Annotated in this window: 49 protein-coding genes (2 of these 49 cut by a window edge); 10 read left to right on the top strand and 39 right to left on the bottom strand. The window is 67.9% G+C overall.

Annotated elements, in window-relative coordinates; all coding sequences use genetic code 11:
- The 3 genes from FFS52_RS03980 to FFS52_RS03990 all read left to right on the top strand — a co-directional run.
- On the top strand, positions 1 to 238 hold the 3' end of the coding sequence (locus FFS52_RS03980; RefSeq protein WP_137808906.1) for an ABC transporter ATP-binding protein. The gene continues 1526 nt to the left of window position 1, outside the view; only the last 238 of its 1764 coding nucleotides appear in the window; the start codon falls outside the window, past its left edge; its stop codon occupies positions 236 to 238.
- Positions 231 to 2132 carry an ABC transporter ATP-binding protein gene (locus FFS52_RS03985; protein ID WP_137808907.1) on the top strand — a complete coding sequence of 634 codons (1902 nt, stop codon included), beginning with the start codon at positions 231 to 233 and terminating at the stop codon, positions 2130 to 2132. The genes FFS52_RS03980 and FFS52_RS03985 overlap by 8 nt, the downstream gene beginning before the upstream one ends.
- A gap of 62 nt (positions 2133 to 2194) precedes the next feature.
- Positions 2195 to 3175: an alpha/beta hydrolase family protein gene (locus FFS52_RS03990; protein ID WP_078112184.1), complete on the top strand. Its 981-nt coding sequence runs from the start codon at positions 2195 to 2197 to the stop codon at positions 3173 to 3175.
- Here the strand turns inward: FFS52_RS03990 and FFS52_RS03995 are convergent.
- The 7 genes from FFS52_RS03995 to FFS52_RS04025 all read right to left on the bottom strand — a co-directional run bounded on the left by FFS52_RS03995 (position 3110) and on the right by FFS52_RS04025 (position 11981).
- Positions 3110 to 4996: an ABC transporter ATP-binding protein gene (locus tag FFS52_RS03995; protein WP_137808908.1), complete on the bottom strand. Its 1887-nt coding sequence runs from the start codon at positions 4994 to 4996 to the stop codon at positions 3110 to 3112. The genes FFS52_RS03990 and FFS52_RS03995 overlap by 66 nt on opposite strands.
- 184 nt (positions 4997 to 5180) lie before the next feature.
- Positions 5181 to 5867 carry an MspA family porin gene (locus FFS52_RS04000; RefSeq protein WP_065630211.1) on the bottom strand — a complete coding sequence of 229 codons (687 nt, stop codon included), beginning with the start codon at positions 5865 to 5867 and terminating at the stop codon, positions 5181 to 5183.
- A gap of 71 nt (positions 5868 to 5938) precedes the next feature.
- A complete protein-coding gene (locus FFS52_RS04005) occupies positions 5939 to 6580 on the bottom strand; it encodes an MspA family porin (RefSeq protein WP_065630212.1) in 642 nt (213 codons plus the stop codon).
- 704 nt (positions 6581 to 7284) lie between these two features.
- Positions 7285 to 7953 (bottom strand): molybdenum cofactor synthesis domain-containing protein, encoded by a 669-nt coding sequence (locus FFS52_RS04010; protein WP_137808909.1) that lies wholly within the window; start codon positions 7951 to 7953, stop codon positions 7285 to 7287.
- A 112-nt stretch (positions 7954 to 8065) separates the two neighbouring features.
- Positions 8066 to 9550, bottom strand: coding sequence for a trypsin-like peptidase domain-containing protein (locus FFS52_RS04015; protein WP_137808910.1), 1485 nt, complete (start codon positions 9548 to 9550; stop codon positions 8066 to 8068).
- A 206-nt stretch (positions 9551 to 9756) separates the two neighbouring features.
- The gene (locus FFS52_RS04020) at positions 9757 to 11295 is read right to left on the bottom strand and encodes a HAMP domain-containing sensor histidine kinase (RefSeq protein ID WP_137808911.1); all 1539 of its coding nucleotides are present in this window, start codon (positions 11293 to 11295) and stop codon (positions 9757 to 9759) included.
- Positions 11295 to 11981, bottom strand: coding sequence for a response regulator transcription factor (locus FFS52_RS04025; RefSeq protein WP_058251501.1), 687 nt, complete (start codon positions 11979 to 11981; stop codon positions 11295 to 11297). The genes FFS52_RS04020 and FFS52_RS04025 overlap by 1 nt, the downstream gene beginning before the upstream one ends.
- 240 nt (positions 11982 to 12221) lie before the next feature.
- Between FFS52_RS04025 and FFS52_RS04030 the strand changes: the two genes are divergently transcribed.
- Positions 12222 to 16337: a bifunctional nitrate reductase/sulfite reductase flavoprotein subunit alpha gene (locus FFS52_RS04030; protein ID WP_137808972.1), complete on the top strand. Its 4116-nt coding sequence runs from the start codon at positions 12222 to 12224 to the stop codon at positions 16335 to 16337.
- Between the two features lie 222 nt (positions 16338 to 16559).
- Entirely contained in the window at positions 16560 to 16844 is a 285-nt protein-coding gene (locus tag FFS52_RS04035) for a GIY-YIG nuclease family protein (RefSeq protein WP_065630217.1), read from the top strand.
- Between the two features lie 243 nt (positions 16845 to 17087).
- Here the strand turns inward: FFS52_RS04035 and FFS52_RS04040 are convergent, their stop codons facing one another.
- The 6 genes from FFS52_RS04040 to FFS52_RS04065 all read right to left on the bottom strand — a co-directional run bounded on the left by FFS52_RS04040 (position 17088) and on the right by FFS52_RS04065 (position 23397).
- Positions 17088 to 17456, bottom strand: coding sequence for a Rieske (2Fe-2S) protein (locus FFS52_RS04040; protein WP_137808912.1), 369 nt, complete (start codon positions 17454 to 17456; stop codon positions 17088 to 17090).
- Positions 17453 to 19960: a nitrite reductase large subunit NirB gene (nirB, locus tag FFS52_RS04045; RefSeq protein WP_137808913.1), complete on the bottom strand. Its 2508-nt coding sequence runs from the start codon at positions 19958 to 19960 to the stop codon at positions 17453 to 17455. The genes FFS52_RS04040 and nirB overlap by 4 nt, the downstream gene beginning before the upstream one ends.
- On the bottom strand, positions 19960 to 20307 hold the full coding sequence (locus tag FFS52_RS04050) for a molybdopterin oxidoreductase (RefSeq protein ID WP_137808914.1): 348 nt from the start codon (positions 20305 to 20307) through the stop codon (positions 19960 to 19962). The genes nirB and FFS52_RS04050 overlap by 1 nt, the downstream gene beginning before the upstream one ends.
- A gap of 117 nt (positions 20308 to 20424) precedes the next feature.
- The gene (locus FFS52_RS04055; protein WP_137808915.1) at positions 20425 to 20775 is read right to left on the bottom strand and encodes a DUF2834 domain-containing protein; all 351 of its coding nucleotides are present in this window, start codon (positions 20773 to 20775) and stop codon (positions 20425 to 20427) included.
- A 79-nt stretch (positions 20776 to 20854) separates the two neighbouring features.
- The gene (locus tag FFS52_RS04060; protein WP_137808916.1) at positions 20855 to 22474 is read right to left on the bottom strand and encodes an FAD-dependent oxidoreductase; all 1620 of its coding nucleotides are present in this window, start codon (positions 22472 to 22474) and stop codon (positions 20855 to 20857) included.
- A complete protein-coding gene (locus FFS52_RS04065; protein ID WP_137808917.1) occupies positions 22474 to 23397 on the bottom strand; it encodes a diiron oxygenase in 924 nt (307 codons plus the stop codon). The genes FFS52_RS04060 and FFS52_RS04065 overlap by 1 nt, the downstream gene beginning before the upstream one ends.
- A 190-nt stretch (positions 23398 to 23587) precedes the next feature.
- Here FFS52_RS04065 and FFS52_RS04070 point away from each other — a divergent pair, with 190 nt between their 5' ends.
- Positions 23588 to 24358, top strand: a complete 771-nt coding sequence (locus tag FFS52_RS04070) for an SDR family oxidoreductase (RefSeq protein ID WP_137808918.1) — start codon at positions 23588 to 23590, stop codon at positions 24356 to 24358.
- A 127-nt stretch (positions 24359 to 24485) separates the two neighbouring features.
- Entirely contained in the window at positions 24486 to 25409 is a 924-nt protein-coding gene (locus tag FFS52_RS04075; RefSeq protein WP_137808973.1) for a hypothetical protein, read from the top strand.
- An 82-nt stretch (positions 25410 to 25491) separates the two neighbouring features.
- Here FFS52_RS04075 and FFS52_RS04080 read toward each other — a convergent pair whose 3' ends face one another.
- The 4 genes from FFS52_RS04080 to FFS52_RS04095 form a co-directional block, all read right to left on the bottom strand.
- A complete protein-coding gene (locus tag FFS52_RS04080; RefSeq protein WP_137808919.1) occupies positions 25492 to 26100 on the bottom strand; it encodes a TRIC cation channel family protein in 609 nt (202 codons plus the stop codon).
- A gap of 118 nt (positions 26101 to 26218) precedes the next feature.
- Complete coding sequence (rpmF, locus tag FFS52_RS04085) at positions 26219 to 26392, bottom strand: 50S ribosomal protein L32 (protein WP_004020060.1); 174 nt, start codon at positions 26390 to 26392, stop codon at positions 26219 to 26221.
- Positions 26393 to 26572: 180 nt separating this feature from the next.
- The gene (locus FFS52_RS23615; RefSeq protein WP_171011544.1) at positions 26573 to 27523 is read right to left on the bottom strand and encodes a DUF4190 domain-containing protein; all 951 of its coding nucleotides are present in this window, start codon (positions 27521 to 27523) and stop codon (positions 26573 to 26575) included.
- Positions 27524 to 27674: 151 nt separating this feature from the next.
- The gene (locus tag FFS52_RS04095) at positions 27675 to 28409 is read right to left on the bottom strand and encodes a DUF4190 domain-containing protein (protein WP_137808920.1); all 735 of its coding nucleotides are present in this window, start codon (positions 28407 to 28409) and stop codon (positions 27675 to 27677) included.
- A 61-nt stretch (positions 28410 to 28470) separates the two neighbouring features.
- On the opposite strand from FFS52_RS04095, the gene FFS52_RS04100 reads away from it, so the two are divergent.
- Positions 28471 to 29406: an AEC family transporter gene (locus FFS52_RS04100; RefSeq protein ID WP_137808921.1), complete on the top strand. Its 936-nt coding sequence runs from the start codon at positions 28471 to 28473 to the stop codon at positions 29404 to 29406.
- Between the two features lie 6 nt (positions 29407 to 29412).
- Here the strand turns inward: FFS52_RS04100 and FFS52_RS04105 are convergent, their stop codons facing one another.
- Positions 29413 to 30051, bottom strand: coding sequence for a DUF1707 domain-containing protein (locus FFS52_RS04105; RefSeq protein WP_171011545.1), 639 nt, complete (start codon positions 30049 to 30051; stop codon positions 29413 to 29415).
- Positions 30052 to 30244: 193 nt separating this feature from the next.
- Here FFS52_RS04105 and FFS52_RS04110 point away from each other — a divergent pair, with 193 nt between their 5' ends.
- Entirely contained in the window at positions 30245 to 30940 is a 696-nt protein-coding gene (locus tag FFS52_RS04110) for a hypothetical protein (protein ID WP_171011546.1), read from the top strand.
- Between the two features lie 60 nt (positions 30941 to 31000).
- Here the strand turns inward: FFS52_RS04110 and FFS52_RS04115 are convergent, their stop codons facing one another.
- The 21 genes from FFS52_RS04115 to FFS52_RS04220 all read right to left on the bottom strand — a co-directional run bounded on the left by FFS52_RS04115 (position 31001) and on the right by FFS52_RS04220 (position 56751).
- Positions 31001 to 33004, bottom strand: a complete 2004-nt coding sequence (locus FFS52_RS04115) for a VWA domain-containing protein (protein WP_137808922.1) — start codon at positions 33002 to 33004, stop codon at positions 31001 to 31003.
- A 143-nt stretch (positions 33005 to 33147) separates the two neighbouring features.
- Positions 33148 to 34626 (bottom strand): sigma 54-interacting transcriptional regulator, encoded by a 1479-nt coding sequence (locus FFS52_RS04120; protein WP_058251515.1) that lies wholly within the window; start codon positions 34624 to 34626, stop codon positions 33148 to 33150.
- The gene (locus FFS52_RS04125; protein ID WP_068970438.1) at positions 34595 to 35203 is read right to left on the bottom strand and encodes a maleylpyruvate isomerase N-terminal domain-containing protein; all 609 of its coding nucleotides are present in this window, start codon (positions 35201 to 35203) and stop codon (positions 34595 to 34597) included. The genes FFS52_RS04120 and FFS52_RS04125 overlap by 32 nt, the downstream gene beginning before the upstream one ends.
- An 11-nt stretch (positions 35204 to 35214) precedes the next feature.
- On the bottom strand, positions 35215 to 35709 hold the full coding sequence (locus FFS52_RS04130; RefSeq protein WP_137808923.1) for an SRPBCC domain-containing protein: 495 nt from the start codon (positions 35707 to 35709) through the stop codon (positions 35215 to 35217).
- Positions 35706 to 36101 (bottom strand): metalloregulator ArsR/SmtB family transcription factor, encoded by a 396-nt coding sequence (locus FFS52_RS04135; RefSeq protein WP_065630232.1) that lies wholly within the window; start codon positions 36099 to 36101, stop codon positions 35706 to 35708. The genes FFS52_RS04130 and FFS52_RS04135 overlap by 4 nt, the downstream gene beginning before the upstream one ends.
- A gap of 177 nt (positions 36102 to 36278) precedes the next feature.
- On the bottom strand, positions 36279 to 37184 hold the full coding sequence (locus FFS52_RS04140; RefSeq protein ID WP_137808924.1) for a TauD/TfdA family dioxygenase: 906 nt from the start codon (positions 37182 to 37184) through the stop codon (positions 36279 to 36281).
- Positions 37185 to 37518: 334 nt separating this feature from the next.
- Entirely contained in the window at positions 37519 to 38361 is an 843-nt protein-coding gene (locus FFS52_RS04145) for an ABC transporter ATP-binding protein (protein WP_137808925.1), read from the bottom strand.
- A complete protein-coding gene (locus FFS52_RS04150; protein ID WP_137808926.1) occupies positions 38342 to 39409 on the bottom strand; it encodes an ABC transporter substrate-binding protein in 1068 nt (355 codons plus the stop codon). Before FFS52_RS04150 ends, FFS52_RS04145 begins: the two co-directional genes overlap by 20 nt.
- A 5-nt stretch (positions 39410 to 39414) precedes the next feature.
- Positions 39415 to 40281, bottom strand: coding sequence for an ABC transporter permease (locus FFS52_RS04155; protein ID WP_137808927.1), 867 nt, complete (start codon positions 40279 to 40281; stop codon positions 39415 to 39417).
- A 236-nt stretch (positions 40282 to 40517) separates the two neighbouring features.
- A complete protein-coding gene (locus FFS52_RS04160) occupies positions 40518 to 41261 on the bottom strand; it encodes a sulfite exporter TauE/SafE family protein (RefSeq protein ID WP_137808928.1) in 744 nt (247 codons plus the stop codon).
- Positions 41248 to 42822 (bottom strand): bifunctional phosphoribosylaminoimidazolecarboxamide formyltransferase/IMP cyclohydrolase, encoded by a 1575-nt coding sequence (gene purH / locus FFS52_RS04165; protein WP_137808929.1) that lies wholly within the window; start codon positions 42820 to 42822, stop codon positions 41248 to 41250. The genes FFS52_RS04160 and purH overlap by 14 nt, the downstream gene beginning before the upstream one ends.
- On the bottom strand, positions 42819 to 43442 hold the full coding sequence (gene purN / locus FFS52_RS04170) for a phosphoribosylglycinamide formyltransferase (protein WP_137808930.1): 624 nt from the start codon (positions 43440 to 43442) through the stop codon (positions 42819 to 42821). Before purN ends, purH begins: the two co-directional genes overlap by 4 nt.
- A gap of 77 nt (positions 43443 to 43519) precedes the next feature.
- Positions 43520 to 45136 carry a DUF6350 family protein gene (locus FFS52_RS04175; RefSeq protein ID WP_171011547.1) on the bottom strand — a complete coding sequence of 539 codons (1617 nt, stop codon included), beginning with the start codon at positions 45134 to 45136 and terminating at the stop codon, positions 43520 to 43522.
- A 200-nt stretch (positions 45137 to 45336) separates the two neighbouring features.
- On the bottom strand, positions 45337 to 46521 hold the full coding sequence (locus tag FFS52_RS04180) for a DUF5336 domain-containing protein (RefSeq protein ID WP_068972642.1): 1185 nt from the start codon (positions 46519 to 46521) through the stop codon (positions 45337 to 45339).
- A gap of 170 nt (positions 46522 to 46691) precedes the next feature.
- Positions 46692 to 48686, bottom strand: coding sequence for an acetoacetate--CoA ligase (locus FFS52_RS04185; RefSeq protein ID WP_137808932.1), 1995 nt, complete (start codon positions 48684 to 48686; stop codon positions 46692 to 46694).
- The gene (locus FFS52_RS04190; protein WP_137808933.1) at positions 48683 to 50326 is read right to left on the bottom strand and encodes an AMP-binding protein; all 1644 of its coding nucleotides are present in this window, start codon (positions 50324 to 50326) and stop codon (positions 48683 to 48685) included. The genes FFS52_RS04185 and FFS52_RS04190 overlap by 4 nt, the downstream gene beginning before the upstream one ends.
- A 55-nt stretch (positions 50327 to 50381) precedes the next feature.
- Positions 50382 to 51296, bottom strand: a complete 915-nt coding sequence (locus tag FFS52_RS04195; protein ID WP_058251675.1) for a CoA ester lyase — start codon at positions 51294 to 51296, stop codon at positions 50382 to 50384.
- Positions 51297 to 51301: 5 nt separating this feature from the next.
- Positions 51302 to 51796, bottom strand: coding sequence for a MaoC family dehydratase (locus tag FFS52_RS04200; RefSeq protein WP_058251530.1), 495 nt, complete (start codon positions 51794 to 51796; stop codon positions 51302 to 51304).
- Entirely contained in the window at positions 51793 to 52938 is a 1146-nt protein-coding gene (locus FFS52_RS04205) for an acyl-CoA dehydrogenase family protein (RefSeq protein ID WP_065631770.1), read from the bottom strand. Before FFS52_RS04205 ends, FFS52_RS04200 begins: the two co-directional genes overlap by 4 nt.
- Positions 52939 to 52948: 10 nt before the next feature.
- Positions 52949 to 55012, bottom strand: coding sequence for a biotin carboxylase N-terminal domain-containing protein (locus tag FFS52_RS04210; protein ID WP_137808977.1), 2064 nt, complete (start codon positions 55010 to 55012; stop codon positions 52949 to 52951).
- A 161-nt stretch (positions 55013 to 55173) separates the two neighbouring features.
- A complete protein-coding gene (locus tag FFS52_RS04220; RefSeq protein WP_137808934.1) occupies positions 55174 to 56751 on the bottom strand; it encodes a carboxyl transferase domain-containing protein in 1578 nt (525 codons plus the stop codon).
- Between the two features lie 224 nt (positions 56752 to 56975).
- Here FFS52_RS04220 and FFS52_RS04225 point away from each other — a divergent pair, with 224 nt between their 5' ends.
- Positions 56976 to 57671 carry the beginning of an indolepyruvate ferredoxin oxidoreductase family protein gene (locus tag FFS52_RS04225; protein WP_137808935.1) on the top strand. The gene runs 2877 nt beyond the window's last position, so the window shows 696 of its 3573 coding nt (coding positions 1–696); it begins with the start codon at positions 56976 to 56978; its stop codon lies off the right edge, out of view.

The following is a 57671-nucleotide window of genomic DNA, read 5'->3' on the forward strand; positions in this document are numbered from 1 at the left end:
CCCGTTCAGCGCTCTCGACGTCGACACCGAGGCCCAGATCATCGGACGGTTGCGCCGGACCGATCCGGATGCGACGGTCCTGATCGCCGCGCAGCGTGTGTCGTCGGTCCAGCACGCGGACGTCATCGCGGTGCTCGACGCGGGACGGATCGTCGGCCTCGGAACAGATTCGGAGTTGCGGTCACGCAGCGACATCTATCGGGAGATCGCCTACGCGCAGGCGGTGACCAATGCTTGACCAGAGATCGCAGGCGCCGGCGGTCGGGCCGAGGGGGAAGCAGGCGTCGGCAGACCGACCGACGGCTCGACGGCGCGATGGATCGCTGCGCTGGATCGTCCGGCAACTCGACCTGAGCAGAGGACGTGGGGCGGCCATCTCCCTCTTCGCGATCCTCGCCGCGGTCGGCGGCGTCGTAGCGCCGATCCTGTTCGGTGCGGTCACCAACGTGATCGTCGACGGCGCGGACGGCGACGCGACGATGAACTGGGGACTGCTCTGGACGCTGCTGGCGATCCAGGTCGGGGTGTTCGTGGCGGCCGCGGTCTGCAGCCTCGCGCAGGGCCGGTTGCTGACCGTCGCCGTGCAGCGGTCGGTGGCCGGGTTGCGCGCACGCATCGAGGACAAGATCCACCGTCTTCCGTTGCGCTACTTCGAGAACACCACACGCGGTGTGTTGGTGAGCAAGCTGACAGCCCACACCGACAACGCCGCGACGGTGATCGCACCGGTGCTGGTGACCGTTCCGACGAATGCCTTGACGCTTGTCGTCGTCACCGCCGTGCTGTTCGTCATCTCCCCGGTGCTGGCTTGTGTCGCCTTGGTCGCAGCACCCGTGTCGGCGCTGGCCGCGGTCCTGCTCGCCCGGCGGGCACGACCGCACCTGGAGTCCCGCTGGACGACCACGGCCGCCCTCACGGGGCACATCGAAGAGGAACTCAGCGCGCGCCGGATGTTGCAGGCGTACAACGCCGAGCCGACCGCCGCGCGCCGCTTCGACGACCTCAACGACAAACTCTTCTCGTCGGTCCGCTCTGCCCAGTGGATCGGCGGTTCCCTGCCCTCGGTCCTCACCGCGGTCAACGCCCTGGTGTTCCTGATCCTGGCGGTCCTCGGCGGGATCATGGTGGTCGACGGGCACCTCAGTCTCGGGGCGGCTCAGGTTGTGGTGGTGTTCGCACAGCAGCTGACGAGCGCGGTTCGCGAACTCGCCGGGTTCGTCACCAAGGTGCAGTCCGGCACCGTGTCGGCGAGCAAGGTCCGCGAGGTGCTCGAAGCTCCCGAGGACGCCGGCGCCGACACCGACCGACCGGTGCCGGTCTCGTCCGGCCGGCACCAGCTCCCGCCCGAGATCGTCTTCGACGACGTGGGCTTCGCCTACGAGGAGGACAACCCCGTTCTCGACTCGGTGAGCTTCCGGATGGCGCCCGGCACGACCACCGCCGTGGTGGGGACCACCGGGTCGGGCAAGACCACGCTGACCAATCTCCTGCAGGCGTTCTACGCACCCAGTCGGGGCTCGATCACCATCGACGGCGTCGATCTCGTCGAACTCGGACCGCACCGGGTACGGGCGAACATGGCCGTCGTCACCCAGGAACCGTGGCTGTTCACCGGGACAGTCCGCGAGAACATCGCCTTCGGCATCGAGGACGGCCATGCGGTCGATGCGGCTCTCACGGACAGCCACGTCGCGCAGATCGTCGCCGCACTACCCGAAGGCATCGACACCGTGATCGGCCAGGAATCCGAGAATCTCAGCGCCGGCGAGAAACAGCTGGTCACCGTCGCGCGCGCGATTGCCGCGTCGCCCAAGATCCTCATTCTCGACGAGGCGACCAGCGCCGCCGACCCCCGCACCGAGTTGCTCGTGCAACGTGCCCTGCACCGTCTGCGTGCGGGGACCACCACCCTGCTCATCACCCACCGCATGGCGACCGCGGCGTTGGCCGACGAGATCGTCGTCCTCGACGATAGGGTGATTGCCGAGGCAGGGACCCACCAGGAGTTGCTCGCCGCGGGCGGGACCTACGCCCGACGGTGCGGACTGCCGCCAGCGGACGCCACGGCCGGCGACGACGAGAGTGTGAGCGGCAGCAGTCCCAGCGGTCCGGACGCGAGGTCGGACCCGTGACAGAAGGCAGGAGCCAGCGCGAGTCGGACCACCGGCCCGTCGTCTCCCGATCAGGAGGAAACGTGTACAGAGGTTTGCGCAAACTCGGGATGGCAGCGGCGGTCGCCCTCAGTGTCTCCCTCGTCGCTCCGATGACCGGCGGGGCGAGCGCCGCACCACGACTCGTCGACGCCGGATCGCCCGGGCGCGTGACCGACATCGTCGTGCATTCCGACGCCATGAACCGTGATGTACCGCTGACCGTGATCAAGCCGGCCGACGAGTCCAAGCCGCGCGGGGTGCTCTACCTCCTCAACGGTGCCGGCGGCGGCGAGGATCGCGCCAACTGGCTGGAGAAGACCGACATCGTCGAGTTCACGCGCAACAAGAACCTGTACGTGGTCATCCCGAATGCCGGCCAGTACAGCTACTACACCGACTGGCAGAAGCCCGATCCGGTTCTCGGCGTGCACAAGTGGTCGACTTTCCTGGGCAAGGAACTCCCCGCGGTCGTCGATGCCACCTACAACACCTCAGGGCGCAACGCCATCGGCGGGATCTCCTCGTCGGCGACGTCGGTGCTGAATCTCGCCATCGAGCATCCCGATCTCTACCAGGCCGTCGGCTCCTACAGCGGATGTCCGACGACGTCCGACCCGTTCGGTCAGGAGTACATCCGACTCGTCGTGGAGATCCGCGGGGACGGCGACGCCACCAACATGTGGGGTCCGTACGGCGGCTCCGGCTGGCGCGCCCACGATCCCGTGGTCAACGCCGCCAAGCTGCGTGGCCAGAAGCTCTACATCTCGAACGCCGGCGGTCTGCCCGGGCAGTACGACAATCCTCGCTACGTGAAGGACCTGGACACCCTGGCCGACCAGATCGTCGTGGGCGGAGTCATCGAGGGCGCCACCCTGGGCTGCACCGTCCAGCTTCTGAATCGTCTCGGGCAGTTGAACATCCCGGCGACGGTGGACCTCCCGCCGGCGGGAACCCATTCATGGCTGTACTGGCAGGACCAGCTGCACCGTTCGTGGTCGTTCTACGAGCGCGCCCTCGCCTGACCGCGGCGCCACCGGAACCGCCTCGGCGAACCGTCCGTCGCGCAACTCGACTGTCCGGTCGGCGAGGTCGAGCACACGCGGATCATGGGTGACGAGGATCGTGGTCCGAAGTGACGCGACCCCGGCGAGTGGTTCGAGGATCCCGCTGACGGTCTCGTCGTCGAGACCTGTGGTCGGTTCGTCGAGGACGAGTACCGGGCGGTTTCGAAGGATCGTGCGCGCCAGCGCAATTCGCTGCTGCTGACCACCGGACAGGTTCTCCCCACGTTCGACGACCTCGGCGTCGAGGCCGCCGTTCAACCGCGAGATGAATTCGGCGGCCCCTGCGGCCCGCGCGGCAGCTGCGATGTCCGCTCTGGTCGCCGTGGTGCAGCCGAAACGGATGTTGTCCGCGATCGTGCCGCGCATCAACGCCGGCCGCTGATGCAGCACCGACAGATGCTCTCTCAGATCGCTCACGTCGAGATGGCGAATGTCGGTGCCGCTTAGCCGGATCGACCCCGCGTCAGGGTCGTACAGACGCAGCAGCAGACGGGTCAGGGTGCTCTTGCCGGCACCACTCGGACCCGTGACCGCCACTGTCTCACCCGCACGGATCTCCAGGTGGGCATCTTCGAGGACTCGGGACCCGTTGTCCGGGTATGCGAAGGACACCCCGGTCAACGACAGACTCACCGAGGCGGGCACGACCGAACGACGCCCGGGAATCGGGTCGATGACCGCTGGTTCGGGCGCAATCGATTCGGGCGCAATCGGTTCGGCGACGCCCGCCGGCGCGTCGAGGACCTCGGCCACCCGTTCAGCGCTCGCGGTCGCGGACGTGACCTCGACGAGCAGACCGCCGAGTGTCTGGATCTGCGGATAGAGGTACCCGAGATATCCGGTCAGGGCGATGAGCGTGCCCAGTTGCGCATCACCGCCGGCGATGAGCCACGCCCCGAACGCGATGACGACGATCATGCAGAGCACTTCGACGACGGTGACCGCCTCGGCGAACGCCGCCCCGGCGCGGGACTCCGACATCCGGGCCTCCCGCCATCGGCGGTTCTGCTCCAGGACCCGGGCTCGGTGGTGCGAGGTCTGGTTGTCGGCCTGCAACGCCACCATGTTGCCGATCCCCTCGGCGACCAGTGAACTGATCCGGCCGGCAGCCTGCCGCTCGCGACGCGACGCACGTTTGACCACGGCGCCGAATCGGCGGGCCGTCACCCAGAGCAGCGGCGCGAGAACGGCGGCGATGAGGGCCAGCTGCCAGTTGGTCGCGAAGGCGGCGGCACCGTAGACGAGGAGGCTCACGGTGGCGACGACGCCGGAGACCACACCCGACGACACGAGACTGTCGACCGCCTCGACGTCGGCGGTGGTGCGCGACAACAGGTCTCCGTCACCGAACCGGTCCCGCGTGTGCGGCGCGAGTCGCTGGATGTGCGCGTACAGCTGACCCCGGAGACGCAGCAGTACCGTCTCGGTCACGCCTGCGGTCAGGATCCCGCCCGCATACGACGACACGGCGCCGAGAAGGGAGACACCCACCCAGATCATCATCGGGGTGGACAGCGCGCTCAGATCGCCGGTCACCAGCACGTCGTCGACGATGTGCGCGAACAGCGCGACGGTGACCACCGTGGTGCCGACCTGCACGAGATGGCAGATGACGGCGAGCGCGAGACGCCACCTCAGACCGGCGACCAAGGGCGCGAAACGGCGGATGGTCATCGACACGGTGAGAGTCGCCGGACGGGACTCCGGCGTCGGGACGCGTGGCCCCACGTCGCCAGCGCTCGGATCGTCAACCGGTCGCAGTTCGGTGGCGGTGGACATGTCGATGGCTCCTCACCGGCGGGACGAGATCCGCCGGCACCGAGACTACGACCGAGAACTGATGAGTTTCACTGTCAGGCAGCCGAATACAGCAGACTCACAGCGACACCGAACCGACCCGACACCAACGACCGCGGGGCGGGAATCCGTTCGGATTCCCGCCCCGCGGCGTGATGGAAGTCGATCAGCCGAGGCTGAAGTGCTTTCCGTTGAGCACCACGACACCCTTGACGGCGTCGGTGCTGACCGTCACCTGGACGAAGGCGCGAGCAGCGGCGTAACCGGCGCAGCTCTCGACCTTGAACTGCTGCTGGCTGTAGGCCACGCCACCCTTCTGTCCCTTGAAGGAGTAGGCGTTCAGCTCGTAGTCCTTGTAGGAGGTGTCCGAGCCGGAGGTCTCGTTGATGAGCCACACACGGTTGACCTCGCCCGGGCCGAGGGAGACACCGGCGCCGACCGAGTCGCCATCGAGGCCACCGCCGGCGGTGATGTTCGACGGATCGCTGTAGTCGACACCACCGGTGACACCGGGAACGCTGACGTCGGGACCGCCGAAGTTGACCTGGCAGCCGACGTCGTAACCGACCTTGATCGAGCCACCCTCGGCCTTGCCGCCGACGGTCACGCGGACCTTGCCCGACATCCACACCTCACGGGTGGTGGGCACGTTGCTGATCGGACGCTGCACGTTGACGTACTCGTCGAACAGCTGGACGGTGACGGGGGTGCCGTCGACCAGGGTCTTGGTGATGGTGCCACCCGGCAGCGGGCCGGCGGTGGCGCCACCGGCACCGAGGCTGGTGAGGCCCATCGCGACGGCACCGGCGAGACCGGCCGCCGCAACCACGCGACGCGTGATGTTCTTCTTCATGATTCCCCTTCGTGGAATATCGATCTGCTCAGGGCAGATAAGTCAGGTAGAGCTTGTTATCTGCGCCCGGATCAACCGATGGTGAAGGGCTTGCCGTACAGGGTGGACTGGATCAGAGTGCCCTCGCCGCTCAGCGAACCGTCGTCGGTGCTGTAGCCCTTGGCGCCGATGGTCTTCACAGCCGAGCGGGCCGAGGCGTAGCCACCGCACTTGTTGAGGTTGAACGACAGCTGCGACAGCTGGATGGCGGCGACACCCGAGTCGGAGAAGTCCTTGTCGGTGATGTCGACGACGGCAACCTGACCCGGCGCGAGCGGCAGGCCGAGCTCACCCGACAGCGTCGTCGCGGAGAGGCTGATGGCTCCGCTCAGGTCCAGCGTGATGCCGCTGACGTCGACCTGGCAGCCGACGATGTACTTCACGGCAAGATTGCCGCCGACGCCGGCGGATGCCTTGGCGGTGTAGGTACCCGAGATCACGAAGCCACGCGACGCGGGGTTGTTCGCCACGGTCGGGATCGGGTACGAGTTCTCACCGGTCCGCCACGTCTGGATGGACTCGCCGTCGATGCCGGTGGCGTTCTTGTAACCGTTCGGCAGCGGCGCACCTGCCGCTTCGCCGACGCCCATGCCGGCCAGGCCCACGACCGCGGCCGAGGCGATCGCGGCCGCGCCCGCGGCGCGGCGCAGCCCAAGCTTGCTGAACTTGCTCATTCGTTCCCTCTCACAGGATTCGGCTGTTACCCCGCGGAATGCACTCACACCCGCAAGTCATGACCCTCGACGTTCGATGGCTTCCACACAGTTACCACTAAGCCCGCTCTTACGCATGTCTTAGCCGTCGTTAAGAATCCATCGAATTCCTGGTCACTGCTGCGTCGTCACTCGCGACAGATCGCAGGACTCCCCCCGGTCCCCGACTCTGGGGACCGGCGTGTCGTCGAGCCGAACGTTATCGGAGCGGTCTCAAGTCGGGCAACAGGAGGACTCGAGCGTGTCACGAAGAGGCCACGCACCAGCGTGAATCTCGGATTCGCCAACGATAGAACGGCGAAAGTTAACGACAGGAAAACACGCTGATGTGACTACGTGCGTAAAGAGCGAAATCACTCGTGATGCGGCGGCCGCTGCGCCTCGTACCAATCCTTAGAGCGCCCTGTGTGATGTTCGTCACTCTCGTCTGAAGTCAGTTCAGGAAGGGTGTTTCCGAACACCGCATCGAGACGACGACGCCGCGCAGCTCGGTGCTGCGCGGCGTCATCATTGCTGCTCATCGGCAATTTCCGGGGTTCTGAAGACTCTGTTCCCACCGGTCGGATATCCCATCGAAAGTGGCCCGTCACCCTGTTAACCAGGAGTTTTCTTTGTATTGCTGAACAGATTTCGGGGTCGCTCGGAGGTCTCGCGGAGCGACCGGCTCAGAACTCGCTGATCGACTCGATCACGTATTTGGCGAGGGGTGCGGCGGTCGCCATGCCGTCGCGCACCGCAGCCCGCGAGTTGGCCAGGTTCACCACGAGTGTCTGTCCGGAGATTCCAGCCAGCCCGCGCGAAAGTCCGCCGTCGGTGGCTCCCGCCGCCAGACCGGAGCTGCGGACGGCCTCTTCTATACCCCGCAGACGCCGATCCAGAAGGGGTTCGGTGGCCTCGGGCGTCACATCCCGGGCGCCGACGCCGACGCCGCCCACCGAGACCACGAGGTCCACTCCGCCGATCACCGCGGTGTTGAGCGCATTGCGGATTTCCACCTCGTCCCCGGAGACGACCACGGCGGCGTCGACGTGGAACCCAGCCTCGGCCAGCAGTTCGCTCACGAGCGGCCCGAGCAGGCGCTGGTCCTCACCGTGGGCCGCCTCGTCGTCGACGACGACGACCAGCGCACGGCCGATCTCTTCGCCCTGGGGGCGGTGAGCGGCCTGTTCGTGGCGCGCGACGAATTCCCGTGCCGCGGCGTCGGCCGCGACCACGTCGGCGGGGTCGACCGGACCCGGCCCGCCCGCGAGGCGGACGTCCAATGAGTTCTCGTCGATATCGGTCTCGGCGGAGACGGAGGTGGTACCCGGGTTGCGCGGAGCAGCGTCGGACATGACAGGCCCTTTCTTGATGGGTGGGACCGTCGAAACGGTCGTTCGTGCTGCGCTGAGCCGGCGCCCGCGGTGGGCGCCGGAACAGCCTCCTCGATGCAGTTGTGGTGGTCGGTCAGCCGGCCGCGAGCGTGCCGAGCTTCACCTGGGCGGTCTTGGTGGCACCGTTGTCCACGTAGGTCACGGTGACCGTGTCGCCCGGTGCGTGCGATCGGACCGCGGCGACGAGGGCGTCCCCGGAGGAGATGACGCGGTCGTCGACCTTCGTGATGACCGCGTCCTCGGGGATGCCCGCATTCGCAGCCGGACCGCCGGGCGTCACCGCGGTGACGACGGCCCCGGGTGCGTCGGACGCGCCGCTCGGCCGTACCGACACACCGATGTTGGCGTGGCTGGCCTTGCCGGTGGCCTCGAGTTCCCTGGCCACCCGGATGGCCTGGTCGATCGGGATCGCGAACCCGAGTCCGATGCTGCCACCGGCCTGTTGTTCACCCCCACCAAGGGTGGCGATCGCGGTGTTGATCCCGATCAGCGCGCCCCGGGCGTTCACCAGGGCACCGCCGGAGTTGCCCGGGTTGATCGCCGCGTCCGTCTGGATGGCGTCGATGACCGAGGTGGTGTTGGTCCCGGGGTCACGCGAGGTCAGCACGGGACGATTGAGCGCGCTGATGATGCCGGTGGTGACGGTACCCGCCAGTCCCAGGGGCGAACCGATCGCGATCACGTCCTGCCCCACGGCGAGGTTGTTCGAGTTGCCGACGGTGATTGGTGTGACGTCGTCGCGGTCGACCTTGATGACCGCGATGTCGGAGATCGGGTCAGCGCCCAGGACACGGGCCTCGGCCCGCGAACCGTCGGCGAAGTTGACCGCGACCCTCGACGCCGGGCCGTCGCCGCCGGCGCTGACGACGTGGTTGTTCGTCATGATGACGCCGTCCTCGCTGAGGACGACGCCCGAGCCGGAACCCATGGCCCCGCCGGACGCGACCTCGATGGAGACCACCGACGGGGTCACCCGTGCCGCGACCTCCTGCACGGAACCGGCCGGCGCGGCGACCGGCGTCGTGTTGTCGTTGCCGGGATCGCCGCCCAGCGGACCGTTGCTGGAACTGGAACTACCGTCGGACTCGGCGAGGTTGTATCCGGCCACGCCACCCACACCGCCCGCGACCAACGCCAGGACGAGTCCGGCCACCCCCAGCGCCACGAGGCGTCCGCCACTCTTCTTCTTGGCGGGTGCGGCCGAGGGGCCGTCCGGGCCCTGGTTCCCGAAGCCGGGTTGGGAGCCGAACGGCGGCTGGCCCGACTGTCCGTACGCGGGACCCGGACCGTAGTTGCCCTGGGGCGGGAACGGACTCGTCCCGGGCCTGCCATACGACGATGTCGGCGCGTTGGTACCCGGGTAGCCCTGGCCGCCCGGTGCGGGGAAGGAGCCCGACGGCGGACCGAACGGCCCGCCCTGTCCCGACGCCTCGTTGCCGGACGCCGCGCGGTGGCCCCCGCCCGGCTGGCCCCCACCGTGTTGACCACCACCGTGTTGACCACCGCCGTGCTGACCGCCCCCGTAGGAGCTGTCACCGTGCGAACCGCCAGTCGTCATCTTCGTCTCTTCCTCGTCGGCCCGGCCATGCGCCGGTGCTTGTTGTCAGTGGCCGGGCCGGGACCGCAACACCTCGGCATCGTCGTACCCGAACTGCGCCTTCGGTCAACCCTAGGTGATCCGAGACCAGGTCACACCGGGCGAGTTCAAGGCTGTTCGCAGTCTCCGACAGCTGAGTCGCCGGCCCGGCGCCACCCGCTTCTCCTCTACTGACGAATCACCTGCGGGGATGGTTCCGCCGCAGTTGCCCGGCCCGGCAGGGTCATCCGGATCAGTGCTCCCCCGAGCGGCGAGGTGTCGGCGACCACGGTGCCGCCATGTCGTTCGACCACCTGACGCACGATCGCCAGTCCCAGGCCCGATCCCGGCATCGACCGCGACTGGGTCGACCGATAGAACCGCTCGAAGACGAGACCGCGGTCCTCCTCGGGGATTCCGGGACCGGCGTCGGCCACGGTGAGCTCCGCGCTCGACATCCCGACCTGGGTCAGGCCGACGCGCACCGTACGGCCCGGGGGACTCCATTTGGCCGCGTTGTCGAGCACGTTCAGCACCGCCCGCGACAGCCCGTGCGCCTCGCCGAACACGAACCACGGCGCGAGGTCCACCTCGAACTCGACGTCGTTGCGGCGGCGTCGAACTCGTTCGAGGGCCTGCTCCACCACCTCGGCGAGATCGACCTCCTCGTAGACCACCTCGGGCGCGTCCTCGCGGGCGAGATCGACGAGATCGCCCACGAGCGTGGACAATTCCTCGATCTGCGCCATCACATCCGCACGGAGGTCGACCATGTCCTCCTCCGGCACCGCCCGTGCGCCGGGACGGCTCGCGGCGATCAGCAGTTCCAGATTGGTCCGCAACGAGGTCAACGGCGTCCGCAGTTCGTGCCCGGCGTCGGCGACGAGACGTGCCTGCCGATCCCGGGACTCGTCGAGGGCGCGCAGCATCGCGTTGAAACTGACGGTGAGCTTGGCGAGTTCGTCGTTGCCGGTCACCGGGATGGGCGTCAGGTCGTTCGTCCGCGCGACCCGCTCCACCGCGCGGTTGAGCCGCGAGACCGGCCGCAAGCCGGCGCGCGCCACCGTCGTGCCGGCCAGGGCGGCCAGCGCGACCCCGCCGCAGCCGACCACGAAGAGCACCCAGGCCAGGCGTTTGAGCACCCGGTCGGTCTGGATGAGGCTCTGTGCGAGCACGAGGGTGTTGCCGTCGTCGAGTTTGCGTGTCAGGACACGCTGATTGCGCGTGGTGCGCAGGCTCTGCTGCGTGGAACCAGGGACGGACGGGGACCGGACGATGCCGCGTTCGACATCGTCGAACGGCACCTGACCGATGAGATACGTCTCGCCGCTGGGGGTCACCAGCGCGATGGAGATGTTGGTGGAGAACACCGTTCCGGCCACCAGCTGCTCGGGCTGCGTACGCAGGACCCCCGCGCGAGCGAGCGCGGCCATCCCGTCGGCGCGACTCTCGAGCTGCTGGTCGACATCGTTGTACATCGCGCGATACACGACGAAATACGCGGCCGCGGCCATCAGACTCACCGAGACCAGCACGACGGTCGCCGACAGGATCGTCACGCGGGTGCGCAGCGACACCGCGCGCATCAGCGGCATCGGCGCCCGCATCTCCTTCTCGTCCGACCCGTCACCGCTGGTGTGCCCCGTGATCGCCCGCGTGAGGCGGTCGCGGAGGAGATCCCGGGTCTTCGGGTGCCTCGACGACGAGTTCGACGACTTGCCGATCACTAGGGCGGCGTCTCCCGCAGGACGTACCCGACCCCGCGCACGGTGTGGATGAGTCGCGGCTCGCCATCGGCCTCGGTCTTGCGCCGGAGATAGCCGACGTACACCTCGAGCGCGTTACCCGACGTCGGGAAGTCGTAGCCCCAGACCTCTTCGAGGATGCGGCTGCGCGACAACACCCGGCGCGGATTGGCCATGAGCATCTCGAGCAGGGCGAACTCGGTGCGCGTCAGACTGATCGAGCGCTCGCCGCGGGTGACGTCGCGGGTGACGGGATCGAGCGACAGATCCGCGAACGTGAGGGTCTCCGAATCCGCGTCCTCGTCCGGCGAGGCACGGCGCAACAGCGCCCGCAACCGGGCGAGGAGTTCCTCGAGGGCGAACGGCTTGGGCAGGTAGTCGTCGGCTCCGGCGTCGAGGCCCGACACCCGCTCGGACACCGAGTCGCGTGCGGTCAGCACCAGGATGGGGAGGTCGTCACCGGCGGAGCGGAGTCGGCGGCACACCTCGAGCCCGTCGAGCCTGGGCATCATGACGTCCAGGATCGCCACGTCGGGCCGGTCGGCCAGGATCTTCTCGAGTGCCTCGATGCCGTCGCCCGCGGTCTCGACGCTGTAGCCGTTGAAGGTGAGCGACCGTCGCAACGACTCCCGGACGGCCCGATCGTCATCGACCACGAGGATGCGCATGGCTACAGTCTTATCCACCCCGGCTGAGATCCGGCTGAGCAACGCCGAAACCCACCCGTTCAAGTGACGGAGTCGGCGTTCACCTGCGGTTCCGGCGGCCTTTCACATCGGGGACCGAGTTCTGTGAGGTCAAGTTGATGGATGCGTAACGCCGGGCTTCGGGTCGCGAAACATCGACCTCCGACGCTGGAACCCGTGACCCTGTCTGCCCCGACTCGATCTGTCGTGTCCCGATCGGTGATGTCGCTGTGCGCCTATTGCGGTGTCGGTTGCGGCATGGAGATGAAGCTCGACGACGATTCCGACCGCGTCACCAAGACGATCGGCCGGCCCGATCATCCGACGAACTTCGGGCGACTGTGCACCAAGGGGTCCACCACCGCGGACATGCTCGCCGCCGGCGGGCGCCTGTCGACCGCGCTGGTCCGAGACGATCGGGGCGGCCAGCTCCGGCCCGCCGAACTCGACGCCGTCGTCACCGACACCGCGCGACGCCTGCGCGACATCGTCGACGAGCACGGGCCCGACGCGGTGGCCCTGTATGTGTCGGGCCAGATGTCTCTGGAGGCGCAGTACCTGGCGAACAAGCTGGCCAAGGGATTCCTGCGCACCAACCAGATCGAGTCGAACTCGCGACTGTGCATGGCGAGCGCCGGGACCGGATACAAACTGTCGCTCGGCTCCGACGGGCCGCCCGGGTCGTATCAGGACTTCGACCACGCCGACGTCTTCCTGGTCATCGGCGCCAACATGGCCGACTGTCACCCGATCCTGTTCCTGCGCATGATGGACCGGGTCAAGGCCGGGGCGAAGCTGATCGTCGTCGATCCTCGACGCACGGCGACGGCCGACAAGGCGGACCTGTTCCTGCAGATCCGATCCGGGACCGACCTCGCCTTCCTCAACGGCCTGCTGCACCTGCTCATCGAGAACGGCCACACCGACACCGAGTTCATCGAGTCGTTCACCGACGGCTTCGACCAGATCCCCGACTTCGCCGCCCAGTACCCGCCGGATGTCGTCGAATCGATCACCGGGATCGCGGCGTCGGACCTGCGGGCCGCGGCCGAGCTCATCGGCAACGCAGCCAACTGGATGAGTTGCTGGACGATGGGCCTCAACCAGTCCACCCACGGGACCTGGAACACCAACGCGCTCGTCAACCTCCACCTCGCCACCGGCGCGATCTGCCGGCTCGGCAGCGGACCGTTCTCACTGACCGGACAGCCGAACGCCATGGGCGGACGCGAGATGGGTTACATGGGCCCGGGACTGCCCGGCCAGCGCGCTGTCGTGTCCGCGGCGGACCGTGAGTTCGTGGAGGGTGTCTGGGGTGTTCCGGCCGGGACCCTGCGCACCGACGTGGGCGGCGGCACCATCGACATGTTCCGTCGGATGGCCGACGGCGAGATCAAGGCATGCTGGATCATCTGCACCAATCCCGTTGCCTCGGTGGCGAATCGCAAGACCGTCATCGAGGGACTCGAACGCGCCGAGCTCGTGATCACCCAGGACACCTTCGTCGACACCGAGACCAACCAGTACGCCGACGTGGTGCTGCCCGCGACGCTGTGGTCGGAGTCGACCGGTGTGATGGTCAACTCCGAACGCAACCTCACCCTGTTCGAACCCGCGCTCGACGCCCCCGGACAGGCGATCCCGGACTGGCAGCTCATCGCGCGCATCGCCGCCGAGATGGGGTACGCCAACGCCTTCGACTATGCGAGCGCCGAGGAGGTGTTCGAGGAGATCAAACGGTTCGCGAACCCGAACACCGGCTACGACTTGCGCGGGGTGACCTACGACCGGCTCCGCCGCACGCCGATGCAATGGCCGTGCCCGCCGGCCGAAGAGGGCGAGCCCGATCCGGCGGACACCGGTGCCCGCAACCCGATCCGGTATCTCAACGACGGTCGCAGTCAGACGCTCCACCGCCTTGACGACGGGTCAACGCCGCGCCTCGCGTTCGCCACCCCCAGCCGCCGCGCCCAGTTCTTCGCCCGTCCCCACCTCGACCCGGCCGAGATGCCCGACGACGACTACCCCTTCCTGCTGAACACGGGCCGGTTGCCCCACCAGTGGCACACCATGACCAAGACCGGCCGGGTGGCCAAGCTCAACAAACTCAACCCGGAGCCCTTCGTCGAGATACACCCCGACGATGCCGACCGGTTGGGCATCACCGCGGCGGACAAGGTCGAGGTGGCCTCCCGTCGCGGCCGGGCGGTGTTGCCCGCGCGGATCTCCGACCGCGTGCGACCCGGCAACTGCTTCGTACCGTTCCACTGGAACGACGTCTTCGGCGAACACCTGGCGATCAATGCCGTCACCTCTGACGCGGTGGATCCGTTGTCGCAGCAACCGGAGCTGAAAGTGTGTGCGGTGACCCTGATCCGGGTGCCCGGCTCGCGCGGTGACGTCGACGATGCGCCGGTCGTCGCCGCGGGTTCGACGAAACTCGGTGTCGCATTAGGGGTCTCCGGTGTCGAGGCACCCGCGATGACCCCTGCCGAGCGCCTCTACCTGGCCGGCCTCGTGGCCGGCGTGGGCGATTCGCCCGTGGGCAGTCCGGTGCTCCCGGCCGATGCGCCGCTGGGTGCCGAGCTCCGCAACTGGGTGTCGGGTGTTCTCGCCGGCATGTACTCCCGCGCGGCCGCCGCACCCGATCCCGCTGTCCCCCAGTCGAACTCAACGTCGTCGGAACCAGACACCGACACGGTGACGGTGCTCTGGGCCTCGCAGATGGGCAACGCCGAGGAGCTCGCCGCAGAAGCAGCCGAGCGCGTCAAGGCCAGCGGCCTCCGGGTCGACGCGCGGTCGATGGACGATGTCGAGGTCGGCGAACTGAAGGGCACGGCCCTGTTCGTCACCTCGACCACCGGGGACGGCGATCCGCCGGACAACGGCACGTCGTTCTGGGACGCGCTGAACTCCGAGGACGCACCCGACCTGTCCGGTGTCGACTACGCGGTGCTGGCGCTCGGCGACTCCAACTACGACGACTTCTGCGGCCACGGACGCAAACTCGACACCCGCATCGGTGAACTGGGTGGCCGTCGCCTGCTCGAGCGCGTCGACTGCGAACCCGACTTCGAGGAGACGGCGGGCGGCTGGCTGACCGAGGTCATCCGGGCGATCAGCATGTCGAACCGGGCACCCACCTCGGGGGTGACCGGCGACCGGGTGACCGTGGTCAGTGAACCGGCCGACTCCGCGGCGGCACCCTCGGTACGTTCCGCGCCGGCCTATTCGCGGAAGAAGCCGCTGCTCACCTCGCTCGTGCGGAACGTCAAGCTCAACTCCGAGGGGTCCGGTAAGGACGTGCGCAACTTCGGGTTCCACCTGCCCGCCGGCACGATGTCGTACCAGGCCGGGGACGCGCTGGGGGTCTGGCCGCGCAACGACCCGACGCTCGTCGAGGAGTTCCTCGACCGCACCGGCCTCGACGCCGACGCGTCGGTGACCGTGGGCGGCGATGAGGTCGCGTTGCACATCGCCCTGCGCGACCGCATCGAATTCGCTCGTGTGACATCGGATCTCATTCGTTTCGTCGCCGACCGTACCGGTTCCGCCGATCTCAGGACGCTCATCGCACCGGGGAACAAACAGCAGTTCAACGACTGGGCATGGGGGCGACAGTCGGTCGACGTGCTGGCCGATCATCCCGTCACCGCCGACGCCTCGGAGTGGATGCAGGTCCTCAAACCGATGGTCCCCCGGTCGTATTCGATCTCATCGAGTCCCCTGGAGAGTCCTGACGAGATCCAACTGACGGTGTCGGCCGTGCGCTACAACCTGTTCGGCACGCCGCGCGGTGGTGTCTGCTCGACCTTCCTGGCCGACCGCGCCGACGACGAGATCGGCGTGTTCGTCACCTCCACGAGCCACTTCCGGCCGCCGGCCGATCCCGACACCCCGATGATCATGATCGGCCCCGGCACCGGCATCGCCCCGTTCCGCGGTTTCCTTCGCGAACGCGAGGCCCTGGGGCACACCGGGAAGAACTGGCTGTTCTTCGGCGAGCAGTACTCGGCGACCGATTTCTACTATCGCGACGAGTTGACGACCATGCTCGGCGACGGACTGCTCACCCGCCTCGACGTCGCGTTCTCGCGCGATCAGGATCACAAGATCTACGTCCAGGACCGGATGCGCGAACACGGTGAAGAGCTCTACCAGTGGCTGCACGACGGCGCTCACGTCTACGTCTGCGGCGACGCGACGCGGATGGCCAAGGACGTCGACGCGACACTGAAAGGCATTGTCGCGCAGTACGGCCGCCGCTCCCCCGCGAGCGCGGAGTCCTACGTCAAGGCACTCGCAGCCGACAAACGCTATGTGCGGGACGTGTACTGAGCGCGGGTACGTGAACCAACACCCGCCCCGCTCCTTGAGGAGCCCCTTATGCTCCCTGAGGTGCGACGCTTCCCTATGCTCCCTGAGGTGCGAGGAGCGCAAGCGACGAGCCACGAAGGGCACCGCAAGTCGGAGTAAACAGGCGACGCGAGCTGCCGCGAACTCTCCACAGGCAAGGGTACATACGTTCTACGGGCTGGCAGAATCCTCGACGATACTGCGATGGCATGGGTATACATCCTCGAGTGCGCGGACGGGAAGTACTACGTCGGAAGCACGCGCGACCTCGACAATCGGTTACGCCAACACAGCTCGGCGCAGGTTGGTTTCACTGCTCACCGCCAGCCGGTGAGGCTGGCGTGGTCGGTTGAACTGTCACTGGACGACGCCTACGCGATCGAGCGACGAATTCACGGCTGGTCTCGTGCGAAGAAGAAGGCACTGATCGACGGCGATATCGATCTACTTCGCGCCCGGGCAGGGCGCAGGGGCGGTCGCCCACGCTGACATTGACACGAGGCTTTGTGAACAGTTGTGCAGGAGAGAGCTCCCCGTGCCGTCACCAGCCCTTCGAGGCTCGTCGCTGTCGCTCCTCACACCTCCGGGTCTCCGGGCTGACGGACGTCGTGGGCCACGAAAGACCACTCCTGGGCGACCGAACTCATGCTCCCTGAGGTGCGAGCGAAGCGAGCCACGAAGGGCTCCGCAACGCCTCTCACCAGGCCCTTCGTGGCTCGTCGCTATCGCTCCTCACACCTCAGGGAGCATTGGTTTGTCACTAACGCCCGCAGGAGCACCCAACCAGACGACGATGTCCCCGTCCCGGTCCTCGACGCGGTAGACGCCGATGGAGTCGATACCGTCCGAGGTGCATCGGCCATCGGCCAGTTCGAAGGCGTACTGGTGCAACGGACAGACGACCTTGCCCAGATCGAACTGACCGTCGGCGAGCGGTCCCCCGCGATGCGGGCAGACGGCGTCGGTGGCGCGCAGGGTCCCGTCGGTCAGGCGGAATACCGCGATCTGCCTGTCTTGCATCGCATATGCTCGACTCTCGCCGACCTGCAGGTCGTCCAGTTGCCCCACGACGACGCCGGCGTCCGCCGACACACTGGTCATCGGACCGGCACCCGGGGCAGCGGCAGCAGCGGAAGCGCCGAGGTGAACTGCGCGGGCGATTTGGGTTCGGCGCGGTCCAGCCAGGGATCGACGTAGGCCTCGACCGCGGCGTCGATCCCCTCCTGCAACCCGGCGACCAGTCCGTCGCGGTCGTCGACGATGATCGCGCGGAGTTCCTCGATGCCGATGCGCGGTACGAACGCGTACGTCCGCTCCAGCCACTTGCCCTGCTCGCGGTAGTACTGAATGAAAATGCCGCACAACCGGATCACCTCGTCGGCCGAATCCACGGTGGCCAGCAGGTCGCCCTTGCGGATGTGCGCGCCGGCGGCGCCACCGACGTAGATCTCCCACTTGCCGTCACCGATCGCGACCACGCCGAAGTCCTTGCACAGCGCCTCCGCGCAGTTGCGCGGACACCCGGTCACCGCGAGCTTGAGCTTCGCCGGCGACTCCAGACCCTGGTAGCGCGTCTCGATGTCGATGCCGAGCTGCGTCGAGTCGCCGAGACCGAATCGGCAATAGTCGGTGCCGACACAGGTTTTGACCGTCCGGAAGCTCTTGCCGTACGCGTACCCCGACGGCATGCCGAGATCTTCCCAGACCTTCGGCAAGTCTTCCTTCTTCACGCCGAGCAGATCGAGTCGCTGCCCACCGGTCGCCTTGATCATCGGGATCGAGTACTTCTCCGCGACGTCGGCGATCTTGCGCAACTGCTCGGGTGAGGTCACCCCGCCCTTCATCTGCGGCACCACCGAGAAGGTGCCGTCACGCTGGATGTTCGCATGCACTCGGTCATTGACGAACAGTGCACCGGGTTCGCGCTTCCACGCCGAACCCCAGATGATCCGTAACAGTGAGGCGAGCGGCATCTTCGCCGTCGCGTCCTCGCCGTCGGGCGCGAGTTTGTCGAACACCTCGCTGACCGACCGCAGGTCCTGCCGTCGGATGGCGTCTATCAGTTCGGGTTTCGTCAGTGGGATGGCCGGGACGTACCAATCGGCGGACGCGTCGGCGGTGAGCTCGTCCCCCGCTGCGAGTTCGACGATGTCGGCGACGAGCCCCTTGCAGGAACCACATCCCTTGCCGGCGCGGGTCTTCGCGCACACCTCGCCGACGCTCGTGCATCCCGATGCCACGCAGGCCACGATGTCGCCCTTGGTGACCCCGTTGCAGTTGCACACCTGCACGTCGTCGGCGAGCTCGGCCGCCCCGGTCTCGGCGCTGGGGGTGCCCAGGTCGAACAGCATCGAGATGCGTTCGTCGGGAAGCGGTACCTTGTCGTCGAAGGCCTGCGTGAGGAAGTTGACCTTCGAGATGTCGCCCAGCAGCATCGCTCCGATGAGCTTGTTGTCACGGACCACGACGCTCTTGTAGACGCCGTTGCGTGGTTCGTAGAACTGGACGAATTCGTCGTCCTCGCGTTCCGGTCCCTTGACCCCCATGGCCGCGACGTCGACACCGGCGACCTTCAACTTGGTGGTCAGTCGCGAACCATGGTATTCGGCAGCCGGATTCGCGCCGGTGAGGACGTCGGCGAGCACGACTGCCTGCTCCCACAGCGGTGCGACGAGACCGTACACCTCACTGCGGTGCTGCGCGCACTCCCCGACCGCGTAGATGAAGGCCTCGTCCTCGCAACGCATCTGGTCGTCGACGACGATGCCGCGCTCGACGACCAGACCTGCGCCGCGGGCGATCTCGACGTTGGGACGAATGCCGGCCGTCACCACGATCATGTCGGCGGGCAGCGAATCGCCGTCGGTGAAACCGACTCCCGCGACGGTCCCGTCGTCGTTGCGCAACACCGCCGTCGTCCGCTTGCCGGTGTGGACACCGACCCCCAGCGCCTCGATCTGGTTGCGCAGCACCTTGCCGCCGCGCTCGTCGAGTTGCTGGTTCATCAGGTGCCCGGGCGAGTGCACGACGTCGACGGCCACACCCTGGGTTTGCAGTCCGTAGGCGGCTTCGAGTCCGAGCAACCCGCCGCCGATCACCACCGCGCGCACGTTGTCGCGAGACTCGGCCATCTGCAGCATGCCGTTCGTGTCCTCGATGGTGCGGAAGCCGAACACGCCGCGTGCGAGCCTGCCGTCGGGCTCGCGGAGTCCGTCCATGTTGGGGAAGAAGGTGTGGGACCCGGTCGCGATGATCAGCACGTCGAACTCGATGATCCGTCCGCTCGCGCAGGTCACCGTCTTGGCGAACCGGTCGATCGACTCGGCGCGATCACCGGAGTGGAGCGTGACGTCGTTCTCCCGGTACCACGCCATCGGGTTGAGCATCAGGTCGTCGTCGTCGACCGCGGTCTCCCCGGCCAGCACATGGCTGAGCATGATCCGGTTGTAGTTCCCGTACGGCTCGTCGCCGATCATGGTGATGGCGAACTGTTCCCGGCCGCCGCGGGAGATGATCTCCTCCACGGTGCGCGCGCCGGCCATGCCGTTGCCGACCACGACCAGCCGACGCGTGGGAACCGGTGGCGTCAGGTGCTCGTCGCCCATCAGAAGATGACCATCCCGAAGTCGACGACGACCTCACCGCTCGTGCCCTCCGGCGCGGCGAGGAGGAGCTCCAGCGTGGCGTCGGGTTCCACGTCTTCGACGACCCGCAACGGCACGTTGACCGACGACCTCGCGCCCATCGGGAACATCCGCATCGGCGTGCCGTCGCGAACCAGGGTCACGCAGATGAGTTCGTCGGAGCTGTTGCCGCCGCGAAAGTACAACGGCTGAGCCGTCATCCCGGGCGGGACGACGAAGGTCAGCGACGCATCGATCGGCCCCGGCTTCGACAGGCCCGACCCGGAGAACGCGTAGACACCCTGCAGGAATTGTGGAGTGCTCGACATGCCGCCACTATCCGCGAGGCGCATGAAATGCGACTTGCCTCGGTGTTACGGCGACGTTGTCTGGTTCTCACCGGCCCGGCCCGCCCGCGAGAGCGCCAGCGGGCGCGCGCGACGCCGCTACCGCGACCCCAGCGCACGCTCCCGGGCGAGGAAGAAGAACGGGATCGCGGTGGCGATGCCGACGCCGAAGGTCAGCACGACCGACGCCAGCCACCACGGCAGGATGCGCAGGCGGCGGGCCTCCGCGAGCGCCCACACGTGGAAGCCGATGACGACGAACGTCAGATCGACCATCGCGAACCGTCCGGGCGTCGTCTTCAGGATGTCCCCCACGAAGAAGTCCTTGACCGACCCCGGCCCGTTCTGTCGTACGTAGGGGATCGCGATGGCGTTCTGCGTGACCAGCGCGGACAGGGAGACGACGAACAACGATCGCTCTCGCCACTTCTGGTCGGAATCGGTGGTCATCAGGCCCTCCTCGACGTGTCGGAACCTCGATGGTGGCACGGCAGAGCGGCACCCCGGCCCGAAACCGGAGCGGTGGCCGTCAGGTCCGACGCCATCCCGCGGCGCCCACCATCTCGGCGACCTGGGTGAACTTCACACGGGGCCGGCCCTGTTCGAGGCCGCGACGCCGTTCGCGACGGTCGATGGCCCGCATCCCGCGGTAGCCGATCACCGTCCGGACGCGTGTGCGCACCAACGCACCGAAGGCTCCGGGCGCGCGTTCGGTCCGGGGCAGCCGGCCCGCCGCGGCGTCGGCGATGAAGTCCTCGACAGTCCGCGTCGCACACATCTTGTTGGCGCCGATGCCTCCGCTGGGTCCGCGCTTGGCCCAGCCGAGCACATATCCGCCCGGCACGATCGCACCTATCTCGTCGACGAGGCGACCGTCGACGTTGCTGAAGACGCCGCGCACGTCGTCGAACGTGAGGCCGGGGATCGGGGTGGAGCGATAGCCGATCGAGCGCACCACGAGGTCGGTGGCGACGTGGTGGCGCCCCTCCCCCGTGCGCACCGTGATCGACTCGACCTGCGAATCACCGGTGATCTCTTCGGGACTGCTGTGGAACAGGAACACGATCCGACGGCGCTTCGGGTCGGCGGGTTGACGGAACCGGGCGAGATCGGCACCTTCGGCGTCCTCGATCACCTCGACGTCGACACCCGGGATCTCCGACAGCGCACGGTATTCGGCCGCGGTGTAGGCCGCGGACGCCTGGTCACGACGGCCCAGCAGCACCACTTCGTGTACGTTCTGCTCGGCGAGCAGCTCGAGCGCCCGGTCGGCGATGTCGGTGGTGGCCAACAAGTCCGGCGGGGACACGAGGATTCGCGCAACATCGAGGGCCACGTTGCCCGTACCGACCACAACCGCACGACCCGTCGCCGGGTCGTCGGCGGTTCCGCGGCGCAGCGGTGGCCCGGCATCGACACCGGGCACGCCGTTGTACCAGGCGACGAGATCGGTGGCCGACGTCGAACCCGGAAGGTCCTCACCCGGGATACCCAGGCGCCGTGACTCACTGGCACCGACCGCGTAGAACACCGCGTCGAAATGCTCCGCGAGTTCGGCCGGGGTGATCTGGTCGGCGCCGTCCCCGATGGTCACGTTGGTCAGCATCGTGACGCGCGGGTCGCGGTAAAGCAGGTCGAACCCGCGGAGCACGCCCTTGGTGCCCGGGTGGTCCGGGGCGACACCGGCGCGCACGAGCCCACCGGGAGTGGGGAGTTTGTCGATGACGGTGACCTGCGCCTCGGTGCGGTCGAGCAGTGTGCGCAGGGCGTACCCGCCGGAGGGACCCGTCCCGACCAGCGCGACCCGAAGTCCCGCAGGCAGTTTCGGCACCTCGGGATAGGTGATCGACGACGCGGAGTCGTCACCGATGGGCGCCCAGCCCGAGCGAACCTCCGGGTTGGTCTTGTAGTAGTCCGCGTTGATGTCGATGAAGACCTTGTCCCGGGTGCCGAGTTTGTCCGCCGGGTAGATGGCGTCGACGGGGCAGGCATCGGCGCATGCGCCGCAATCGATGCACGCCTCGGGGTCGATGTGCAGGATGTCGGAGCTGCCGAAGCCGCGCTCCTCCGGTGTCGGATGGATGCAGTTGACCGGGCACACGGCGACGCATGCTGCGTCACTGCAACACGATTGGGTGATGACGAACATCAGAGCATGTGCGCTTTCCGGTAGTACCGCATGGCGGGCTTGGTCAGGAGTCCGACCTCGTCGAGGAACTCCATGAGGTGCGCGCAGCTGCTGCGGATCATCGAGTGGAAGTGCGAGTTGGTGCGCATCTCCCGAACCGCGCGGTCGACGTCGAGCCCGGCGTCGGCAAAGGCCTTGGGCTGCACCAGACTCGTCACGATGAAGTAGGCGCCGACGGCGACCGCGAACGCACTGAACTGGCGGCGCGCCCAGCTGACGCCCTCCAGGGAGTCACGCACCTCTTCGCGCGCGAACTTCATGTGGCGCGATTCCTCGAGCACATGGATCTCGTTGACCGTGCGGATGAAGTCGAGCACGCGGTCGTCGCGCATGCAGCCGCGCTGGAAGACGTCCAGGACCTCTTCGGCGACCAGGATGCCGGCGTAGGCGACCTCGTTCTTCGCGGTCTGCATGAAGATCTTGCCGAGGCGCGAGACCTTCTTCGACGGATGGTAGGAGGCGCCGACCATCTTCTCCGACGCCTTGGCGAACATCAGCGAGTGCCGGCACTCGTCGGCGACCTCGGTGAGCGCGAACTGGAATTCCGAACCGTGGTAGTCGCCGAGGTACTGGTCACGGATGACCATCTCCTGCAGGATCATCTCGAACCAGATCCCGATGTTCATGATCGAGGCGAACTCGTGGCGGGTCACCGAGATCCGCTGTTCCTCGGTGAGCTCGTCCCAGTACGCGGTCCCGTACAGCGACGACCATTCCGGACTGCACCCGTACTCGGTGGGGTCCATCGGCTTCGACCAGTCGATCTCGGTCATCGCGTTGCGCGACAGCCGGGCGGCCGACGCCAACAGCCGTGCCGAGACCTCTTCGGTGCCCTGGTCCCGGAGACTGATGACATTCTCGGATCGTTCCATCGCGGCGGTCATGGAGAACTCGCTTCCCGGTCGTCGATCGTGACAATGATCGATGTAATGACAATGCGTGTTGTCAAGATAGCACCGCCGCGTGACCGAGTAAACGAATCGACGAATATACTCACCGGTAAGTTCAGCGCCGAAGATCGTCCTCGCAGGTCAGCGGCGTCGAAGCCGTCCGTTCAGTTGCAAGGAGTTCTCCATGCCCTCCATCTTCATCACCGGCGGCGCTGCCGGAATCGGTCTCGCCACCGCGGAGCGTTTCGGCCGCGACGGGTGGACAGTCGGCGTCTACGACGTCGATGCCGACGCGCTGGCGAAGGTGAAGGCCGACCATCCCGACTTCATCACCGGCACCCTCGACGTCCGCGAGCCGGAGCAGTGGGCCGAAGCCCTCGCCGAGTTCACCTCGTACACCGGCGGCACACTCGACGTCCTCGACAACAATGCCGGCATCCTCCACGAGGGACAGATCGACCACATCACCCCGGATCAGATCAAGCGGCAGATCGACATCGACGCCCTCGGCGTCGCGCTCGGTGCCCAGGCCGCATACCCGTACCTAGAGAAGACGCCGGGCGCGCACCTGGTGAACATCGGATCGGCGTCGGCGATCTACGGCCAGCCCGGCATCGCGGTCTACTCGGCGACCAAGTTCTTCGTCGCGGGCCTGACCGAGGCGCTCGAACTGGAATGGGAGCACGACGACATCCGCGTCGTCAGCATCTGGCCCCTGTGGGCGAAGACCGCCCTCGCCACCGGCGGCGCGAAGTCGACCAAGACCCTGGGCATCCGGATCACTCCCGAGCAGGTCGCCGAGAAGATCTGGGAGTCGGTGCACCCGACCCGTCAGGACAAACTGCTGCACCGCACCAGCTACTCCGTCGGCGCGCAGACCCTGTTCCTGCAGAACGCCGCCAAGTTCATCCCGAACTTCCTGAACCGCGCGGTCAACAAGTACATCGCGCAGTAGTCCACCACCACTCGCAGACCCACCCCTTTTCCGTAGACCCACCACGCTCGAACCGGGTGGGTTTACGGAAAACGGGTGGGTTTGTCGGAACGTGGGTCCGGACGGCGCATTCGTGCGTCTGATTCGTATGGACCTACCCACCGACCCACATGGCCTGGTTCTCCGCAAAGAAACCGCAGGCACCCACATCAGCGATGAACAGTTGCAGCACTTGGTCGGCAACAAGACCCTCGTGCGGCTCTGGCCGGGCGCGTTGGCCGACTTCAGCGCGGTCAGCGAACTCCAGGCAGTCGAGAAGCACCGCTTGACCGTCATTGCTGCGGCAAGGGCCGGACGACCCGGTCGGATCTTCAGTCACACTTCGTCAGCTGCCACGCACAGGTTGCCGATGCTGTGGCCCGACCTGTCGCAGGTCCATGTGACGTCGCCGAAAGTCGGAAAACGGGCCAAGCACATCGTCAGACATCAGGCCACCGTCAAGCCGCAGGACATCGACGTCATAGACGGGGTCACGGTGACATCCATCGAGCGCACGGCATGTGATGTCGCCCGACTGGGAACCAACCGGCAGGCCCTCGCGGTGCTCGACGCCGCGCTTCGACGTGACGCCGATCCGGACCGGATGAGACAGATCCTCGACTCGTGCCGAGGATTCAAGGGGGTCGAGATGCTCCGCCGCGCGCTGGCACACGCGAACGCATCGTCGGAGAGCATCGGCGAATCCCTCAGTCGCGCAGTCATGCTCGAGTTCCCCAACCTGCCGATACCACGACAGCAGGTCAAGATCTTCGACGACCACGGCGTGTTCATCGCTCGCGTCGACTTCCTGCTGGCGAACAGGGTGATAGGCGAATTCGACGGCATGATCAAGTACAGCGGCGGCCTCGGCGACGAGCCCGCGTGGCAGACGGTGGTCGAAGAGAAGGCGCGTGAGGACAGGCTGCGCGCGCAGGGGTACACCGTCGTGCGGTGGACATGGCCGGACCTCGCCGACAAGGCGCGCTTCTACGCGCAGATCAAGAAGGCGCTTCGACTCGGCGGCGTCGAGTGACTCGCAAACCCACCCCTCTTCCGTAGATCCGCCGCGCTCGGACCGGGTGGGTTCACGGAGAAAGGGTGGGTTTGCGGCAAGGTCAGCGTCGTGCGGTCGGGAGCCGCAGCGCGAACCGAAGGCTCACTAGGCGCAGCGCGGTCGCGAGGACAGATCCGACGACGAGCCAGATCCAGTGCGCCACCGAGGTGTACGTCGCGCCGATCGCGACGATGGCGGCACCGAGTACCGCGGGTACGGCGTAGAGGTCGGCGGGTGTGAGGAGGAGCGGGATCTCGTTCGAGATCATGTCGCGGAGCACGCCGCCACCCACCGCGGTGAGGAGCCCGACGGTCGTCGCGGCGAACGGGCTCGCCCCGACGTCGAGGGCGATGCTCGCACCCGTGGCCGCGAAGAGCCCCATCCCGAATGCGTCGAGCACGAGTATCGACCGGTGCAGTGCCGTGAAGGCGGGATGGAAGAAGAAGACGACGAGGCCGGCGACCGTCGCGGTGACGATGGGACCCCACCCGCTGATCGACGCGGGCGGGGTGATCCCCAGCAGGACGTCGCGTAGTACGCCGCCGCCGACCCCGGTGAGCACGCCGACGGTGATGATCCCCCACATGTCGAAGTCCTTGCGGACCCCGAGCATCGCCCCCGACGCAGCGAACACCGCGATACCCGCGAAGTTGAGCACGTCGAGCACCACGAGATCACCTCGCTATCCAGGGAAAGGCCGGTCGGTCAGCACGCGAATGACCGCCCCGGGCGAACCAGGGGCGGTCATCGGTATGACAGTGCGGCGCCGGTCCGGCGACCGAACGAGGCTAGCGACGATCCAGGTCGATGAGACCGGCGCGAGCCGCCTTGACCAGGCGACGCGGAATCCGCACGGGGACGCCGTTCACCTTCTCTTCTTGCAGTGCGGGGTTTTCCGCCTTCCACTGCGAACGACGGCTACGGGTGTTCGCCCGCGACATCCGGCGCTTCGGTACAGCCATGGTTGAGCCCTTCTCCTACTGTGGTCTGCGTGGCCGGTGGTGACGCCTGGCATCACTGGATCGGCCCCATCAGTGCACCCCTCGACCCGGCGCGGCCGCGGCACACAACCCGACCAGACTACCTGGCGAGGACGCCCGATTCCAAAATGGCCGATCCGCACGCGCCCGGGGTCGCCTACTTCAGAGGTAGCCCCACGGCGATCGGAGGTCGGTCAACGCGATGGCCACCCAGTATGCAACCCACACGACGATGATGAACGCCCCGATGATGACCGCGGTGAGCGCCACCCCATCACCGGTCTGCCTGCCACCCGACGCCGCGATCTGTCTCCGCGCGACGATGCCGAGCACCAGCCCGACGAGGCCGCCGACCCCGACGCACAGGAGACCCAGCAGGGAGGCCACCAGGGCGGCCACGGCCAGCTTGTTGGTCGACGGGCCGTCGGCGTCGACGGGCCGGCCGCCTTCGGGGCGGGAGTCGGCGGAGGCCGATTCCGCGGATCGGGGATCACCGGGCGCGGCGAACGGTTGCCCGGACCGACCCGGGGGCGGACCCTGCGGGGGCTGACCGTACCCCGGCGGGGGGCCGTATCCCGGCCGGCCGGGGCCGGGTTGCCCCTGACCCGGCGGTCCGTAACCCTGCGGCTGTCCGTAGCCCTGCTGTCCGTAACCCTGCTGTCCGTATCCCTGCTGCTGACCGAATCCCGGCCGGGGAGGTGGTGGGGCTTGTCCCGGTGGCGGTCCCGCCGGGGACCGCGTCGAGATCACGCGCGTGGCGTCGTAACCGGACGGGGCCGGGCCACCCGAACCCGGGCCCCCGGGGCCACTGGGCGCGGGTGGCGGCGGAACCGGCTGTGCAGCGGACGGATCCGACGGTCCACCGGTGCGGATGACCCGGGTGACACCGTCGGCCGGACTGTGCGACTCGGGAATCTCCGTGTCATCCGGTCCGGCCCCGGGGGTCGAGGTCACCGGCACCGAGTCCTGCACCTCGTCGGGGACCGCCGCCTTCTGGGTCGGTTCCCACGGCGACGGGTCGGTTGCCGAGGTGTCCGAAGGTGGGCCGGACGTTGGGGATTGCGGTGCCTGGGCCGGATCCGTCGGATCGCTACCCCCGGTCGGAGTGGTCATCGGATGCCTTTCACAAGCTGTGCCGCAGCGGGACAACGCGGGGAGATGCGTGCACGACCAACCGGCCGTGCATCACGCACAGCTTAGTGAGAAAGGGCTCCGAACTGGGCCGGAGTCGATGAACACGACCCCGGATCGGCCCGAAATTCGTTCAGTAGTAGTAGGTGGAGGAGCTCGTGTCGCCGGCGACGATCAGGACGATGAACAGAACGGTCCACACCACGCCACCGACGATGGCGAGCGCGCCGGTGATGATCCCGGCCAGGCCCATCCCCGAACCACTCTGCGTGCCACCGGACTGTTCGATGTCCCGTCGCGCCATGAACCCCAGCACGACGGCCGCGATGCCGACCGGTATCGACAGGAAGAACGAGAAGAACAAGCAGGCGATCAGCGAGACGACACCGACGATGCCACAGATGAGGGCCGCGATCGCCTTGCCGTTGGTCTTCTGCGGCGGCGCGTATCCGTAACCGCCGCCGTAGGGTGCCGCGCTGTAGGGGTTCTGCGACCCGTACGCGCCGCCGTACGCCGGCGCCTGGTACGGATCGTTGACCTGACCGTAGGACCCACCCGGCGGCTGTGCGTAGGGATCCTGGCTCGGCGTCCCGTAGCCCTGGTTGCCGGTCGGCGATCCGTACGGACTCTGCCCGTACTGCTCCTGACCGTAAGGGTTCTGACCGTAGGCGTTCTGGCCATAGGGGTCCGACGACGGACCCGGCTGGTAGGTCTGGCCGTATTCGGTCGGCGCGTACTCCGGTGCGGGACCCTGGCCCTGGTCACCCTTGGAGAGGTTGGGACCCGAGTTGCCCGAGGACCCCGAGCTCGGAACCGTACCCCAGTCGTCCTGGCCCTGGCCCGAGCCCTGTCCCGGTGGATAACTCACGCACAACCCCCATGTAGATCCGACACGATGTGTTCACCAGCCTAACGATTAGACTCAACCGGTGTCTGGCGTCATCTCCGGCTTCACGGTGATCATCATTGTAGTCGGGGTGGGATATCTCCTCGGGCGCACGCGTGTCATCGGCGACCACGCCCACGAAGTCCTTTCCCGCCTGGTGTTCTTCGTCTTCACACCGGCGCTGCTGTTCCATTCCATGGTCACCTCCGATCTGTCGGTCGTCTTCTCCTCGACGCTGGTGATCGCGGGCGGCAGCGCGTTTCTGATCGGTGCGGTGTACGTCGTCGTCGCCAAACTGTGGTTTCGACGCGCGGTTCCCGAACTCGTGATCGGCGGCCTGTCGTCGTCGTATGTCAACAGCGTCAATCTGGGTCTTCCGATCGCGATCTTCGTTCTCGACGACGCGTCGTTCATCGCGCCGCTGCTGCTGTTCCAGATCCTGATCTACTCACCGATCGCATTGCTCGCGCTGGATCTCACCGCGCTGGACCGGGATTCGGGGCGATCGCTGCTGCGGGACTCGCTCGTCGCGCCGATCACCAATCCGATCGTCGTCGGCGGACTCGCCGGTCTGTCGGTCTCGCTGATCGGTTGGACCCCGCCCGCGGCCGTGATGTCCCCGCTGAAGATGCTCGGTGACGCCTCCGTGCCGGCGGCGCTGCTGGCATTCGGCTTGTCGCTCACCGGCGTCGCGGTGTTCAAGAAGGGTGCGAGCCCCCGCCGCGACATCGCACTGGCAAGCGTGCTGAAGATGATCGTCATGCCGCTGGCCGTCTACGCCATCGCCCGTTGGGGATTCGGGCAGACCGGCGAGGCGTTGTTCGCGCAGGTGGTCATCGCGGCGTTGCCGACCGCGCAGAATGTCCTGGTGTACGCGACCCGTTACCGGCGCGGCCAGATCCTCGCCCGGGACACGGCACTGATCACGACGCTCACGTCGATACCCACCATCATGATCATCGCCCTGCTGCTCGCCTGAACTTCCTCAGGCGTCGGGCTCGTCCCGGGGCACGTACTTGACGTCGATGCCGCCCATCAGCGCCAGTCCGGTCACCCGTACCACCGGCGCACCGGGCCGGGACGCCTTCTGCGACCGCCCGCTGAATCCGCCCATGATGCCCAGTCCCCCGATCTCGACGGTCACTCCGTCGGGCATCTTGATCTCGACCCCGCCCATGATCGCCACGCACTGGACCGTCAGCACCGGCGCGGTGAACTCCACCTCGCGAAGGTCCAGTTCGACGCCGCCCATGATGGCGGTGGCGGTGAGTTGATCAGCGACCACCGCCGTCCCGGACAGCTCGCTCCCGGACATGATGGCCAACCGGTGGCGGACGGCCGTGTCCGCGCTGCCGCCCGTCACCCGCGGGCCCGGAGACAGGCTGGCCGCAGGCATCGCGACGCCGAGTTGTGCCACCGGGAGGTCGTCGGTCAGGGCGTCGAGGTCACCAAAGGTCTTCGCGAGGACCGCTTTTCCGGCCCGCTCCTCGTACTCGACCGGGGACAGGCTGCCGTGCGCCATGGCGGCGGAGAGGATCTCGTGGACCAGTTCGCGGTCCGCATCCGCGGCGCGGAGTCGGGCACGCCGGTCGTCGGGCATCGGTGAATCGCCGGGTTGGGTCACGTCTGGAAACCCTAGTTGCCCGAGTTCGGCACGACCACCCTGATCTTTCCCCGGAGACGACCCCGAGGAGTCGTCGGGCCGGTACCTCGCATCGACGACCCCTCTGGCCAACTGCCCGACGAAAGACCCGGCCGAGCGGCATAATTCAACGAGTCCGGGCGGGACGGCCGACCGGCGTACATCGGAGGCGAAGATGAGCCAGCCCTACGATCCCGGGCAGCCCGGCGACGGCCGACCGGGACCGACGCCCTCGGGTTACCAGTCGCCGTACGGCCAATCGCATCCCCAGCAGCCGCCCTACCCGGACAGCGGGTACGCGCCGTCGGGCGGCTTCGGACAACCCGCCGCGTACGGCGGGTATCCACCGCCCCCTCCCCCGCGCAAGGACCGCGCCGGGATGCGACGGTGGGGCAAGATCCTGACCCTGCTCGGTGTGCTGATCCTGGTCCTGTCGGTCACCGTCGGGGTGGTCATGGCGATCGCCGGCATCGGGAACGTGGCCGACAAGGCGTTCGAGGTCAACCCCACCGCCGAGCAGTACTACGACGCCGGTGACGAGTTCCAGTTGTTCAGCAGCAGCACGAACGGCGTACCCGCCTGCGAGATCACCGGTCCCGCTGCGCTGGCGTCGGGTACGAACTCGACGACCGAGTTCACCTTCGACGGTTCCGGGGTCGAATCGTTCGATTCGTTCGAGGTCGTGGAATCCGGCACCTACTCGTTCCAGTGCGATTCGCCGGCCGTCGTCGCATCCATCGACGCGTCCGGCATCCTCAGCGGTGTCGGCGGCGTGCTGCTCGCAGTCGTCGGCGGTGGATTCGGCGGCCTGCTCGCACTGGTGGGCATCGTGCTCTGGATCATCGCCGGCCGAAAGCCGAAGACCGTCTGACATCCTCGCGCCGACACATTCGCGCCGACGTCGCCGCGGCGCTCATCGATGGCGCGTCGATCAGCCGCGCCGACGCCCCTTCCGGGCCCGCAGATAGTCGCCGACCACGGCGGCGCCGAGACCGTCGACGTCCGGCGCCACCACGCGTCCGCCGATCCGGCGGGCGATCTGATCCATGAAGTGGGCCAGCCCGGGATCCTCGCCGAGACGGAAGAACGTGACCTGGGCGCCGATTCGCGCGACATGGTCGAGTTCCCGAACCGTCAGCGCGATGGTCTGCGGGTGCGGCGGATAGAAGAAGAACGGTTCCCCACTCGGATCGAGATGCGCGGTCGGCTCTCCGTCGGTGACCACCAGGACCACCGGCTGCGCATTCGGGAACCGCCGGAGGTGCCGCTGGGCGAGCAACAGTGCGTGATGCAGGTTGGTCCCCTGCTCCATCCGCGGTTGCAGACCGGTGAGCTCGGCGATGTCGATCGACCGCGCATATCTTCCGAACGCGATGAGGTGGAGTTCGTCGCTGCGGAAGCGCGTGGAGATCAGATGATTCAGGGCGATCGCGGTGCGCTTCATCGGCGTCCACCGGCCCTCCATCTCCATCGAGAAGGACGTGTCCACGAGCAGGACCACCGCTGCCTGCGTACGGCTCTCGGTCTCCGAGACCTCGACGTCGCGGACGTCGATACGCACTCCCGATCGCGCCATCTCCGACGTCGCGAGCGACGGTTCGTGTGTTTCGGACACAGTGCGCAGCACCGCATTCGACACGGTCCGGGTGACGTCCCAGGGGTCGGTGTCGCCGAACTCCCACTCCCGGGAAGCGCCGGTCGGCTCGCCGAGCAGTCCGGTCTGGCGGGTCTGGCGATCACCCCGGCGGCCCGACAGCTGCTCGGCGATGTCGCGGAAGATCGACTGACCGAGCTGGCGCATCGCTTTCGGACTCAGCCGGAGCTGACCGTCTGCGGTGCGGTCGAAGAAGCCCTGCTCGGACAGCGCCTTCTCGAGCTCGGCCAGCATTCTCGCGTCGACCGCCGCGTCGTCGCCGAGCTGCCGGGCGAGCGCGTCGAGATCGATGTCGTCCATCTGCGCGCCGGCATACTGCTGTGACAGCTGCTCGGAGAGCGCCTCGAGTTCGGAGATGTCGCGTAGTGCCGCGGCCCCCTCGCCCAGTCCCATCGGCTGGTCGCCGGAGAACGACTGCGCGTCGTCCCAGTCCAGACCCGGTCGAGCCGCCCGGAGCTGCGAATCCATCTGCGCCAGTTGGTTCATGAGGTCCGGCGACCCGAACGCCTGCTGCGCCAGCTGGTCGAGCTCAGCGCGCTGCTCGGGGGTCAGCGAGTTGTAGAACTGCTGGGCCGCCGCCGCGCGCTGGGCGAGGGAATCGATGAGTTCCTCGGTGTTGCGCGGGTTCTCCGGGAAGAACTCACCGTGCTTGGCCATGAACTCGTCGAATGCCTCGGTGGTGTCCTCGCCCCGGTTGTGCGCGGCGAGGAGCTCGTTGAGGTCGCCGAGCATCTCCGAGATTCGTTGCCGATCCTGCTCGTTCGCCCCCTCGAGCGCTTCCTTCATGCCGGCGAAGCGCTGGTCGAGCAATTCCCGGCCGAGCAGGTCCCTGATCTTGTCGTAGTCCTCACGCGCCTGCGGACTGCGCCAGTTGTACTCCGACAGCTCTTCGACGGCCTGGGCGGTCGACGGCGGCAGACTCCCGATCTGCATCTCGGCGAAGCGGGCGTCGTCGTCGAGATCGCGGGCGAGTTGCTTGCGCTCCTCGAGTACCGCACGGTCGAGGAGTTCACGGATCTCGGCGAAGGTGCCGTCGAGGTTGCGCTTCTTCAGCAGTTCCTGCCGGCGACGGTTGATCTGCTCGCGCAACTTGTCGAGTCCGCGCATGTTCGGTGTCCCGCGACGCAGCAGCTCTCGGAGCGCCCGCTGCGGCGACGCGCCGGCCATGACATCGTCGCCGATCGTCTCCAACGCCTCGCGCAGATCGACCGGCGGCGCGAGCGGATCGGGTCCGCCGCTGTACCGCTGGTAGCGCGAACGGTGGAAGCTCTTGCGCGCCATGTGTTCTCCTCGTTTGTCGCGAACCCTTCGTGGCTCGTCGCTAACGCTCCTCGCACCTCAGGGAGCAAAGGCGGTTCCTGCACTCTCGCTCTCGCAGCGAGCCCCTGCCCCCTGAGGTGCAAGCGGAGCGAGCCACGAAGGGCTTAGCCGTAGATGGTCTGCCCGGTCTCGTCGGCCTCCTTGCCGATCCGACGGGCGAGGAAGAGTCCCTCGAGCGCGAGCTCGACCGCACTGGCACGCTCCCCGTCCGAGTCCGCTTCGAGGCGCTCGGCGATCTGGTCGAGAACGCCGGACGTGGTGTCCGGCGACGGGATGGAACCCAGCAGGTCGTCGGCACGCACCCGGTCGCCGGTGACCACCGGCTCGCCGTTCTCGAGGGCGGCGACGAGCGGCGCCATGTCGACGCCGCCGAGGTGGGCACGCACCGCGTCGGCGATGGACTTGCGCATCAGGTGCTCGAGGATCTCGAGTTCCCGGCCCTCTTCGCCGGACTCGAACTCGATCTTGCCGCGCAGCACCTCGATCACCGACTCGAGATCGACCACGCGTGCCACCGCCTGGTCCTCGCCCGTCACCGTCGCCCGGTGAAGCGCCGCGGCCGCAACGGTTTCGGCACCGGCGATGGAGAAGCGGGCGGAGACTCCCGATCGCTGGTCGATCGACGGGTGGTCACGGGCGTAGCGGGTGAACCGCGCCAGGATCTCGGTGATGAAGGTCGGGACGCTGGCGGTCAGATCCGCCTCCTGCTCGATCACCGACACCTCGTCGTCGAGCTCGAGCGGGTAGTGCGTCCGGATCTCGGCGCCGAAGCGGTCCTTGAGCGGGGTGATGATCCGGCCGCGGTTGGTGTAGTCCTCGGGGTTGGCACTGGCCATCACCAGGACGTCGAGCGGCAATCTCAGGGTGTACCCGCGGACCTGGATGTCGCGCTCCTCCATCACGTTCAGCATCGACACCTGGATCCGCTCAGCGAGGTCGGGCAACTCGTTGATGGCCACGATGCCGCGGTGCGAGCGCGGGATGAGCCCGAAGTGGATCGTCTCCGGGTCGCCGAGGCTGCGTCCCTCGGCGACCTTCATCGGGTCGATGTCACCGACGAGGTCGGCCACGGAGGTGTCCGGCGTGGCCAGCTTCTCGCTGTAGCGCTGCGAACGGTGACGCCACTCGATCGGCAGATCGTCGAGCAGGTTGGCGGCCTTTCGGATCGACCCGGGGGTGATGGGTTCGTAGGGATGCTCGGCCAGCTCGGAACCCGCGATGACCGGCGTCCACTCGTCGAGGAGCCCGACGAGGGTGCGCAGGATGCGGGTCTTGCCCTGGCCGCGCTCGCCGAGCATGACGACGTCGTGGCCGGCGATCAGCGCTCGTTCCAACTGCGGGATGACCGTCGCCTCGAAGCCCACGATGCCCGGCCAGGGGTCGCGCCCCTCGCGGAGTGCGGACAGGAGGTTGTTGCGGATCTCGTCGCGCACACTGCGCTGCACGTGACCGCTGGCACGCAGTTCACCCAGGGTTCGGGGTGACGGATGCCGGGTTTCGGTCGACTGGGAGCCATGCGTGGTGAAGTTGTCGTCTGGCACCTCATCGAGGCTACTCCGCGTTGTCGAGCGCGTGCTCGTCATCACTCCTCGTCGCCGGCGTCCACCGCGGGTCCCGGCCGATGAATCCCATGAGGCGACTCACCGGGTCGGCATCGGCGTCCACCTCGACCTTCGGACCGTACTGACCCGAACTGCGGAGGATGTCGTCGATGGACGCCATGCCCTCGAGCAGTTGTCCGGCGAATCCGGGGTCGAGGTCGGGGGTGACGCCCTGGGATCGGGCGAGATCCCACGTGTGCATGTACACGTCGGCGGTGTAGAACCGGTCGATTGCCTCGACGAGTCGATGCTCGCCCGCCATCGGGTGGGTGAACGTGTCCTCGGCGGTCGGTCCGTCGAGTAGTGCCTGCACCGAGGCGGCGTGCTGTGACCACGCCCCGGCCGGGTCGTCGGCGACAGCAGGTCCCGCGGGCAGGGCCACCCCACCGGCGGCGAGGAAGCCGGTGAACCAGTCGACGAGGTGGGCCACGACGTCGCGTGCCACCCACCCGTCGACCGGCGTGGGCGCCTCCCAGTCGCGGACGTCGGCGATGGCCTCCGCGAAGTCGGAGGCCACCTCTCGGTGACGCGACGATGCATCCAGTTCCGGCAGGGTCACGCCGGACACGATCAGATCTCGCCCTCGGTGAGCATGCGGTCGAGTGCGGCGTATCCCTCGTTCACGCCGACCTCCATGCCCGAGGCGAGCCAACCGTCGCGCGCTTCGAAGCTGTCGCACAGGGATTGGGCGTGGAGCCGCGTCGTGCCGTCGCCCAGATCCTCGAACCACAGGGTCTCCAGCGACACCGCATCGGGCATGCCGAGGAAGGTGAACGTCTGCACGATCTTGTCTTCGCCCACGGTGTGGAAGCACCCGCGGAATCCGAACTCCTGCCCCTCGTGGGTGGAGACATAGCTCCAGCTGCCGCCGTCGCGGACATCCCACTCGATGACCCGGCTGCTGATCGCGTCCGGCCCGACCCACCGGACGAAGAGTTCGGGGTCGGTGTGGGCCTTCATCAGCTGGGCGGGAGTTCCGCGGAAGTCGCGGGTGATCCGGATGAGGGGGACCTCTTTGTCGGCCTCGATGGCGGCCTCGGGATAGCGGGTCTGCGTTGCGGTCATGACACCTTTCCTTCCTTGTGGAGTGGTTGTTCGACCTCGGGGTCCGACACCGTCGGATGCTGGGCCTCGGGGCCGTCGTTCATCTCGGCGAGCAACGCGTCGAGGCGCTGGTAGCGCTCCTCCGCCCGCTTCCGGTACCGCTCGATCCATGTGGTCATGAGGTCGAACACCTCTGCTTCCAGATGGACCGGACGGGTTTGGGCCTCCCGGGTTCGGGTCACCAGGCCGGCGTCCTGCAGCACCTTCAGGTGCTTCGAGACGGCCTGGATACTGACGTCGTACGGTTCGGCGAGTTGGCTGACCGTCGCATCCGAGACCGCCAGCCGCGCAACCATGTCGCGCCGCGTCGGGTCCGCGAGTGCGGCGAACACCTTGGACAACTCGTCTGCCATCCGACCTCCTCAACCGTTTGGTTGAATACGATGGTGCGCCGGATCGTCGACCTTGTCAACCCCTCGGTTGAATAAGCTGGTCCCGGCTCGTGGACGACGCACTGAGCGGCATACGAGAACTCCCACCGCCGGCCGGGTGGCCGATGGTGGGAGTTCGGGATCGTCGGGAGGTTGCGGTCAGGCAGGTCCGATGGGCGCCTCGCCGCGCAGGGTGATCCGGTGCATCACCCGGCGGGCGTCGCCGTAGTCGCGGTTCGCGTAGTGCAGCGTGTTCCGGTTGTCCCAGAGGACGAGATCGCCGAGACGCCAACGGTGCCGGACGATGTGTTCGGGCTTGGTGAGGTGTGCGTAGAGCAGGTCGAGGATGCCGCGGCTCTCCGCCTCGGAGACGCCGTCGATGTGCGACGTGAAACCGGGATTGACGAACAACGACTTCCGGCCCGTCTCGGGATGGATGCGCACCACCGGGTGGGTGACCGGCACCAGCTCGGTGACCTCCTCACCGTCCCAGGTGTTGCCGCGGCCGTTGCGTCGTTGCTTGAGGTAGTAGCCGAATTCGCGGTTGCCGTCGTGTACCGCGCTGAGTCCGTCGATCATCCGCCGGACCGGTTCCGACAGCGACTGGTACGCGAGCTCGGCGTCCGCCCAGTTGGTGTCACCGCCGTTGCGCGGCAACACAACCGGACGCAGGATCGAGCCCATCGGCGGACGCGGCATGAAGGTGACATCGGTGTGCCACACGTCGGCGAAGCCGTTGTCGGCGCTGTCGAGCGAGTAGACCTCGCCGGGGACGTCGCCGCTGTTCCACACCGGATGCCCGAAGGTCAGGTCTCCCAGCCGGTTTCCAAACCGGATGTGCGCCTCGTCGTCGAGATGCTGATCGCGCAGGACGATGACCTTGTAATCGATCAGCGCCCGGCGCAACGCGGACACCTGGGCGTCGGTGGCGGATGCGACGTCGACGCCGCGGATCTCGGCACCGAAACTCGGGCCGAACTCGTCGATGTCGAATTCGACTCCGCCGGAGATGGTTCCGGCGTCAGGACGGTGCGTGGGGACGACGGGGTGAGAGGTGGTGGTCATGAGGATTGTTCTCCAGGTCGATGCAGGCGGGGGCCGGAGCGGGGTGCGCCGGCGGCGAACCGTGATGCGATCCGTCCGCCCAGTTCATCGAGTGGAGGGTGCCCTGGTGTGCGCTGATCGTGCCGAACGCGCCTCGCGTATTTCCGCTGGTTGAGCCGGCGAGGAGCGGAGCCGCCGGGCCGAGCAAGCGACGAAGGAGCGCGTCGAGGTCGACGAGCCGAGTCGAAGCCATTGCTGTGGCGGACGACGCTGGAAGGGAGGGCACCCCCACTTTCTAACCGGCCGCCGCGCCACCGGACAGGGTTGAGCCCACGCTGAGGAAAAGGCCGGCCGCTCATGCGACCGCGGCATCCGTCACCTCAGCATCTTTCACGGCGGCCTCCTTCACCGCGGCACCGATCTCGGCGCGCAGGGCGGCGTATTCGGGTGAACCGCGCAGTTCGTCGGGTTCGACGCCGGTGCGCGGCAACGTCGAGATGAGGTCCAGTGCGATCCGTCCCGGTCGCTTGGTGAGCACGATGATCCGACTCCCCAGGAACGCTGCCTCGTCGGCGCTGTGGGTGACGAAGACGTTGGTGCGTCCGCTGTCCGCGCTCACCGCCCGCACATCCTCCTGCAATCGTTCCCGAGTCAGGGCGTCCAGCGCCGCGAACGGCTCGTCGAGCAGCAACAACGGCGTATCGGCCGCCAGCGCACGGGCGATGGCCACCCGCTGCTGTTGCCCGCCGGAGATCTCCCAGATGCGCCGGCCGGCGGTGTCGTCCAGACCGACGCGTTCGAGGAGTTCGGCGCGGCGTGCCGCCCGTTCGGACTTGGGGACCTTCGCGTACTTCAGCGCGAGATCGACGTTGCCGCCCACCGTCTTCCACGGGAACAGGCGCGGTTGCTGGAAGACGACCCCGGAGGTCACCCCGGGCACCGGGGCGGCTCCAGACACCTCTACCCTCCCCGCCGTCGCGGGTTCGAACCCGGCGATGAGTCGCAGGAGGGTGGACTTGCCGCATCCGGAAGCACCCACCAGCACGAGGAACTCGCCCGGCGGGACGTCCAGGTCGACCGGGCCGACCGCGGTCACGGCGTCAGCACCTGTCCCGTACCTCTGGGACACGTTGTGCAGACGGATCGAGCCGCGGCGCCCCTCGGGTCGGTCCGGCGGACTACTGCTGTTCGAGGACACCCGGCAATCCCTCTGTGTAGATGGCCTCGCGGAAGGTCTCGATCGGCGGTGCGGCCGGGATCTGCTGCTGCTCGGCGAGGAACACCGCCGCGCTGTGCAGGTTCTCGGAGAGATTGCCCGGGTTGCCCTGGGTACCGAGCCACGTCGGACTGGTCAGCTCCGCGACGGTGAGGAAGGTGCCCTGCTTCAACTGGTTGGCCGCATCCTCCGGGGTCGTGCCCAGCTGCGCGGCGACGGCGTCGGCAGCGGCCTGCGGGTCGTCCTTGATGAGGGTGAGCGCGCGGGCCTGGACCTGCCGCCAGGTGTTCACGACCTCCGGGTTCGCCGTCGCGAACTCACTGGAGACCACACCGAGGTCGAGCGTGGGCTTGCCCGCGGTGGCCAACTGCCGGCTGGCGATGAGAGTCGTTCCGTCCTGGCGCAATTCGTCGAGCGTGGGCAACCAGGTGTAGACCGCGTCGCCGCGCTGCCAGGCCGCCAGCGAGGCCTGCGGCTGCAGATCGATCAGGTTCACGTCCTTCGGGTTCACGCCGGCCTGGTCCAGCGCGGCGAGCAGGCTGTAATGGGCGGTGGACGCGAACGCTGTCGCGACCCGCTTGCCCTTGAGATCGGCGACGGTCTCGATGCCGGTTCCGTTGCGCGCGACAAGGGCCTCGTTGTCGCCGGCGACGTCGAGCACGAAGGCCACCTGGTACGGGATGTTCAGCGGCGCGGACAGTCCGCGGGCCACCGGGCTGGACCCGATGGCGGTGAAGTCGACCTCTTTGGCGACGAACGCGGTGTTGATGTCGGCACCGGAGTCGAACTTGGTCCACTTGATGTTGTAGTCCGGCAGCGCTTCTTCGAACCACCCGTTGTTCTTGACGATCAGGTCGCCGCTCGGGAACGACTGGTAGGCAAGCCGGATCGTCGGCTTGCTGTCGTCCCCGGAGTTGTCGACCGAGCAACCGGCGAGCACCAACGCCACTGCGGCGATCATCCCGAGCACCGCGCCGAAGCGCGACCGGCGCACCCGGGACGAACCGGCCCCTTTGCGTGTGATTGTCATGTCTTTCAGGCCTTTCCGCGCCACGGCACCACTCGGTGCTCGATTGTTCGTAGGAGCCCGTCGATGATCAGTCCGGACAGACCGATGGCGATGATGCCGACCAGGACGACGGGGGTGTTGTTGTAGTTGCTGGCGTCCTTGACCACGCCACCGATTCCGGGAATGCCGTTGAAGAGCTCGGCAGCGACCACGGAGGAATACGCGATGCCGACCGAAAGCCGCACGCCGGTGAAGGTCTCGGGCAGCGCCGAGGGTACGACGACGTCGCGGATCACCTCGGATCGCGAGGCCCCGAGCGCGCGCGCCGCCTCGATGAGACTCACCGGCGCGGCACTGACGGCGGCGGTGGTCGCCACCGCCGCGGGCGGTAGCGCGGCCAATGCCAGCAGCGTGATCTTCGGCGCCTCGTCGATGCCGAGCCAGATGACCAACAGGAAGAAGTAGGCCAGCGGCGGTAGAGCGCGCAGGAACGTCAGCCACGGTTCGAGCAGGCGTCGGAACCACCCCACCGTTCCCATCGCCAGACCGAGCAGCACACCGAGGATCACGCTGATCGCCACACCTGCGAAGACCCGGCGTAGCGTCATGTACAGGTGTTCCCACCAGTAATAGTCGGCATAGCCGCGGATTCCGTCGTGCGTCGTGGACATGTCGACGAAGGCCTGCCACACGGTGCCGAGGCGCGGCACGAAGGTCTGACTCCAGATCCCGCTGACGGCGACGACCTGCCACACCGCGGCGAACAGCACCACCGAGAGCAGCGGGAGCCCCACCCGGGTCAACAGCGATCGCGCGCGAGACGAACCGCCGGGCGACGTGCGCTCCGCCCCACCACCCGCTTCGTCCGGGGTGATGTCCACAAACAAGGTCACCGTGCATGTCTAGACATCGCGAACCCCGGCGACCAGGGTTTTCTTCTCCGAGAGGAAAACTCCCGCCGGATGCATACGGATCCGGCGCGATGTGCTTGTGGCGTGGGGTTTCTCCGGTCGGGCACTGCTCGGTGGTCTCCCGCCCGCAGATGTAGTGTGTCGTTGCGCTGGGCGCAACGATGTGCGACATCTGCCGCGGGCACACCTACGACAACCGCCTGCTCATCACGCCGACGTCAGCTGACCGCGAGCCACGCCGCGAGCCCGAGCCCGCACACCCCGACCACGATCCGGAGCGGCCCGGGCGGCAGCCGTTTCACGACAGGCGGGCCGCACCACCCGCCGGCAAGACAGCCGACGGCCATGGCGAGCGCCGCCCACCAGTCGACGGGACCCCAGATCATGAAACCGATGGCGGCGATCGTGTTGGCGATGCCGAGGAACAACGACTTGGACAACGCTGCGCGCCACAGTGGTTCGCTGGTCACCACGAGCATCAGGGCGAGGATCATGATGCCGGCGCCCGCCCCGAAGTACCCGCCGTACACCGAGATCAGCGTCAGGCCCAGGATGAACACCCAGGGACGCTCGACGTGCGAGGTGGCCCACCGCCGCAGAACCGGTTGCGCCAGCAGGGCGATCGCGGCGATCGCCACCAGGAACGGCACGACGGCCTCGAACGCCTCGGCCGGCGTCGACAGCAACAGCACCGCCCCGACCGTGCCGCCGACGAGCGAGGCGATCGCGCCGATGATCAGCCGCCTGCGGTCACCGTCGAGGAGGGAGCGTCCCGACTGTGCGGTACTGCCAACCCCGACGGCGACCAGCGCGACCGTGTTCGTGACATTGGCCGCGATCGGACTGAGTCCGACCGCGAGCAGTGCGGGATAGCTGACGATCGACGCCAGCCCGGTGATGTAGCCGATCAGGCCGGCGCCGAAACCGGCGACGACCAGTAGAGCGAGATCAGTGAGCGAAATGACGCGCCCCGGTGAGGTAGAGCGTCACGCCCGCCTCGTCGGCCGCCTCGATCACCTCGTTGTCGCGAATCGAACCGCCCGGCTGCGCAACGGCTTTCACCCCGGCCGACAGCAGTACCTGCAGTCCGTCCGGGAAGGGGAAGAACGCGTCCGACGCCCCGACGCTCCCCGCCGCCCGGTCACCGGCGCGTTGCACGGCCAGGTGCGCGGAGTCGACGCGATTGACCTGGCCCATACCGACGCCGACCGACGCACCGTCGGACGCCAGCAGGATGGCGTTGGACTTGACCGAACGGCACGCACGCCAGGCGAACTCGAGGTCGGCAAGGGTCTGGTTGTCGGCCGGCGGACCCGCCACGAGGTTCCAGTTGGCCGGATTGTCGCCGTCGGCGTCGAGGACGTCGCGCTGCTGCATCAGCAGTCCGCCCGACACCGGCTTCGTCTCGATCCCGGTCGCCGCCGGCGGGGTGGCCACCAGGACGCGGATGTTCTTCTTACGGGTCAGCACCGAGAGCGCACCGTCGGCGAAGCCGGGCGCGACGATCACCTCGGTGAAGATCTCGGCGACCTGCTCGGCCATCGCCACGGTGATCTCACGATTCGCCGCGATCACGCCGCCGTAGGCGCTGACCGGATCGCACGCGTGCGCCTTGCGATGCGCCTCCGCGATGTCGGCGCCGATGGCGATGCCACACGGGTTGGCGTGCTTGATGATCGCGACCGCCGGGGCATCGAAGTCGTAGGCGGCGCGCCACGCGGCATCGGCGTCGGTGTAGTTGTTGTAGCTCATCTCCTTGCCGTGGAGTTGCTCGGCGGTCGCAATCCCGCCGGCCCCGGCGTTACCGACATACAGTGCGGCCGGCTGGTGCGGGTTCTCGCCGTAACGCAGCACCGCGGAGCGGGTCCAGGTCGCACCGGCCCACGCCGGGAACTGCGACTCGTCCTCGGGCGCAACCACACTCGACATCCACGACGCGACCGCGACGTCATAGTCCGCGGTGTGCCGGAAAGCCTTTGCCGCAAGCTTCTTCCGGTCGACGAGCGAGAACCCGTCGGCCGTGAGGGCCTCGGTCACCAGCGAGTAGTCATAGGGATCGACCACGACGGCGACCGACGGGTGGTTCTTCGCGGCCCCACGCACCATCGACGGGCCGCCGATGTCGATTTGCTCGATGCACTCGTCCGGAGTCGCACCGGACGCCACCGTTTCGGTGAACGGATAGAGATTGACGACGACGAGATCGAATGCGGCGACGCCCAGTTCGTCGAGCTGAGCCACATGATCGGACTTACGGGTATCGGCGAGGATGCCCGCGTGCACCTTGGGGTGCAGGGTCTTGACGCGGCCGTCGAGGCACTCGGGGAAGCCCGTCAGCGTGGACACCTCCACGACCGGCACGCCCGCGCCGGCGATGGTCTTCGCGGTGGACCCGGTGGACACGATCTCCACTCCGGCAGCATGCAGTGCCGTCGCGAGATCGGCGAGACCGCTCTTGTCGTAGACACTCACCAGCGCGCGCCGAATCGGTCGGCGAGAGCTGTCAGAGCTGGGTGCGTTCACGGGATGCGGGCCTTTCGTCCATCGATGACTACTCCTCTGGTGACCAGTGCGGTCACCACGTCGGCGAGCAACACGCGCTCGACCGTCTTGATTCGCTCGTGCAGGGTGTCGGCGGTGTCGTCGTCGACGACGCCGACCACCTGTTGCGCCAGAATCGGGCCGGTGTCCACGCCCTCGTCGACAAGATGGACCGTCGCGCCGGTGACCTTGACGCCGTAGTCGAGCGCCTCGGCGACCCCGTGGGCGCCCGGAAACGCGGGTAGCAGCGCTGGATGACTGTTGACGACGCGACCGCCGAACCGGCCGAGAAAAGCCGGGCCGAGGATCTTCATGAAACCGGCGGTCACCACCCACTCCGGCTCGATCGCGGCGACCTCGTCGGTGAGCGCACGATCCCACGTCGCACGGTCGGCGTGGTCGGCGACACGGCAGGTGATGAGCGGGATGTCGTGGTGCTGCGCGACCTCCTGCGCCCGGCACGCGCGGTCGACGACGATCGCCGCGACCCGGAACGGGGCATCCCGGTCACCGGCGCGCGCGATCAGCGACTCCAGCAGCGAACCGGTGCCCGACGCCATCACCACCAGCGGGGTGCGACCAGGTGCCGTCGGGGATGTCACGTCGTCGAGACTAATCGCCGCACGTTGGGCCGCCCGCGCCGGGTGGCGCCGCCGGGGCGCGCCCGGGAAGCGCGCTGTCAGCGTTGCCGCGAGGTCCCGTGCGAACCGGGATGGAGGTCGTGATCCACGTCGACGGCGAGGTCCGCCACGTCGAGATCATCGTCGTACACGCGGTTCTTCACCGGCGCGCGCCCGGATGCGGTGTCGAGATCGGAGTCGTCCGGGTCCGACCCGGCGACGTACTCCGCGTCGTCGTCCGCGAGGTCAGCGTCCCCGAAAACACCGTCGTCGAACTCGCCGTCGTCGTACTCCGCATCCTCGTACTCGCCGTCCTCGAATTCGTCGTCCTCGACCTCGGAGTACTCGGCGTACTCGTCGTCCTCGTCCAGATCGGTGACGATGACGTATTCGTCCTCGTAACCGAGGTCGAGTGGATCCTCGAAGTACTCATCGCCGACAGCGAGACGTGCCGCTCGGGTCGACGGCAGGAAGGCGTAGACGAGCACGATGAGCAGGCCGACGACCGCGATCCAACCCAGCGTGAAGACCCCGGCCGCCGACACCGTCACGACGACCTCGCCGAACTCACCCAGCGTTCCACCCGCCGAGACGGTGAGAACGGCGACCACCGAAGCCGCGACCGCCGCGGCGACACCCACCGAACGCACGTGGGCCATGGGATCGAGGTCGCGGCATCGCCAGCCGACGAACGCGGCGACCCCGGCCGGCACGAGCAGTCCGGCGAATCCCCATGCCCCGGCACCCGGCCCGTCGGGAAGGACCGCGAGAACCGGGACGGGCGGGACGGCGTCACCGCGGACCGTGAACAGGTCGACGGTAGTCGCACCGATCTGGACGTCGGAACCCACGAGCACCGCCATCGCGGCGACCATCACGTTCGGGAGGTAGAGCATCGACAGCAGGGTGAGTCCCAGGAACCCGTCGAAGTCGTAACCGGTCTCGATCAGTTCACCGATCTGCCCGTGCCTCATCAACATGCGCAGACACACCAGCACGGCTCCGGTGACCAGTAGCAGCAGAGCCGCCACCAGCCCGTACCGGAAACCGCGACGATCGGCGTGGGTCACGCCCCCGCGGACGGCGAAGTCGCGTCGTCGGCTCCACACGACACCGGCGACCGCCGCACCGCCGTGTACGCCGAGGGTGTCGAGGAACGCGAGCAGCGCGTTGGGCGTCTGCACCGGCAGGACCGACCCGCCGTCCATGACGACCGCCAGGGACATCGCGGTGATGAGAACGGGACCGATCACCGCCGAGAACACGACGGCGCCGAGGTCGAACAGGTCGTGCCGATCGCGTTCGTTCGAGTTCGTGCCACCGGCGACGGCCCGGGCCGTCAGCCAGGCCGTGCCGGCGGCGACCGCCAGCGTCGGCAACAGCGGCAGCACACCTACGGTGACCCCGCTGATCGTGACCGGCACCTGGTGGACGGCCAGCCAGCCCGAGGCGATCGCACTCGGCAGTCCGGTCAGGCCGCTGCCGGCCAGCAGCAGCACCGAGAGCATCACGACGATCAGCGTCACCAGCGCTATCGCGGGAACGGTGAACGCGACAACCGCGAGCTGCCGGGCCGAGCCCTCGGCCGCCGTGCGCTGCGCACGACGTGATCGCCGCAGGTTACGCAGCTGCGACGCCAGATTGTCCGTGGTCGGGTCCGACTTGAGGGAGGGCATCGTCATGAGCCTGACACGGTCCCGGCCGAGGCCGTCGTAGACGCGCCGAGCGGGCTGCGAAAGGGAGTCAGCTCACCGTGTGGCTTCGACTCGGCTCGTCGCTGCGCTCCTCACCGGCTCAACCAGCGGGGGCCGGCTTGGCCGACGGCGAAACACAGAGCCCCGTCGACCGATGGTCGACGGGGCACTGTGGGGTTCTGTCAGTTGCCGCTGCCGGTGGGCGGTTCCGGCTTCTGGAAGACCGTGGTCGAGTGGTCTCCGGCCGGGGTGTCGGTGCCCGAGGGGCCAGCGGATCCACCGGGCGCGGCCGGGGATGCGCCCGAGGCGCCGGCCGCGTACTGGCCGGGTCGGTAGTCCCCGTAGCCCGACTCGCCGTGACCGGAGGCCGATGCCGACGATTCGCTCGCACCGCCGGAGTAACCGCTCTGACCGGCGGTCGACGCGCCCGACGACTGCGAGTAGGCCGACGGGTCGTAGTTCGCCGACGACTGCTGGCCGTATTGAGCCTGCGCGCTGCCGGTGCCGTAGGCGGTGGTCTGCGCGTCGCCGTAGCCACCGGTCTGCTGGTGAGCGCCGGTGTCGGACTGCGCGGCCGACGAGCCGGGGGCCACCGCTGCGGTTGCCGAGCCCACCGCGGGCGCCACCTTGATGACGCCGGCGTCGACGAGCAACCACACGACTGCGAGGACCGCGGACAGGAGGGTGAAGATCAGCAGCACGATCGCCCCGGCACCGTTGTCGTCGATGTTGAGGAACTGGAACAGCGTGATCAGGAACGAGGTGATCGCCAGCGACGCCACGATCGGCGCCGCAGGCACCTTGATGCCCGGGATCAGCGAGATGAGCGCCAGGATTCCGGCAACGCTGATCAGCGTGTACGGCGCGTTGTACTGGGTCTGGAACAGCTTGAGCGCGAAGTCATAGGTCTCGGCGGCGGACAGGAACCCGCTGAAGAGGACGATGAGGCCGAAGGCGCCGATCGCGGCGGCGAGGAGAACCGGGGTGATGGCCGGCAGTCCCTGACTCGGCGCCTTGGTCGGCTGCGGGGAGTATCCGTACTGACCGTAGCCCTGCTGGCCCTGCTGGTCCTGGCCGTATCCGGGTTGGCCGTACCCCTGCTGGCCATATCCCTGCGCGGGGCTCTGGCCGTAACCCGGCTGCCCCTGGCCGTAGGACTGTCCGCTCTGACCGTACCGCTGACCCCCGTACTGCTGACCCCCGTACTGCTGGGCCTGACCGTACTGGTCCGAGCCGGGCGCGGGGCTCGCCTGCGGACCCGTGTTGTGCGCGCCGGACTGGGGATATCCGGATTGATTGCCGTACTGGCCGTAGGACTGGCCGGACTCGGGCTGCTGCTGCCCGTAGCCGCCGGGTGGGTAGGTCATGACGATCTCCTGGTCGGGTCGGTCGGTCAGGATCAGCGGGTCGCGTCGAGGTGACGGCGTCCGGCCGTCGCCCCCCACGAGCGCAGAACTATCGACCACGCTAGTACACATACCCGCCGGGTCCGATGACCCTTGCACATCGGGGTCGCCCCGCCGGGCCAGAATCCCGCTCACCAGCGATGCGCGCGCCCTTGCTCGGCGTACCAGTTGATCAGCGCGTAGTCGTCGACCGCCTTGGGGTCGATGTTGACCTCGGAACGGCCCGCCAGAATCGCGGTGACCGGAACCTCGAGCTTCTTTCCGGTCCGGGTGTGCGGAATCCCGGGGGCCTCGATGACCTCGTCGGGCACATGGCGTTTGGAGAGGCGGTCGCGGACCGCGCCCGCGATCCGGCCGATCAGCGCGTCGTCGAGCGTCGCGCCGGGGACCAGGGTGACGAACAGCGGCATCCAATAGGCGCCGTCCGGTCCGTCGACACCGAGCACGAAGGCCTCGGCGATCTCGTCGAGCGCTTCGACGACCTCGTAGATGTCGGCCGATCCCATCCGGATCCCGTGGCGGTTCAACGTTGCGTCGCTGCGGCCGTGGATCACGAGCGACCCGCGTTCGGTCACCGTCACCCAGTCGCCGTGCCGCCAGACCGGCCTCTCCGGATTCGACGCACCGCCCTCCCATTCGTGGGCGAAATAAGCCGCGCGGTAGCGCGCACCGTCGGGATCGTCCCAGAAGCTCACGGGCATCGACGGCATCGGCGCGGTGACGACGAGTTCACCCACCTCCCCCACCAGCGGGCGGGCATCGGGCGACCAACTCTCCAGTGCCACACCGAGGTAGCGCACCGACAGCTCCCCCGGGACGACCGGTACACCGGTGGAGCCGCCGGCGAATGCGGACACGATGTCGGTGCCGCCGCTGATCGACGAGATGGGCAACCCGGACCCGACGTGGTCGTCGACCCAGGTGAAAAGATCTGCGGCGAGCGATGATCCGGTACTCCCGAGAGTGCGCAACCGACCGAGGTCGTGCCGGCGACCCGGTTCCAGACCCGCCTTCCGCGAGGCCTGCAGCTGACCGGGACTCGTGCCGAAGTAGGTGACGTGCTCGTCGTCGACGACCTGCCACAGGCGGTCGGCGTCCGGGTACAGGGGCGAGCCGCTGTAACAGACGATCCGCGAACCGCAGAGAAGTCCGGCGACCTGATAGTTCCACATCATCCAGCTGAGGGCCGTCTGCCAGAAGAACACGTCGTCTGCCGACAGATCGCCGTGCAGCGCACCGGCTTTCAGGTGCTCCAGCAGGACTCCCCCGTGTCCGTGCACGATGCCCTTGGGGCGTCCGGTGGTGCCAGAACTGAACAGCACCCAGAGCGGATGGTCGAAGGGCACCTTGACGGGGTGGAAATCGCCGGGGTCGCTGGTGACGGCATCGACATAGTCGAGGGCCGACGAGGACTCCGCGGTCGCGCCGATCGTGATGTGCGCGAACAGTTCCGGCAGTAGCCCGGCGAGCTCGGCGCTGTCGGCGCGCTTGTCGACGACCTTGCCGTTGTAGCGATATCCGGCGGCGGTGAACAGGACCTTGGGTGCGAGTTGGCCTAGTCGACCGGCTGCCCCCTGCGGGGCATAGTCCTGTCCACATCCGGTCCAGATCGCGCCCAGGGATGCGGTGGCCAGGAAGGCGATGACGGCCTCCGGGATGTCGGGGAGGTAGGCGGCCACCACGTCCCCCGACCCCACTCCGCGCGCACGCAGGGTCGCGGCCAGGCCCGCGACCTGCGCCGGCAGTTCCGCCCACGCGATCTCGGAACGGTCACCGGCCTCGTCGATGCCCACGATCGCGGCGCCGGGCAGGGCGGCGTGCCGCAGGATCTGATCGACGTAGTTCAGCCGCATCCCGGGGAACCAGACCGCACCGGGCATCCGGTCGTCGGCGAGCACCGCCTCGTCCCCGGGCCCGAGCGGTTCCGCGGCGAGGGCGTCGAGGTCGAAGAATTCCCATACGGCACGCCAGAACCGGGCCGGGTGTTCCACCGACCACGACCACAGATCGCCGTAATAGTCTGTGTCGGTCTCGAACCGCCCGGTCTCGAAACGCTCGGCGACGAAGCGGCCGAACCGGTCCATCAGGGTGCTCGTGACCCGCTCCGCAGTCCTCGACGTGGTCATCGCAACTGCTCGAGGATCGAGACCGCCTCGTCGCGCATCGCCACCTTGCGGACCTTCCCGGTGACGGTCATCGGGAACTCTTCGACCACATGGACGTACCGCGGGATCTTGTGTCGCGCGATCTTGCCGGTCGCGAACTCGCGCAGGTCGTCGGCGGTGAACTCGGTGGCGGTGTCGCGCAACCGCACCCAGGCCATCAGCTCCTCGCCGTATTTCACGTCGGGTACCCCGATCACCTGGGCGTCGAGGATGTCGGGATGGGTGTAGAGGAACTCCTCGATCTCGCGCGGGTAGATGTTCTCCCCGCCGCGGATCACCATGTCCTTGATGCGCCCGGTGATCCGGACGTAACCGTTCTCGTCCATGTCGGCGAGGTCGCCGGTGTGCATCCAGCCGTCGGCGTCGATGGCCTCGGCCGTCTTCTCCGGGTCGTTCCAGTAACCGGTCATCACTGAGTAACCGCGCGTACACAATTCGCCCGTCTCGCCGCGCGCCGAGGTCTCCCCGGTTCCGGGATCGACGACCTTGATCTCCAGATGTGGGCCGACCCGCCCGACGGTGGTCACGCGCAACTCGAGGGGATCGTCGACCCGCGTCTGCGTCGACACCGGCGACGTCTCGGTCATGCCGTAACAGATCGACACCTCACGCATGTGCATGCGGTCGACGACCTGCCGCATGACGTACTCGGGGCACGGCGACCCCGCCATGATGCCGGTGCGCAGGCTCGACAGGTCGATGTCGCGCCCGTCGTCGAGCAGGCCGAGTTCGGCGATGAACATGGTGGGCACGCCGTAGAGGCTGGTGCAGCGGTACTCCGCGACCGCCTCGAGGGTGGCCCGCGGGTCGAAGGCCGGCGCCGGAATCACCATCGCCGCGCCGTGACTCGTCGCCGCGAGGTTACCCATCACCATGCCGAAGCAGTGGTAGAAGGGCACGGGTAGGCAGATCCGGTCGTCGGCGGTGTAGTTCAGCAGTTCGCCGACGAGGTACCCGTTGTTCCCGATGTTCCGGTGCGACAGCGTCGCACCCTTCGGGAAACCCGTTGTACCCGAGGTGTACTGGATGTTGATCGGGTCGTCGGGTGAGAGCGACGCAGCGATCTCGTCGACGCGTGTGAGCTCGTCGGCGCTCGGCTCGACACACAGCGCATCCCAGCCGGGGGATTCGAACAGGACCACTTCGCGCAGCTCCGGGCACTGTGGCCGGGCCTGGTCGAGCATCGTCGAATAGGCCGAGTCCTTGAAGCTCTCGGCGGCCAGGACGACGCTCGTCCCGGACTGCTGCAGCGCGTACTCGATCTCGTTCTGCCGGTACGCGGGATTGAGATTGACCAGCACGGCGCCGATCTCGGCCGCGGCGTACTGGGTCAACACCCATTCGAACCGGTTCGGCGACCACAGCCCGACGCGGTCGCCGACCGACACGCCGAGTCGTAGCAGTCCGGCCGCGAGCGCGCGTACGTCACGGTGGAACTCGGTGTATCGCCATTCCCGCCGTGCGGCGGCGTCGATCAACGCGGTTCGCTCGCCGTGGTCCGCGACGGTTCGAGCCAGGGTGGCTCCGATGGTCTCGGTGAGCAGTGCCGGTGTCTCCTCACCGCGCGTGTGTGCAGGCTTCGGGTGCGCCTCGGTGCTCATGTTCTCGCTCCGGTCTGTTCTCGGGGGGTGGATGCCCGGATGGTCGGGGGCTTCGTCAGTTCTCGGGGGCGGGATCGGTACGCGTACCGCTCACACGGGACAGGACGACCTCCGCCTGGCGCAGGACCGGCCCGTCGATCATCTGACCGTCGAGGCTGAACACCCCGCCCGCGTGTTCGGCCGCACCGTCGAGGACCTTGCGCGCCCACTCGACCGCCTCGTCCGACGGGCGGTAACCGTTCCGGATGTGATCGACCTGGGACGGATGGATGCATGCGGTCGCGGTGTAACCCAGGGCCACCGCGTCGCGGACCTCGGCGACGAGTCCGTCGACGTCGGAGATGTCGAGGTGCACCGAGTCGACGGCGAACTTCCCGTACGCGGCGGCCGCGATGCGGACCATCGACCGGACCCAACTCGCGACGTCCCGGTACTCACCCGGCCGGGCTTCACCCGGACCGAACCGGCTCGACGTGCCGCCGAGGCCCGCGACGAGATCCTCTGCCCCCCACATCAGTCCGATGCAGTTGGAGGTGGCGGCGATGTCGCGGGCGCGGGTCGCGCCGAGCGGCGTCTCGATCAGTGCGATCGTCTGGAACGCGGTGTCCAGGATCGAGGACACGTCCTCGGCCTTGGCCTGCATCACCACCCGGTAGTTCGTCTCCGAGACGGCGGCGAGATCGCGCCGGTAGTCGCCGGTACCGGCCGGGTTGATCCGCACGATGGTGCGGTCCGGATCGACCGGATTGGCGACGAGAGCCTCCCGGGCTGCGGCGCGGTTCGTCGGCGACACCGCGTCCTCGAGGTCGAGGATGACGACGTCGGCCCGGTCGAGGGCCTTCTGGTATCGCTCGGGACGGTCCGCCGGGCAGAACAACATCGCCGGCCCGGGCGGCAGCCACGCGTTGGTGAGCTGCCCCGACAGTCCGGAACCCGCGACCGGGCCGCCGGGTGGGTCCTCGAAGAACATCGTCGTCACTCCGTCCGTTGCCTGCGCACCAGCGTTGCTCGTGCGGCGCGGGCGACGACCTCGCCGTGCTGGTTGCGTCCGATGTGGGTCAAGTTCACCACGCCCTCACCCGGACGCGACCGCGATTCGCGTTTACCGGTGCACTCGGTCTCCGCGTACAGGGTGTCGCCGGCGAACAACGGCGCCGGGAAGGCGACCTCGCTGAAGCCCAGGTTCGCCACGAGGGTGCCCTGGGTGAGTTGGGAGACCGACAATCCCACGATCGTCGACAGGGTGAACATGGAGTTGATCAGCCGTTGCCCGCCGAAACCCGGCTGTTCGGCCGACCAGGCGGCGTCGAGGTGCAGCGCCTGTGTGTTCATGGTCAGCGTCGTGAACAGCACGTTGTCGGCCTCGGTGACAGTGCGTCCGGGCCGGTGTTCGTAGATCGTGCCCTCCTCGAACTCGCCGAACCACAACCCGCGCTGCACGATTCGACGCCCGCCGGTGGTGTCGCTCATGCGAACCCCAGCTCGCGTGCGATCAGCATGAGCTGCACCTCGGTCGTGCCCTCACCGATCTCGAGGATCTTCGAATCGCGGTAGTGCCGGGCGACGGGATATTCGTTCATGAAGCCGTACCCGCCGTGGATCTGCGTGGCCATCCGGGCATTGTCCATCGCCGCCTCACTGGCGATCATCTTGGCGATCGACGCCTCCTTCTTGAAGGGCTTGCCCGCCAACATCTTCGCCGCCGCGTCGTAGTAGGCGGTCCGCGCGACGTGGGCGCGCGCCTCCATCCGGGCGATCGCAAAGGACACCGACTGGTACTCACCGATCGCCTTGCCGAAGGATTGTCGCTCCTTGGCGTACTTCACGCTCTCGTCGACGCACCCCTGGGCGACGCCGGTGGCGAGGGCTGCGATGGCGATCCGCCCCTCGTCGAGGATGGACAGGAAGTTGGCGTATCCGCGGCCGCGGACACCGAGCAGGTTCTCCTTGGGAACGCGCACGTCGGTGAAGGTCAGCGGATGGGTGTCCGAGGCATTCCACCCGACCTTATTGTACGCCGGCTCGGCGGTGAAACCCGGCGTGCCGGACGGCACGATGATCGTGGAGATCTCCTTCTTGCCGTTCTCCTTCACCCCGGTCACCGCGGTCACCGTCACCAGTGAGGTGATGTCGGTCCCCGAGTTGGTGATGAACTGCTTGCCGCCGTTGATGATCCAGGAGTCACCGTCGTCCCGGGCCGTGGTCGCGGTGGCCCCGGCATCCGAACCCGCCCCGGGTTCGGTCAACCCGAAGCCGGCGAGCGCCGTGCCCGCGGTGAGTTCGGGGAGGTACTGCTCTTTCTGCTCCTCGCTGCCGAATCGGTAGATGGGCATGGCGCCCAGACTCACCCCGGCCTCGAGGGTGATGGCGACGGACTGGTCGACCTTGGCGAGTTCCTCCAGCGCGAGCGACAGGGCGAAGTAGTCGCCGCCCATGCCGCCGTATTTCTCGTCGAAGGGGAGACCGAACAGTCCCATCTTGCCCATCTGGGCGACGACGTCGTACGGAAAGCTGTGCTCGGCATCGTGTTTCGCGGCCACCGGCGCCACCACGGTCTGCGCGAAGTCGCGGACCGTCGCGATGAGGTCGGTGTACTCCTGGGTGAGTTCCATGTGAGCCCTTCTACTGGGAGTCGACAGTTGATTCGGGTGCGGTGACGACGGCGAGGATCTGTCCCGCGTCGACCTTGTCCCCCACCTTCACGGAGATGTCGACGGTGCCGTCCACCGGCGCGGTGAGTGCATGTTCCATCTTCATCGCCTCGACCACGACGATCGACTGGCCGGCGGTGACGTCGGCCCCGATCTCGGCGGCGACGGCGACCACGGTGCCCGGCATCGGACTGGTGATCTCGCCGGCGTGCTCGTCGGCGGCCTCGTCGAGCAGGGGCTTCGCGAGTTCGAGGACCCAGGTGCCCGACGGCCCTCCCACCCACCAGCTCTCTCCGACGCGAACACTCGACCACGACTGCGTCACCCCGTCGACGACCAGGCGGTCCGAGCCGCGACCGTCGCCGGGCTGCGCCGGCTGGTAGACCACGTGCCCGGTCCACGACGCCTCGGCGTCGTCGTCGAAGGTGACGGTGGCGGTTCCCGAGACGGACCATTCGTCGGCGGCATCGACCTGGATGGCCACCGTCGAATGCCGTCCGCCGGCGACGAGGCGGGTGCGGACCGGAGCGGATCGACCGACCCGCCATCCGACCGCCGAGGACCAGACGTCGTCGGCATCGCGAGCGCCGATCCGCGCCAGACCCACGAGCACCTGTGCCTCGGGAATGGGCTCCGGCGCAGCGTAATCGGTGACGAGGCGGTCCAACAGCTCGGTGTCGAGGTCGGCGTCCACGACCGCCTGCTGACGCAGGACGAAGCGGCAGAAGTCGATGTTGGTGACCACGCCCAGCACGCGGGTGTGGGCCAGTGCCTGGTCGAGACGTTCGAGCGCCTCCTCCCGGTCGGCACCGTAGGCGATGATCTTCGCGAGCATCGGGTCGTAGTCACTGCCGACGCGCAATCCGTCGAGCATGGCCGAGTCGACGCGGATGCCGCCGCCGGCCGAGGTGTCGGGATGGACGAGATGCTCGATCGTGCCGCCGGTCGGCAGGAAACCGCGGGCCGGGTCCTCTGCGTACACGCGTGCCTCGATCGCGTGGCCGCTGAGGGTGATCGTGTCCTGCGTCAGACCCAGGACTTCTCCGCGGGCGACGCGGATCTGTTGTTCCACGAGGTCGACGCCGGTGACAAGTTCGGTCACCGGGTGCTCGACCTGCAGGCGGGTGTTCATCTCCATGAAGAAGAACTCGTCGGGCCGGTGCGCCGACACGATGAACTCGACCGTGCCCGCGCCGGTGTAGCCGACACTGCGCGCGGCGTCGCACGCGGCCTCACCGATGCGAGCACGGGTCGCGGCGTCGAGCAGCGCCGAGGGCGCCTCCTCGATCACCTTCTGGTGCCGCCGCTGCAACGAGCACTCGCGCTCGCCGAGGTGGATGACGTTCCCGTGCTGATCGGCGAGGACCTGCACCTCGATGTGGCGCGGGGTGTCGACGAAATGCTCGAGGAACAGCGCGTCGTCGCCGAACGCGGCGGCGGCCTCACGGCGGGCCCGCTCCAGCGCGTCCGGCAGCTCCGACGCCTCGGCCACGCGGTGCATCCCCTTGCCACCGCCACCCGCACTGGGCTTGATGAGAACCGGGAACCCGATGTCGGGTGCCGCGGCGATGAGGTCGTCGTCGGTCAGGCCGGGGCGCGACAGACCCGGCACCACCGGCACGTCGCGAGCGGTGACGGCGGCCCGGGCCGTGATCTTGTCTCCCATCGTCGCGATCGCCTCCGCGGGCGGCCCGATGAAGACGATGCCCGCCTCCGCCAGAGCGGCCGCGAACTTCTGGTTCTCCGAGAGGAATCCGTAGCCCGGGTGGACGGCGTCGGCACCGGTCTTGCGTGCCGCGTCGACCACTTTTGCGATGTCGAGGTAGCTCTGGGTGGCGGCGGCCGGGCCGATGTGCACGGCGACGTCGGCCTCCCGGACGTGGCGCGCTTGCGCGTCGGCGTCGGAATAGACGGCGATACTGCGGATTCCCATGTGGCGCAGGGTGTCGATCACCCGGCAGGCGATCTCACCACGGTTGGCCACCAGGACACTGCGGATGGGTCTGGCGCCGGGAGCGCAGCGAGCGGGCCGAATGGGTCTGGCGCCGGGAGCGCAGCGAGCGGGCCGAATGGGTCTGGCGCCGGGAGCGGAGCGAGCGGGCCGATTGGGTCTGGTACTCACGGTCGGGGTCCTCGGGGTCGGCGGGACGGGGCGGTGGAGATCGGGTTCGGACTCGGCGACGTCGGAATCGATGGTCACATCCGGAAGACGCCGTAGCGCGGATCGGCGAGCGGTGCGTAGCGGGCGGTCTCGAGAGCGAGGCCGAGCAGTGTCCGGGTCTGCGCGGGGTCGACGATGCCGTCGTCCCACAGCCGGGCCGTCGAGTAGTAGGCATCCGACTGTTGTTCGAACTGTTCGCGGATCGGGGCCTTGAACGCTTCCTCGTCCTCGGTGGACCATTCCGCGCCGGATCGCTCGATCTGGTTGCGTCGCACCGTTCCGAGGGTGTCGGCGGCCTGCGGTCCACCCATGACCGAGATGCGGGCGTTGGGCCACATCCAGAGGAATCTGGGCGAGTAGGCGCGTCCGCACATCGAGTAGTTGCCTGCGCCGAAGGAGCCGCCGACCATGACGGTGAACTTGGGCACGCGTGCGCACGCCACGGCGTTGACCATCTTGGCCCCGTTCTTGGCGATGCCACCCTGCTCGTAGGCCTTGCCGACCATGAAGCCGGTGATGTTCTGCAGGAACAGCAACGGGATGCGACGCTGGTCGCACAGTTCGATGAAATGAGCTCCCTTCAGCGCGGATTCGCTGAACAGGACACCGTTGTTGGCGACGATCCCCACCGGGTGACCGTGCAGGTGCGCGAACGCCGTCACCAGACTGGTGCCGTAGTTTGCCTTGAACTCGTTGTATTCTCCTCCGTCGCACAGTATTTCGATGACCGACCGGACGTCGTACGGAGTTCGCGGGTCGGTGGGCACCACGTCGTAGATGTCGGTCTGCGGCCGCACCGGCTCGCGGACCGGGATCGTCTCCCACTGTGGCGCCTCACGGGGCCCGAGGGTCGCGACGATCTCGCGGACCTTGGCGAGCGCCTGCTGGTCGTTGTCGACGAGGTGGTCGGTGACACCGGAGACCGACGAGTGCATCGCACCACCGCCCAGGTCCTCGGCGGAGACATCTTCCCCGGTCGCCGCCTTCACCAGCGGCGGGCCCGCGAGGAAGATGGTGCCCTGATTGCGCACGATCACCGTCTCGTCGCTCATCGCCGGGACGTAGGCCCCGCCGGCGGTCGACGACCCGAGCACCGCGGCGATCTGCGGGATGCCGGCGGCGCTCATGGTCGCCTGATTGAAGAAGATCCGTCCGAAGTGATCCCGGTCGGGGAACACCTCGTCCTGCTGGAGCAACATCGCACCGCCCGAGTCGACGAGGTAGATGCACGGGAGCCGGTTGGCCGCCGCGATCTCCTGCGCACGCAGATGCTTCTTGACCGTGACCGGGTGGTACGTGCCGCCGGAGACCGTGGCGTCGTTGGCGACGATCATGCACTCGCGACCCGCGACACGCCCCACGCCGGCGATGACCCCGGCGGCGGGCACCTTGCCGCCGTACATCCCGAAGGCCGCGAGCGGGGCCACCTCGATGAACGGCGACCCGACGTCGAGCAGCCCGTCGACCCGGTCCCGCGGAAGCAACTTTCCGCGAGCGACGTGGCGATCACGAGCCTTCGCGCCGCCACCGGCGGACACCTCTCGCAGGCGTTCGTCGAGCAGGTCGAGATTGCGCTGGTGTGCGGCCCGGAAGCCGTCGAGCGTGCTGGTCACCGTCGACCCTTCAGTTAGTGGCTATTAACTGAAAGTGATCGTACGCGATCAAGTGGCCCATGTCACGCCCCGGTTCATCCACCGCGTCGACATGACGTACGTGACGCGCATCACGTCTTCTCGTACTGTTGTGGCAGGCCCACCACCCCCGGGCCGACACAACCGATGCGGGGACACCCCGGAACCCCGGACCGGCCACCGCACATAGAAGGCCAGGTGACCCCATGACCCTCGCAGACGACCGCGCTCGCTCCGAGCACGTCCCGACCCCCGGCACGCCGCCCGAGACGGCAGCCACCGGGTTCTCGCTCGACGACCGCTACACCCGCGAGTCCGGTGACATCTACCTCACCGGCATCCAGGCCCTGGTACGCATGGTCCGCGACCGCGCTCGCGTCGACCGCCGTTCCGGCCTTCGGACCGCCTCGTTCATCTCCGGCTACGAGGGCTCTCCCCTCGCCGGTTACGATCTCGAACTCGCCCGACGGCACGAGCATCTCGCCCCGTACGACGTCATCCACCGGCCCGGTCTCAACGAAGAGCTCGCCGCGACCTCGGTGATGGGTTCACAGCTCGCCGCACAGGTCATCGGCGGTGCCGAATTGACGCCGTCCGCGGACGGACTCCCCCGCGACGGCGTCGTCGGATACTGGTACGGCAAGGCGCCCGGTCTCGACCGCGCGACGGACGCCCTGCGGCACGCGAACCTCATCGGAACCCATTCCGCCGGTGGCGCGGTCGCGCTCGTCGGTGACGACCCGGGCGCGAAATCCTCGACGGTCCCGTGCGCGTCGGAGATGGCGCTGGCCGACCTCTACATCCCGATCCTCTATCCGGCCGATTCCCAGGACATCCTGGATCTCGGTGTCCATGCGGCGCTCATGAGTCGCACCAGCGGGGTCTGGACCTCGCTCAAGATC

The organism is Gordonia sp. ALPHA1B1 (assembly GCF_005502615.1).
In the GTDB taxonomy this organism is placed as follows: domain Bacteria; phylum Actinomycetota; class Actinomycetes; order Mycobacteriales; family Mycobacteriaceae; genus Gordonia; species Gordonia hongkongensis.

Coding starts and splice junctions, on each gene's coding strand:
- FFS52_RS04035 (WP_065630217.1), top strand. CDS start 16,560: ATGGCATGGGTATACATCCTCGAGTGCGCGGACGGGAAGTACTACGTC.
- FFS52_RS04135 (WP_065630232.1), bottom strand. CDS start 36,101: ATGGCAGACGAGTTGTCCAAGGTGTTCGCCGCACTCGCGGACCCGACG.
- FFS52_RS04015 (WP_137808910.1), bottom strand. CDS start 9,550: ATGACGACTGGCGGTTCGCACGGTGACAGCTCCTACGGGGGCGGTCAG.
- FFS52_RS04115 (WP_137808922.1), bottom strand. CDS start 33,004: ATGGCGCGCAAGAGCTTCCACCGTTCGCGCTACCAGCGGTACAGCGGC.
- FFS52_RS04030 (WP_137808972.1), top strand. CDS start 12,222: ATGTCGCTGTGCGCCTATTGCGGTGTCGGTTGCGGCATGGAGATGAAG.
- FFS52_RS04065 (WP_137808917.1), bottom strand. CDS start 23,397: ATGACCGCCGCGATGGAACGATCCGAGAATGTCATCAGTCTCCGGGAC.
- FFS52_RS03985 (WP_137808907.1), top strand. CDS start 231: ATGCTTGACCAGAGATCGCAGGCGCCGGCGGTCGGGCCGAGGGGGAAG.
- FFS52_RS04180 (WP_068972642.1), bottom strand. CDS start 46,521: ATGACCTACCCACCCGGCGGCTACGGGCAGCAGCAGCCCGAGTCCGGC.
- FFS52_RS04070 (WP_137808918.1), top strand. CDS start 23,588: ATGCCCTCCATCTTCATCACCGGCGGCGCTGCCGGAATCGGTCTCGCC.
- FFS52_RS04000 (WP_065630211.1), bottom strand. CDS start 5,867: ATGAAGAAGAACATCACGCGTCGCGTGGTTGCGGCGGCCGGTCTCGCC.
- FFS52_RS04025 (WP_058251501.1), bottom strand. CDS start 11,981: ATGCGCATCCTCGTGGTCGATGACGATCGGGCCGTCCGGGAGTCGTTG.
- FFS52_RS04050 (WP_137808914.1), bottom strand. CDS start 20,307: ATGTCGAGCACTCCACAATTCCTGCAGGGTGTCTACGCGTTCTCCGGG.
- FFS52_RS04185 (WP_137808932.1), bottom strand. CDS start 48,686: ATGACCACGTCGAGGACTGCGGAGCGGGTCACGAGCACCCTGATGGAC.
- FFS52_RS04055 (WP_137808915.1), bottom strand. CDS start 20,775: ATGACCACCGATTCCGACCAGAAGTGGCGAGAGCGATCGTTGTTCGTC.
- FFS52_RS04150 (WP_137808926.1), bottom strand. CDS start 39,409: ATGACAATCACACGCAAAGGGGCCGGTTCGTCCCGGGTGCGCCGGTCG.
- FFS52_RS04120 (WP_058251515.1), bottom strand. CDS start 34,626: ATGACGAGCACGCGCTCGACAACGCGGAGTAGCCTCGATGAGGTGCCA.
- FFS52_RS04005 (WP_065630212.1), bottom strand. CDS start 6,580: ATGAGCAAGTTCAGCAAGCTTGGGCTGCGCCGCGCCGCGGGCGCGGCC.
- FFS52_RS04075 (WP_137808973.1), top strand. CDS start 24,486: ATGGACCTACCCACCGACCCACATGGCCTGGTTCTCCGCAAAGAAACC.
- FFS52_RS04060 (WP_137808916.1), bottom strand. CDS start 22,474: ATGTTCGTCATCACCCAATCGTGTTGCAGTGACGCAGCATGCGTCGCC.
- FFS52_RS04190 (WP_137808933.1), bottom strand. CDS start 50,326: ATGAGCACCGAGGCGCACCCGAAGCCTGCACACACGCGCGGTGAGGAG.
- FFS52_RS04040 (WP_137808912.1), bottom strand. CDS start 17,456: ATGACCAGTGTGTCGGCGGACGCCGGCGTCGTCGTGGGGCAACTGGAC.
- FFS52_RS04140 (WP_137808924.1), bottom strand. CDS start 37,184: ATGACCACCACCTCTCACCCCGTCGTCCCCACGCACCGTCCTGACGCC.
- nirB (WP_137808913.1), bottom strand. CDS start 19,960: ATGGGCGACGAGCACCTGACGCCACCGGTTCCCACGCGTCGGCTGGTC.
- FFS52_RS04205 (WP_065631770.1), bottom strand. CDS start 52,938: ATGGAACTCACCCAGGAGTACACCGACCTCATCGCGACGGTCCGCGAC.
- FFS52_RS04200 (WP_058251530.1), bottom strand. CDS start 51,796: ATGAGCGACACCACCGGCGGGCGTCGAATCGTGCAGCGCGGGTTGTGG.
- FFS52_RS04010 (WP_137808909.1), bottom strand. CDS start 7,953: ATGTCCGACGCTGCTCCGCGCAACCCGGGTACCACCTCCGTCTCCGCC.
- FFS52_RS04195 (WP_058251675.1), bottom strand. CDS start 51,296: ATGTTCTTCGAGGACCCACCCGGCGGCCCGGTCGCGGGTTCCGGACTG.
- FFS52_RS04110 (WP_171011546.1), top strand. CDS start 30,245: ATGAGCCAGCCCTACGATCCCGGGCAGCCCGGCGACGGCCGACCGGGA.
- FFS52_RS04130 (WP_137808923.1), bottom strand. CDS start 35,709: ATGACCGCAACGCAGACCCGCTATCCCGAGGCCGCCATCGAGGCCGAC.
- rpmF (WP_004020060.1), bottom strand. CDS start 26,392: ATGGCTGTACCGAAGCGCCGGATGTCGCGGGCGAACACCCGTAGCCGT.
- FFS52_RS03995 (WP_137808908.1), bottom strand. CDS start 4,996: ATGTCCACCGCCACCGAACTGCGACCGGTTGACGATCCGAGCGCTGGC.
- FFS52_RS23615 (WP_171011544.1), bottom strand. CDS start 27,523: ATGACCACTCCGACCGGGGGTAGCGATCCGACGGATCCGGCCCAGGCA.
- FFS52_RS04175 (WP_171011547.1), bottom strand. CDS start 45,136: ATGCCCTCCCTCAAGTCGGACCCGACCACGGACAATCTGGCGTCGCAG.